This window comes from Paenibacillus sp. OK076 (genome assembly GCF_900110055.1).
Taxonomy (GTDB): domain Bacteria; phylum Bacillota; class Bacilli; order Paenibacillales; family Paenibacillaceae; genus Paenibacillus.
Window position 1 is genome coordinate 1 of sequence record NZ_FOCH01000004.1, and the last position, 57,671, is coordinate 57,671.

Genomic DNA, 57,671 nt, shown 5'->3' on the forward strand with positions numbered 1-57,671 from the left:
CGACGAGGTAGATAGGCTGGGGGTGGAAGTGCAGCAATGCATGGAGCTGACCAGTACTAATCGGTCGAGGGCTTATCCAAGATATGCAGGTTATAACTCGCAAATTTCGTTTCGGATCTAGTTTTCAGAGAACAAACTCTGAGATGTAAGCTAAGCTATGCGTTTGGTGGCGATGGCGGAGGGGTTCCACACGTACCCATCCCGAACACGACCGTTAAGCCCTCTAGCGCCGATGGTACTTGGACCGCAGGGTCCTGGGAGAGTAGGACGCCGCCAAGCGAAACCCCTTTGGGGTATTTTTTTTCGATTTTTCATACGGGCCCTTAGCTCAGTTGGTTAGAGCGCACCTCTGATAAGGGTGAGGCCGGTGGTTCGAGTCCACCAGGGCCCATAGTAATACCAGATAGACTAAAGTTAGACTAAAGTGTATGGGGCCATAGCTCAGCTGGGAGAGCGCCTGCCTTGCAAGCAGGAGGTCAGCGGTTCGATCCCGCTTGGCTCCACCATTCCCTGATAGCTCAGTTGGTAGAGCACTCGACTGTTAATCGAGTTGTCACAGGTTCGAGTCCTGTTCGGGGAGCCATTAAGGCCCGTTGGTCAAGGGGTTAAGACACCTCCCTTTCACGGAGGTAACAGGGGTTCGAATCCCCTACGGGTCATAGCTATATTTATTAGCTTAAAAAAGGGATGAGAATCCCAAAGGTTCGTCGGAGGATAAACTTCGTTAGCAATGGCTTCTCAGTCTCGAACGAAGTGAGAGTATCCCCTACGGGTCATATATATGGAGGCTTAGCTCAGCTGGGAGAGCATCTGCCTTACAAGCAGAGGGTCGGGGGTTCGATCCCCTCAGCCTCCACCATATAACTTTTATTAACGACGCGGGGTGGAGCAGCCCGGTAGCTCGTCGGGCTCATAACCCGAAGGCCGCAGGTTCAAATCCTGCCCCCGCAATTAACCTTTCTATCAAGAAAGTGATCTGGAACCGTGGTGTAGTTGGCCTAACATGCCTGCCTGTCACGCAGGAGATCGCGGGTTCGAATCCCGTCGGTTCCGCCATTTTTACTCAAGTAACATTTTACACCGTGCCGGTGTAGCTCAACTGGTAGAGCAACTGACTTGTAATCAGTAGGTTGGGGGTTCAAGTCCTCTCGCCGGCACCATTTATTGCATTTACCTCTGAATTTATAATAGAATGTATATTGTAGTTTCAGATGGGAATACTGAGATACTCTCAGCGAATGTAAGGGATAGCTTATGGCGATCGTGGCGAAGTGGTTAACGCACCGGTTTGTGGATCCGGCATTCGGGGGTTCAATTCCCCTCGATCGCCCCATGTTTTCTTAATGGGGATTAGCCAAGCGGTAAGGCAACGGACTTTGACTCCGTCATGCATAGGTTCAAATCCTATATCCCCAGCCATTTTAGTTTTTAGTTTGAGTCATTAGCTCAGTTGGTAGAGCACCTGACTTTTAATCAGGGTGTCGAAGGTTCGAGCCCTTCATGACTCACCATTATATTTTGCGGTCGTGGCGGAATTGGCAGACGCGCACGGTTCAGGTCCGTGTGGGCTAACCCCCGTGGAGGTTCGAGTCCTCTCGACCGCACCATATATTTTGCGGAAGTGGCTCAGCGGTAGAGCATCGCCTTGCCAAGGCGAGGGTCGCGGGTTCGATTCCCGTCTTCCGCTCCAATATTTGCGCCCTTAGCTCAGCTGGATAGAGCGTTTGACTACGAATCAAAAGGCCGGGAGTTCGAATCTCTCAGGGCGCGCCATTATTTTCATAAGTATCGGGATGTAGCTCAGCTTGGTAGAGCACCTGGTTTGGGACCAGGGGGTCGCATGTTCAAATCGTGTCATCCCGATTTTTATTTGCGGGTGTAGTTCAATGGTAGAACTTTAGCCTTCCAAGCTAATAGCGTGGGTTCGATTCCCATCACCCGCTTCATGGTAACAACAAAGAGAGCTCTTGCTTATTGCAAGGGCTCTTTTTGATATAGTAAGCTCATATCAGAAAATAGTGGGAGGACTTATGAAAAATAAAATAGAAGCGCCAAAGATTCCTCTGGAGCTTGAAGACTTATCTTTAGCTTTAGAAGCATGGGAGAGTAAAGAAGAAATCAAACATGGACGATTTACCAATATTTCTATTGAAAATCAGAGCGCCAGCAGGGTTTCATTCGATAAAATGGTCTTTGAGAACGTGATCTTTACCCAGTCCTCTCTCCCCGAAGTTGAGCTTACTGATGTGATTTTTGATAAATGTGATCTCTCCAATATGGACTTTAACGGTTCATTCCTCCACCGGACAGAATTTAGAAATTGTAAATTGCTTGGTACTAATTTCTCAAATAGCAGGCTCCAAAATGTAAGCTTTCAGGGCTGTGTAGCTGACCTTTCTTTATTTCGATTCTCCAAGTTTAAACAGGTGAAGTACACGGAATGTTCTCTGGTGAGTGGCGATTTCTTTCAAGCTACAGCTCAAAAACTGGAGTTTTCTGAATGCAATATAGATCAAGCTCTTTTGTCGGGTGTTAAGCTTAAAGGAATGGACCTCAGCGACTGTAGCTTTGAAAGGTTGCTCGTGGATATTGAGGATCTGGACGGATGCTCCATCTCAGATGCTCAGGCCGCCTCTTTTGTTGGATTATTAGGCTTAATTGTGAAGTAGGTTTGATTATGCGAGTGATCTTTGTTTAAATGGAGAGATCAACGAATGTACAATAGCATGCTTTCACTGATAAAAAGGAGGCGTATTATGAAAAGGGCTCTCGTTATTGGAGGAAATGGAACATTAGGCAAGGCTGTTGTAGCAAAGCTTCAGGAATATTCCGTTGAGGTCATTACAGCCGGCAGGCAATCCGGGGATTACCAGGTGGATATGACATCCACAGAGAGTATTACATCCCTCTTTGAAACGGTGACTAATATAGACTATGTGATTGTTGCAGCAGGTCAGACCCATTATGCGAAGCTGGAGGAATTGACCCCTGAGAACAATATGATTAGTGTGCAGGGGAAATTACTCGGTCAAGTAAACATCGTCTTGATTGGGCAGCACTACATCAACGATAAGGGAAGTTTTACGCTGGTCAGTGGCATTATACAGGACCATCCCATTCTGAAAGGCGCGTCCAGTGCTATGGTTAACGGTGCAATCGATTCGTTTGCCAAAGCAGCAGCGTATGAGTTACCGCGAGGTATACGTCTGAATTCGGTTAGTCCTAACCTGTTTGTTGAATCCGCAGAGAAATATAAGGGTGTGTTTATCGGATTTAATCCGGTGCCTGTGGAGCGTGTCGCCAATACGTTTATCCAGAGTGCCCTTGGGATCGAAACAGCCCAAACCTTTAAAATATACTAACTGTAAGGAATATTAAATAAAGGAGATCGACAGAAAGTTCCTGTTGATCTCCTTTTGTTTTGGATGAAATGGGATTTCAGCTTGAATGGCAGATAAATCAAACATATCATTGTATGTTTAATCGATACGGTAAGGGAAGGGGAAAGACCCTGATCCTTTTCGTTTCATAAGAACATAGACATGCCCATACTCCCACTGCCTTTAAACCGCTAGATACCATACTTAGACTCATACGATATAGACAACAACAACCAATTAGTATCTTTCCAAGATAAGCTGAGTTTTCAGGCCATCGGCAGGAATGAGCCAGTTTTTGTTTTCCAGCACTTGCATGAGTTGGGTACGCAGTCCCGAAACAGCTGTAGAATCTGCTGTTTTGAACGAAATCTCCACGATATTCTCTACACCTGTGCCGGCTGCGTTGCGAATAGGCCATACTTCAAGGGTAAGTTCTTGTCCATTCCATGTGCCTTCATAACGTTGGAACGTTACCGGGCCGTACGCACGGGAGGCCGTGAGTTGTTGTTTACCCCAGTTGGAGGAGGACCAATTTTTTAATTTGCCAGGCAGCTTGTCCAATAACATGCTCAAAGCTTCCTGCTGTGATGGAAGTTGTACGCCTGTAGCTTTGGTGTCCACCTTTTTCGTGTTGGAGAAGCTTAATGTTTGTTTGCCATATCCCCAGTCAATTTCAGCCTCGTAGTTATCATCTGACGCATCAAATCCCTCTTGGTTAGCCAGAGTCAACGCCGCATTAACATCACCATTGATGACAGGATAGCGCTTTTTATAAGTCAGTTCATAATTATTCTTGTCATCCTTCTTCCGAAAACGGACATCCCACCCTGCTTGATTCAGATTGAGCGCGTTGGTGTCGAAATACTCTGCACTAATGTTTCTTGTTGTGGAGCTCAACCCAAGCGTCTGAATGACTTCACTGCGTGGTGTCCCATCTGTGTTCAATACCAGCTCCGGCTTAGCCAGGAACTTCACTTCATAAGCAGGAACGGCATTGGCTGCTGCAGAAGCCTGTGGTGCTTCCAGAAACGTCAGTCCACTTCCCAATGTCACGATGCTGAGCATGAATGAGGCGGTTACCTTTTTCCATTTTTTCAAAACCAATCACTCCCTAGGCTGGATTAACGTACAGACCCACTTTATCGTCGAAGTATATGAAAGCGATTAAATGGAAGGGGGCGTTGCGTTAACCCTGCATAGATTTGATGAATGCCAAGCGATAGTTTATATGGGATAGCGGGATCATGAATGAAAAAGAGAGAGGCTGTGGCTCATGTCCCGCAGTACTTCCTTGAAGCGGTTGACCTGGACGGAAGGATGACGATCTTTGTTGTGGACGGTATAAATATGCCGCGGAGCCTGCTCCCCTGGAATGGGCAGGACCTTGATCAGTCCATGCTGCTCTTCCCACTGGACAGCCATTCGTGACATGAACGAGATATGACCACCGAGTAGAACCAACTGCTTGATCGCTTCCAGAGAGTCCATCTCAACGGTGCTTCGCAAACGAATATCATGTTGCTCCAGCCATTGGTTCGTTAAACGTCGAGTGCTGGATTCATCCCCATGCAGTGCAAAAGGAACCTGTGCCATATGCTCAGGTTTCAGCACATTCCTCTGAGCCAAGGCATGCTCTGGAGAGCAGATTAATACCAGATCGTCTTCACACAACGTCTCTGCTTGCAGCACCGGCCCTACAAACGGTTCGGAAGAGATTACACCCAGATCAATCTGGTGACGGATCAACATTTCGCGGATGACGGGTGAAGGTTTGACTGATAACATCATTCGAATACCGGGAAATTCCTGAGAAAATGTATTCAAAATAGGTGGCAGTAAATACGTTGCAGGTACATAGCTCGCTCCAATGTGCAGGGTGCCCCGATAGAGGCTGTCATATTCCTGTACTACCCGGCGCGCCTCCTGAGTGAGGGCATTGATTTTGACGGAATAGTGTAAAAGGGCTTGTCCAGCCTCGGTGAGAAATGTCTTTCCACTACGCGATTCGAATAATCGCACCCCCATCTCTTCCTCCAGAGACTTCATATGGAAGGTAACGGTAGGCTGCTTGATGCCGAGAAGCTCGGCCACGCTGGTCATATGATGATGCTTATCAATGAGTTCAACAATTTGCAGTTTAATCAGGTTCAACGAACTCAACACTCCTCTCACTTATACAGGGCCTCCATAATATAAGATGAATTAATGCTTTTTTTCATAAAGACGGAGAGTACAGGACCAATCTGAAGAAGCGGAGCTAAAAGCTTTCTGAAAGAAAGCTACTTCGGAAGCATATGCTTCGCCTTTATCCCCTGATTTCTCCCTTTGTAAAGGGGATCAAGGAAATCTGGGGATAACAGCGATCGGAAGATGGTGCTGTAATCGGAGTAGCAAAATGAAAAATTCATTTTAATCACCTTATATAGATTTAATCTATGAAGATCAACAGAATTCATCTAAAAAGTTAATTCCAATTTTACATTTCTAACATACAACTCGCGAAAGCGGACGTTAGACTGAGAACAGTACAAGAAGACAGGCAGGGATGCTTATGAAAATGGAAATTAGGGGAATTCAAAAATCATTCAATCGCACTCCCGCGCTGCTGCCCACGGATTTAACGCTTCAGCATGGACAGTTCACGACGCTGCTCGGCCCATCCGGCTGCGGCAAAACGACGTTGCTGCGCATGCTGGCGGGGCTGGAGCAACCGGATGCGGGAGAAATCGTCGCGGATGGCAAGAGTTTCTACTCGGCGACGAAGCGAATAGATGTACCGACCCATAAGCGTAATCTGGGCATGGTGTTTCAGGATTTTGCATTATGGCCGCATATGACAGTATACGAAAATGTGGCGTTCGGCTTGAAAGCCGGAAAGCAAAAATCGGATCTGCGCCAAAAGGTGACCGAAGCACTTGGCATGGTTCGCCTGCAAGGCATGGAGGATCGTTATCCTCATCAGCTGTCGGGAGGACAGCAGCAACGGGTTGCTTTTGCCAGAGCGGTAGCAGTAAGACCGGGGATTATTCTGTTCGATGAGCCGCTAAGTGCACTGGATGCCGTGCTGCGGGAAGAGATGCGAATTGAGATGATGTCATTGGTACGGGACATGGGACTGACAGCGCTGTACGTCACCCATGATCAGGTTGAGGCGATGTCGATGTCCGATGAGATTGTAGTGATGGAGAAGGGGCGCATATTGCAAAAAGGAACCCCGGAAACGATCTACGCATCGCCAAGCGATCCTTTTGTTGCTTCGTTTATCGGAAAGTCCAACTGGCTTACGCCTAATCAGTCCATGGTGAGACCGGAACATGTCTCCTGGAGCAAAACAGGTCATGACGATCTGTGTTATCAGGCGGTAGTGCTCAGCGTCAGTTATGTAGGAGAGCGTTATGAAATTCGGGTGCAGATGGAGGGACTGGGTGTATGGACAGCCTATCTGGATCGAAGAGTACGCGTAGGGGAGAAGGTTCAGCTCTATGTAGCCCCGGAGCGGATCTGCCGAATGAACGGACAAGACACTCCGATTGTGAAGTCGAGAGAGTTCATCGCAGCAGCCAACTGATCATGATGAGCATACAGCTTGAGTTTGCAGAAATGTGAGTACAAATATAATCAGAAACCAAGGGAGATGGAATGAAATGTTGGGTATGAAAACACGGAAAAGAAGCGCAATGCTGTTATTATCAGCGGTAATGAGTATCAGTTTGTTCGGATGCAGCACAGGTAATTCAACTACCGGGAATGCGGGTCAGGCTGCTGGGGAAGGCAGTACGGCTACTGCATCGGCGGAAACAACAAAACCAGCCGGTGGTAAGCTGGTATTGTACAGTGCAGGACCTCAGAAGCTGGCGGATAACATCATCAGCGGATTTACAGCCAAGACGGGCATTGAAGTGGAGATGTTCCAGGGCACGACAGGCAAAATTCTGGCTCGCATGGAAGCTGAAAAATCCAACCCGGTAGCGGACGTGGTTATTCTAGCCTCCCTGCCTTCGGCACAAGCACTGAAAGCAGATGGACTGACACTCCCATATCCTGATGCGGAGAATGCAGACAAGCTGAACAAGGACTGGTCGGATGCCGACGGCAACTATTTTAGCTCCAGTGCTTCCGCACTCGGAATTGTCTACAATACGAAGCTGGTGTCTACGCCACCAACCAGTTGGGCTGAGCTGGCAACACCTGCCTGGAAAGATGTTGTGAACATTCCTGATCCTACGCTGTCCGGTTCCGCGCTGGACTTCATTACGGGTTACCTGAGTGTAAATGGAGATAAAGGCTGGGACTTGCTGGACAGCTACAAAGCCAATGGTGTAGCGATGGCAGGAGCGAATCAGGAAGCACTTGACCCGGTCATTACCGGAGCGAAAAGCATCGTAGCAGCTGGTGTGGACTACATGGCGTATTCCTCCAAGGCCAAAGGTGAACCGCTGGACATCGTATATCCAGAGGAAGGAACTGTAATCAGTCCAAGACCGGCAGCGATTCTGAAATCGAGTCAGAATGTGGAGAATGCCAAGGCATTTATCGATTACCTGTTGTCTGATGAGGCACAAAAGCTTGTTGCAGATGCTTACCTGATTCCGGGTCGTGAAGACATCGAAGCGACTAACCGGGCGAATCTGAAAGATATCCCGCAGCTTAAAGTGGATTGGAACTGGATGAGTGAACACGGAGATGAGACAGCGGCACGGTTCTCCGAGACTTTTAAATAAGAATAGTGTTACGACCTAACGATTGAGTAACTAGAGCAACTAGAGTGAAGAGACGATTGTCTTGTGGAAGTCATGTGAGGTGAAATCGTAGTGAAACCTGTTGTAGTAGACAACAACCGCATTTTTCGGAGAGTGGGCGTGATTCTGGCCCTCTTTCTGCTAACGATAAGCATTGGTGTACCGCTCTTGCTGATTTTCTGGCAAAGTGTGTATCCGGATGGGCAATGGGATTGGATGGCTCCGATTCGAACCATTACCGGTCAGCATTTATCCGGGGTGCTGCTGAATTCCGTCTGGCTGGGGATCTGCGTGGTCGCTGTAACAACGCTGCTGGCATTGCCATTGGCGTGGATGATGGCCAAGACCCGCATGGGTCAGCATCGCTGGGTGGACGTGATCCTGATGATTCCGTTCATGACCCCGCCGTATATCGGCTCCATGGGATGGATTCTGTTTATGCAAAAAGGGGGATACCTGCAGCAATGGGTGCCCTCCGCTGCGAGCTGGAGTGAGTTGTTCTTCAGCTTCTGGGGCATGGTGCTCATTATGAGCCTGCATCTGTTCCCTTTCCTGTATCTGTTGCTTCGGGATGCAATCATTCGCATTGGAGGCAATCTGGAAGAAGCGGGGGCGGTGCACGGGGGACGTGCGGGATACCGATTCAGACGCATTATTTTGCCACTGCTGTTGTCTTCCTATGGCATGGGGATCATGCTCGTCTTTGTCAAAACGATTGCGGAATTCGGAACACCGGCCACCTTCGGGCGTCGTATCGGTTATTATGTCATGACCTCTGAGATCCACAAGTATATCTCCAGTTGGCCGATTGATTTTGGCAAGGCTACCTCGCTTGCATCGGTGCTGCTGTCGGTCTGTCTGGTGATGTGGTACATGCAGTCTGCCATGAGTCGAAAGTTCACGTACCGTCTGGTAGGGGGCAAGGGGCAGCGTTCCAAACGATACTCCCTACGTGGCGGAGCGGGTTGGTTGTGCGGGTTGTATCTCGCGTTGCTGCTGATTCTGTCGGTGGGCATTCCGTATTTCTCCATTATTGCTGCATCGACCATGAAGCTTCGCGGTGCGGGATTGTCCTTCGACAATCTGACGCTGGATCACTACCGGGAATTGCTGTCCTGGGGATCGGTCAGTATGAAAGCAATAGGGAACAGCCTGGGGCTGTCACTGGCAGCTTCGACGGTTGCGGTTATTATCGGTACAGGTTTGGCACTGGCCATTGGTAAATCGTCTTCCTTTATGCAGCGTGTCATTGACCTGTTCAGTCTGCTGCCGAATACGGTACCTGGCATTGTCATGGTGGTGGGTCTCATCCTGTTCTGGAATTCACCATGGATGCCGTTCACCCTGTACAACTCGTACGGAATGGTTGTTCTGACGTATGTGGTACTTTTCTTGCCGTACACGGTGCAGTATGTCAAATCAAGCTTCACCCAGATCGACGGAACGTTGTTCCAGGCGGGTCAGGTCTTTGGCGGAAGACCGTTATATATTCTGCGGCGCATTCTTCTGCCTCTGATTATCCCCGGTATGTTGGCCGGTTGGATGATGACATTCACCATTGCCACGCGGGAGCTGGTAGGTTCACTGTTGATTTTGCCTCCATCGATGCAGACATCGGCTACGTATATTTTTGCTCAATTTGAACAAGGTCAGGTGTCATTGGGAATGGCGATGGCCGTGGTTACTGTCGGTATGACAGTACTGATGCTGCTCGGCATCGAAGTTCTGAATTCGAAGAGAAAGTGGAATGCATCATGATCAAACTGAAGGTATGGGGCGGCGCCGGGGAACACGGGCGCTCTGCCTATCTCCTGAGAGGGAGCCGGGTTCAACTTTTGCTGGATTGTGGCGTGAAAAAAGAAGGAGCCGGCGAGTATCCGTTGATTGAACCGGAAATCGTTAAAGAGTTAGATGTGGTTTTGTTGTCTCACGCCCATGAGGATCATTCCGTCGCTATTCCATTGCTTTATAAGATGGGTTATCAGGGTGAAGTATGGACGACGCGTGAAACCAGAGAGCAATTGGACACCTACTTCAGAGCTTGGCGAAGAAATATGGAGAGGACAGGACACACCCTCCCATACGAAGAAGGCGATGAACAATTGATTCGCTACCGATTTTTGGAGGACGAAGCCGAGGGTGGAACCTGGTTTGAAATGGTTCCTGGCGTCTCGGTGGTGTGGGGGCGCAGTGGACACCTGGCAGGATCGGTATGGTTCGGGCTGGAAATGGAGGATAAGCGTATATTTTATTCCGGTGATTACACCTCCGAATCCATGCTTTTGCAGGAAGATTGTCCAGCGGACGTATTCTGGCAGGCAAGGGTACCACGTAACAAGCGGGGGCTTGATGCTCCAGTTAGTCAACATTGGAAATCGGATATACGAACCGTCGTGAATGGTGGGCATGCCTTGGCAGGAAAGCCATCCGCGTCGCAGACTCTCCCCTTTGCTGCATCCGAAGGGGTGTTACGATCCCACGTATCAGCAGGTAGACCTGTGGAGCAAGGGGATGCCTATGCCGTATCCAAGGGAGTAGAAGTGATCCATGCATCTTCATCCGGTCTTCTGGATTTGGCGATTATGGATGCTGCCTATGGAACAGATTGCGATACGCAGGCCAACAAGCTGGAACAGCTGGAGCAGGCCATTCATGAGACGATTGCCCGGGGTGGAAAGGTGCTATTGCCTATGCCCTCAGTAGGTCGTGGTCAGGAAATCATGCTGTGGGCACAGCGGCAGTTCCCGGACGTTCCAATTGTTGTGGAACAAGGGCTGGTGGACGGACTGAAGCAGCTTTTGCGTGCTCCATATTGGCTAAAGGAAGAGGAAGAACACATACCGGGTTCTGTGAAGGAAGCGATTGGGCGTTTTCTGAGGGGTTATGGTTGGGAGATGCCTGTGACAAAGGAAGAGCGAGAGCGGGTACTGCATCAACATGCTGCTTCTTTGTGGTTCATTCCGGACGGGATGATGCAGTCCTCTCTTGCCCGCTGGTACTATAGCCAGTTTGCGGACGATGAACATAATCTGGTACTGCTCACTGGGCATGTCTCTGCCGGCACCTATGCTTACAGGCTGTTGCAGAATCCTGCAAAACACGGAGCGTGCGAGGTACGGAAAATTCGTTATAAGGTGCATCAGGGTTGGAAGGATGTCGAGAGAATGCTGCATCAGGTTCCTGCGAGGCATACGGTGCTTGTGCATGCGAACCGGGCAGAGACGGATAAACTGAGAGAAGGCTTACTCAGCGAAAAATCGGTCTCGGGGAAAGGGATTTTGCATTCGCTATCTCCTGGAGATGAGCTGCATCTCTAATTTGAATTTCATAAAGATTGGATCTATGTAGGGCGTCCCTGGGGACGTCTTTTTGAATGTGGATTTTTATATAAAAAATGCATGATGAGAAGTTATGCTTCTCATCATGCATGAGAGATGATTCAAGGGGAGAATCATGAGGATATCATCCAATGGCTTTTGAAATTAGATTAAGGCTCCCGCTGAATAGGATGCTCCAGTTCTGAATGGCCCATCAAGCTATCGAGGGCTTCACCGTCCACCAGAATATCGATACTTTCTACTTCATCGTATTGAAACATCGTCTGGGTCAGCGCATCCAATGCAAGCAGCTCGCCACTGGTTCCCAATTTGGCTTCATCCGGAATATGAACATCCAAAGTAACTTTGCCCTCGCCGTACTGTAAGGAGAGCAATTCGACTTTTTCCCAGAGGGATACGAGCTCCGAATCGGTATTGTTTTGTAAAGCTTCAAATGTTTTTTTGTATTTCTCGGAATCGTCTTTGTATTCAATTTCCTGCTCTTTTTTCTCAAGTTCCAGTACCTGGGCGTCTGCGAAATACACATCAACCGCTTGTATGTTCATTGTGCCCAGATCCACCTTTGTTTCGGATGGGTTTGGTGACTGTCCCCCCTGAACAGCAGGTTCGGCCGATCCGGATTCACTGACTGGCTTCTGAGCACAACCAATGCCAACTATCATTAAGAAGGATAAGACGAGTGCACATCCCAATTTCGTTTTCAATGGATCACATCCTCCAGCATATTTACATCATTTTTTATCATTTAATTTATACCCAGATATTCCTTAATCCCATCTGCTATCGCTTGAGCGGCTTTCATCTGAACAACATCGGAAGACATCAGTTCTTCATCCATAACATTACTCAGGAATCCCACTTCCAAAAGTACTGCAGCCATGGTCGTATCTCTGATCACTTCCAAGTTGCCATTTTTCACACCACGGTCTTTGAGCCCCATGGCTTTAACCAAACGTTCGTGAATAATATTGGCTAATTCCTTGCTGCTGCTGCGTTGATAGTAGAACGTCTCCGTACCTGTTGCCTGGGGTGAGGACTCCACATTATTGCCATGGATAGATACAAATACATCCGCGTTTAATTGATTGGCGAGCCGAACACGCTCCGGGCGAGTGGGATAAGTATCACCGTCACGAGTCATCACCAATTCGATATCCGGTTCATTGAGAAGCAGTGCTTGTACTTTAAGAGCCAATGCCAGATTGTATTCCTTCTCGGGTTTGTTGGTGATGCTGGTCGAACCTGGATCCTTACCCCCATGGCCTGGGTCGATGACAACGACCTTGCGTCCCGAGTCGCCTACAGGATTTACAGGAACGGGTGTGACGTTATCTCCCGAAACATTCAGATCGATAATCAGTTTATCGGCGATGATGTTCTGGCTGTACTGTACATCCTTCACCTGATTCAATTCAACGACAATTCGAACTTGACCAGGGTCTTGTTTAAAAAGAGAATATCTAACTTCCGTTACATTGGGGTATGCGTCCACATCCAATTTGCCATTCATGTTTTGATTCAACGGTTGCGATAGATCACCAAACACTGCTCCGGGCAGATCCACGACCAGACGATCGGGATTCTTCAAAGTCGTCATCACGGGTTTGGATTCGCCATCCATAGACACGACGAGCTGATTGTTGGCAAATTGGATATCGGTAACATGTGTTATTGATGTTGGGCTGCCGTTTCCTGAACCGTTGCCGGGCTCAACAGTGGGCTCTTTACTGGTGTCGGTGTTGACTAAGTATACAATCTTCTCTTTGTTGTTCCATTTCACGTTGAGTCCCATTTGTTCACTGACAAATCGAATGGGTACCACCGTGGTGTTATTTAAAATGAGTGGGGCTGTGTTCAAGGTAACTTGCTTGTCAGCAACCATGGCTTGCTTTTGATCAACGGTTAAAGAAATCGTTTTGTCATTTTGCTGGATCTTTACATTACGTGTATTTTGATTCCAATCGACTTTGAATTTCAAATTTTCGGCAACAACACGAATTGGAATCATAACATTCTTATTCACGATGGTCACCTGAACGTCACTTGGTAGGATTAATTCCTCGCCGTCCAAGAAGATTTTCGACGTGCTTGCAGCCGCATTTCCCTGATGAGGGAGTACAACCAGCAAGAACAGACTTAAAAACAGGAGTAAAATCGTTTTCTTCATTATTTGCACCTCTACTATTTATCGTTACTGTGTGGGATACTTATCCAGCTTGAACCATTCTGCAAACTCATTACGGCTAATTTTCTTAACAGGCTTCACCTTGTTAGTCTCTATGCTATACCTATAAAGTATCATTTGATCAGATGGGTACTCACTGATGTAATCTAGTATTTTTCCGTTTTTTTGCCACAAAATCAGATTGGTACTAATATAATTGGTTGCTCTTGGCAGGAATACAAAGCCCTCTTTCTGAACATTGTAGATGGCTAATGAGCTCTTGGAGGGATCTCCGTAAGAGAAGGCTATCTGATCTTCGTTGGGTGCCCAGTTATAGGTGGCAATGGTTTCTATGTTTTTCTTACCTGCTTGTTTCAATCGTTCATTTAATTCCGTCTTGTCACCTGTTTGAAGGTTAAGAAGCATCAGCGTGTTTCCTGAGCTACGTTTTGCGTGTATAGCAAGCCATGTATTGGAGTTGGAGGCAACAACACTTGTGATATCGAGCCAATTGTCCTCCAGATTACTCGTTTCAATCGTATGTTTCTGGCTCCCCTTGGAGACGACAATGGATTGGATGACGTTTTGTTCAAAAGCAGGCTTACCTTCCAACTTCAATGTAGTAGCGGTTAGAGTAATATTTCCTCCTTTCCAGATAATTTTGTTGGTACTGTTGTTCCTTTTAAACGGTTTGATGCTTGAATAAATGGAAGGAGTTACAGAAGGCGCATTAACGGAACGTTGTGAAATTTGTTCTGGTGCAGCTGGTTTGGCACCCACAACGGATGACGATGTAGTCGTCAGTCCCCCTAGTAATAAAACAGTTGAAAACCAAATAGCAGCGTTGTTCATCTGGGTATCTCCTTCCGCTGGTGACAGTTTATAACCCTCAACATGTCGATTCCAAAATATACCTTCGTTATATAAACGGTAAAATTGTAAAAATGTTTCTTTTTTGATCGTTATTTATCTGTTTTGATTCATAGAAAACCTCTTGTGAGCATGCCAGTTCGGACAAAGAGTCGCTATGGTTGGAAGAGTGTAATTAAATTTCATAAAATATTTGACTTGTGAAATTTTATATCATATACTGGGTGAAATTATGGCAAGATGACGTGTTCATCGGGGCTGGCGGGAGGTTGTGAATGGATGGATACAGGCAGCTATCCGATGTGGGAGCAATATCGCTTGAAACGGGAGCATTACATCATTGGACTGATGTCAGGCACGTCCCTCGACGGGACGGATGCGGCATTGGTGCGTATTCTGACAGATGACAGCGGGGCATTGCAAAAGATCACTCTGGTTGACTTCGTCTGCGTACCGTACTCCAATGAATTGAGAGAAGTGCTGATTCGACTATGTTCACCGGAGACGGCACGTGTGGATGAGCTGACGGCTGCACATTTTGGCGTATCGGAGTGGTATGCTCACAGTGTCAGTGAGCTTATTCGATCCTCAGGAATCCGATCCGGGCAGGTGGATGCAATCAGCATGCACGGACAGACCGTATGGCACGCACCTGTAGCTTCGGCTTTTCCAGGGCCAGTAGGCGAGAGTCTTCCAGTGGTGTCCACGCTGCAGATTGGCGAATGCGCCGTTGTACGTGAACGAACGGGCCTGCCAGTGATCGGCAATTTGCGGGCACGGGATATGGCGGCTGGCGGAGAGGGCGCGCCACTTACCCCTTATGCCGATGCGTTGATGTTCCGCAGTCCGGAGGAAGGGCGACTGGTGCAAAATATCGGAGGTATTGGCAACGTTACGGTGCTGCCATCAGCGTCTTCTAATGAAGGTATCTCGGCTTTTGATACGGGACCTGGCAATATGGTGATGGACGCGATCGTACGCCAGGCGACGGGAGGGCGGCAGCACTATGATCCGAATGGAAGCATCGCCGCACAAGGAAAGTTCAATCAGGATCTGGTAGATCTGTGTTTGGACGATACCTATTTCAAAAGGCTGCCTCCCAAGAGCACCGGACGTGAAGTGTACGGTGCGGCATATGCAGCACGCTTGATGGAGATGGCCGCAGCGCGTTCCTTATCCCTTGAAGATACGCTGGCTACTGCCACCTGTCTGACCGCGGAGACGATCGTGCGAGCAGTGAAGGATTTTATCCTGCCCAAGGTGCACATCTCGGCCATGCTCGCCTGCGGTGGTGGCACTTCCAATGCCACGTTAATGGAGATGATCCGTCAGAGACTCCCGGAAGACATCCGTTTGGAGCGAACAGCGGACTATGGTATACCGGATGATGCCCGCGAAGCGATTGGATTTGCCCTCCTTGGCCATGAGGCACTCATGGGCAGAACCAATACACTCCCGGCAGTAACCGGCGCGAAACACGCCGTAATATCGGGCCACCTGACACTGTAGTGCAGCAAGGCTTTTGAATGAGTTGCATATGCAAGGGCGTGTAATCAATTAGACTCTATTGGAATTATAGGATAAAATGCTTGTACATGAAGGCAGTACGGAAAGGAGGAGCGGATGGAAGGCATGAAAGGTGGACTTGTACGTTTACGCGCATTAATGGATGACTTGACTCCGTCAGAACGGAAGATCGGAGCTTACATTCTCGATCATCCTCAAGAGACGGTTCAGTCCTCGGTGGCACAGCTGTCTGAACGGAGCGGTGGCAGCCCGGCTGCCATTATCCGTCTCTGCAAATCACTGGGTGTAACGGGTTTTCAGGAGCTGAAGCTGAAGATTGCCGGAGATTTGCAGACAGGTGAACAATACCAATATACGGAGATTCGTCCCCAGGACTCCATGGAGAGCATTATTCAGCATGTGTCCGCAAATAATATTCAATCGGTGAAGGATACCGTTCATATTTTGGACCCGCGTCTGGTGGAACAGGCAGTGGACGTGCTCCATCGGGCGAACCGGGTCTTTTTCTACGGGGTGGGGGCCTCCAACCTGATTGCGCTGGATGCACACTACAAGTTCATGCGAATCAATCGCACAAGCTTTTCGTTCGCCGATCCGCATATGCAGATTTCGTCCGCAACGACGCTTCGCGAAGATGATGCGGTGGTATGTATCTCATATTCAGGGGAGACTTCGAACGTGATTTCCTGCCTGAAGCATGCTCGTGAAGGCGGCGCTGCAACGATTAGCATTACCAAGTGGGGGAGCAATACGCTCAGCAGTCTAGCGGATGTGCCCCTGATGATTACTTCCACCGAAAGCGATATCCGAAGCGGAGCAACTTCATCACGAATTGCACAGCTGAACGTAATCGACATTTTGTATCTGGCGATTGCCAGCCGCGACTACAACCAGTCGGTGGAATATTTGGAGAAGAGCCGGCAGGCTATTCTGGAGCATAAATGAAGTAGAACCTATGAATCCCTTTCTGTTTATACAGGAGGGGATTTTTTTGGTTTTTTGACGGATTATATCCGCTTTTAGAATAAAAAAATTATAAAAAAAGCCCAGACTTATGTCGGGCTCCTCTCTTTCAACCTCTAGAAATACCCCTGTACGGCTCAGGAAGGCCCCACAATGGCGCTGCGGACAAATCCGTCAGCCAGATCCAGTCTTCGCTGAGCTTCCACCGCGTCCACGCCTGCCATCAGCATGACGATTGCCGTTTTTACATGACCGTCTGCACCGGCAAAAGCCTGTTCAATGTCCGCTTCATTCGCTCCGGTTGCCAGATGGATCATGCGTTTGGCCCGATGGACAAGCTTCTCGTTCGAAGGGTTCAGATCGACCATGAAATTACGGTAAACCTTGCCTAGACGAATCATGGCGGTAGTGGTGAGCATGTTCAGAATCATTTTCTGGGCGCTGCCGGCCTTCATGCGTGTTGATCCCATGACAACCTCCGGGCCAACAACAGCCTCGATGCTCACATCAGCCAGAAGGGTCATCGGTGTACCTGCGTTGTTACTCAGGCTGATCACCGTAGCTCCGATCTCCTTGGCGTGTCTCATCGCACCCAGCACATACGGCGTTCGCCCACTGGCTGCAATGCCAACCACGACATCGTTTTCGTCTAAGCCGTGTTCATCAAGGTCCGCAGCTCCCAATTCCTCACTATCTTCAGCACCTTCCACCGGGTCCTTCACTGCCCGGAATCCTCCTGCAATAATACCCTGCACCATGGAGGGCGGGGTTCCGTAGGTAGGCGGGCATTCCGAAGCGTCAAGTATTCCCAATCGTCCACTGGTACCTGCGCCTACATAGAACAGCCTGCCGCCAGACTGAAAGGCCTCCAAGATCAGGTCCGCCGCTTGGGCAATGACCGGAATCAAGGGCTGAATGAGCTCCGCAATCCGTTGATCCTCTTTATTAATTAGCTCCATAATTTCTGCCGAAGGTAGTTCATCTATATGATCTGTTAATGGATTGGGTTGTTCCGTTAGTAGTGAGTTTAGCATGTGATTCATCCGTATGGCCTCCTTCTCTCTTTTAAAATGATTCATTCAGGGAACAGCGTCTTCTTGCCAGTTGTGCTGCGCCAACCACTGGATCGGGGGCATCTTCACGATATACAAAATCCAACTTTCCATAATATCCCGATAACTTCTGGATAAATGTATTTCGGAAAAGTGCAGCATATCGAAACAATGATCCGGACAGGACAACCTGAGTAGATGCAAATTCGGGATGACGGGCAATCAGCGCCTTGGCGGTATCCGCCAGTTGTGAGGCTTCATCGATGATCAGTGCCCGGGCGGCCTTATCCCCGGATTCAGCTGCTTCTATAGCCAGACGGGCGATGGATGCGGTCTCGGTTTTGCCCCAATCCATCTGATACACCCGTGTCTTTAGCTCCGAGATATCCCGAAGTTTCAGTTTCTTTAGAAGAAGCGGGGTTAAACGGGTGGGAGGAAGAACACCGTCATAGCTCTGCATAACCACTTGAAGTGCACGCTGCCCAATACGATAGCCGCTCCCCTCATCTCCGAGCAGATGACCCCAGCCTCCTGCACGATATCGCTCGCCTTCCAGCGTAAATCCGTACACGATGGACCCTGTTCCAGAGATGCATAATACACCGTGAGTATGTCCGAGAGTGGCCATCAGAGCAATTTCTCCTTCGGATACAACCCAGACTGGACAGCCCTCTGATCCCCGTTGATTGCGGCTCTTCATATAATTATTTACTGTGTCGGCTATAAGTTGCCGTTCTTGAATCGTATCTACACCTGACATGCCGAGGCATATACCTTCACAATTTGTCGATAAATCACTTTTTAGATTAAATAGCTGTTCCAGCACTCGTTGCAGTTCGGAAAGGGCCTGTTCCAGTGGTACGCTGTGAGGATTCGTGGGACCGCCGCTGAGCCGGGCGACAATTTCGCCAGATTCAGAAATGATTGCTGCATCAGTATTGGTACCGCCTCCATCTACGCCTACATATACTCGCAAAGTGGCTCACCTCGATTGCTTGAGTTTTCTTTTTACATAGTATAGAGGCATAAAATGAAAAAGTAAAATTAAATTTTATAATAAAAAATAATGTTGAATTTTTATTTCATAGCTCATATAATGAACTCAATCTACAATTTTGGAAGGAATTAATACTGTTAATGTCAACTAAGTTGACGTTAATATTGCATTTAAGAGATTAATCCTGCGTACGTTCAGGTCTAATCCATAAGGGAGGTGCTTTTTCCTTACTGCCACGCTCAATAATCTGTTAAGTCGTTTAAGGATGGATGATTTCAAAAGGGGTAGCATGGTTAGGCAATGCAATTATCGGGAGACGACACGCGAAGGAGATGAAGGGATGAAAAAGAAGGGTCTGGTATGGGCAATGTTGTTGATGATGGTCTGGGTTACTGCCTGCGGGAATAGCGGGGGCGCTGCTTCAGATGATCCTAATGCGGAAGATACGGTGACCGTATGGACTTATCCAGTACATGGGACATATGAAGATGAACTGAAGGATCTGATTGTTGATTTCAATAAAGAACACCCGAATATTACCGTGAAGACGGAAATGCTCTCCTGGGCGGAAGGGCCCAAAAAATTCGATGTCGCTCTGAACGCGGGCAACCCGCCGGATCTTTACTTTCATAGTGTAGACGGGACATATGTGAATACGGGATTGGCACTTGAGCTGGACAGCTACCTGACACCTGAGATCAAGGATGACTATCTGCCAGGTACGCTTGAATTAGGTCAGATCCAAGGGAAACAGTACGGACTGCCGTTGTATCAATTCCAATGGGCATGGGGTGGCAACAAACGCATTCTCGAGGAAGCGGGCATGGACTGGAAATCCATTCAGCAAAATGGCTGGACCTGGTCCGAATTCAACGCTGCCGCAGCCAAGCTGACCAAAACGCTGGATGGTGGGGCTAAACAATATGCACTGGTTACCGACGGAACCTCGCTTGATTTCATTGAAATGCTGTCTCGAAACAACGGCATGATTGACGTTCTCGACAAAGCTGGCACGTTCCAATGGAATGATGGCCGCATTCTGGATACTCTCTCTTTTATCAAAAATCTGATGGATCAAGGTTATATGCCGAAGGAAACGGCGGCTCTTGCTCCAGCAAAACGGACGGATATGTTCTACGCGGGGGAAACGGCGATCATCTCCAAAGCGATTCCTTATTATGATGTGATGATTCAGAACCGCAACAAGGACATCGATGATGGCAAGGTACAAGGAGAGAAAATTGATTTTGTCCTGCTGCCTGTACCGCATAATGACGATCAACCTGCGGCAACAACGATGGGCGGCGAAGGGTATGTAGCCTTCAAACAGAAGAAGGACAAAGGCGAACAGCATGCCAAAAATACGTTCCTGGTCATGGAGGCACTCAGTGGTGCCAAAGCAGGGAACTCGGCCAATGAACTGGCGCTTCCATTTGTAAGACAGTCCCAGGTGGATCTGTTTAAAGGAAAAGAACTTGGTCAACCGGATAATCTGGCTGCTGCAAAAGTCATGGCAGTGAATATCGCGATGCCGGTTGTACTGGAACTGGATATCGACAAAGCATCACAGCAAAAACAATTCAAGGAACAAGTTGTGAAGCCTAACATTCAGGCGCTGTTCTCGGGTGAGAAGACACCGGAGCAGATCGCAGAAGACTTCAAGAACAAAGGCCAGCAGATGTTTGGACAATAACTCGGACCATAGAACATAACGCAAAACCACACTGATTAGGAGAGGAGGATTCGCCATGCAGACCGCCCTTGCGCCAAAACCGTCTGTGCCCCGGACTACCCGGGTTGCCCGGTTTTGGCGAGACTACGGGTGGGCGTATTTGTTTATTTTGGCGCCTGTCCTGCTGTTTCTCATTTTCACACTATATCCCGTTCTGACGGCTCTCGTGATGAGCTTCCAGAAATACAACATTATGAATTCGACGTGGGTTGGATTGGATAACTACGAGCGACTGGTGAAAGATGAGACGTTCTGGAAGTCGATTAAAAATACACTCATCTTTACTGTGGGTACGGTACCGGTCAATATTCTCATTACATTTGTACTGTCCTACTTCATCTTCCAGATGAAAAGCAAGTGGCAGACGTTCTTCAAAGCAACATTGTACCTGCCTGCGGTAGCATCCGGGGTAACCATCTCCATCGTATGGCTGGCGATCTTTGACCCGACGGATTCGGGACTGCTGAACCGCTTCCTCGGCCTGTTAGGCCTTGATCCGGTGATCTGGCTGGGCCAATCGGGAACGGCACTCTTTTCACTCATTCTGATGAACTGGCTCGGATCGCACGGCGCGGGCATTATTCTGTATCTGGCAGCCATGGGCGGTATTCCGAAATCGCTGTACGAAGCGGCAGATATTGATCATGCCAGCGGCTGGACCCAGTTCAGCAAGATTACATGGCCGCTGCTCAAACCAACGACGCTGTATCTGCTCGTGACAGGTGTGATCACGTCTTTCCAGGTGTTCATCTCGGTGTATCTAATGACACAGGGTGGACCGAACTTTGCGACAACAACGATCGCTTATCTGATCTACGAGACGGCATTCAAGTTCTATGAGTTCGGATTGGCTTCAGCACAGTCGTTCGTACTGGCGATTATCATCATTGTCATCTCCGTCATTCAGTTCAAATATTTCTCCAGCGATATTGAGTATTAGAGGTAGTTCAAAACACGTACGATTAGAGCACGTTGCATTAAGCATCCGGGGGTGAATGAAATCCATGAAATCAACACAGAAAAAGACACTGCTTGTCGTTGCATCCATTCTGCTGGTGGTCTGGGCACTGGTGACGGTCATTCCGATGTACTGGATGCTGGTCGGTTCGGTGCAGGATAGTGCGATGTCGGCTTCCTTCAAACCGCAGATGATCCCGGAGCAGCTGTCGTTATCACCATATGAGCGCTTTTTTGCCAAAACGGATGCCTGGCGCTGGCTGTACAACTCGCTGCTCATCTCGGTCATTCTGACCGTGACGAATGTGTTCTTCGCCTCCTTGGCGGGATATGCGTTCGCCAAACTGAAATTTCCGGGAAGTCAGGCGGTATTCTGGACCTTGCTGGGCACGATGATGATTCCAGCACAGGTGACGCTGATTCCCTTGTACATTCTGATGGTCAACGTGTTTGACCTGGGAGATACGTATACGGCCATTATTCTGCCTGCTGCGGTCAGTGTGGGCAACATTTTCTTGATGAAACAGTTCATGTCAACGCTGCCCACATCGCTGATTCATGCGGCACGTATTGATGCGTGCAGCGAGTTCGGCATCTTCTGGAAAGTGATTCTGCCGATGGCGAAGCCAGGGATCGCGGTGCTGGCGATTTTCACGTTTGTAGCTTCATGGAATGAATTTTTCTGGCCATTCCTGATCACTAATTCCAACGAGATGCGCACCGTTCAGGTGGGTCTGGCTTCGTTCGTATTTGCCGAATCAACGGACTTCGGCGCCATGATGGCAGGGGCAACGATCGGTGCACTGCCGATGATCATTCTGTTTTTCTCGCTGCAACGTTATTTCCTACAGGGCATTACGATCGGTGCGGTAAAAGGTTAATTCCTATATATGTTCAACTAAACATTTACACCATAACGGAGAGGACAGAAATAACCTGAAGAAGCGAAAGCGTTCGCCTAAAAGCTTTCTAAAAGAAAGCTACATCGGAAGCATACGCTATCACCGGATTTCCCCTTTTTATAAAGGAATCAAAGAAATCTGGGGATAACAGCGATCGGAAGGTTGTTCTGTCATCGGAGTGCCCGTGTAAATATTCGTTAGTGGAGCTTATATAGTTCAGGACAAGCGACAACGTAAAGGGGGATCTACCTATGGCACGCGTGGAGTTTCGCCAAGTGCGCAAAGAATTCAAAGACGATCATAAAGGAACGTTCACGGCTGTGGCCGGCTCGGACTTTGTTATAGAAGATAAGGAATTCGTGGTTTTTGTGGGTCCTTCGGGCTGTGGCAAGACAACGTCACTGCGGATGATTGCGGGTCTGGAAAAACAGACGAGTGGTGATATTGTCATCGGGGAACGGGTCGTGAATGATCTGCATCCGAAGGATCGCGATATCGCGATGGTATTTCAGGATTATGCGCTTTATCCGCATATGACGATACGTGAAAATCTGTCCTTTGGGCTGAAAAATCTCAAGAAGCCAAAATCATATATCGATGAACAGGTACAGAATGCGGCCTCCATTCTGGGGCTGGAGGCGATGCTGGAGCGCAAACCGCGCGAGCTGTCCGGTGGTCAGCGCCAGCGTGTGGCGGTAGGGCGTGCGATCGTCCGTGATCCGCAGGTGTTTCTGTTCGACGAGCCGCTCTCCAATCTGGATGCGAAGCTGCGGGTACAGATGCGAGTGGAATTGGGCGAGCTGCATAAGCGGCTCGGTGCCACAATTGTATACGTCACGCATGATCAGGTGGAGGCGATGACACTTGGGGAGCGCATCGTGGTCATGAATCATGGAGATATTCAGCAAGTGGCTTCGCCGAAAGAATTGTATGCGAGTCCCCGTAATATGTTTGTTGCCGGATTTATCGGTTCCCCGGCGATGAATTTCATTGATGCCCGGATTGAAGGCACACAGGTTGTCGTGGACGGTGCATCATTCACCTTGCCAGAAGATGTACTCGCTCGTCTTCAGAGCCATCAAGGCAAGCCGGTAATTATGGGGCTGCGTCCAGAGCATATTTTTGGTGACGATGTCGCTCCGAATATCCCGACAGATCATATGCTGCAGGCGCGGGTCCAGGTAGTAGAGCATCTGGGCTCCGAGAATCTGGTTTATTTCCATTCGGGTGCCCGTACCGTTACGGCCAAGGTTCACCCGGAAACACATGCTTATGTAGGCATGGACAAAAACTTTGTACTGGACCTGCGTAAGGCGCACTTTTTTGACCCGGAGACGGAGTTGGCGATTGGACGGGAGTAAGCGGCGCTGTCCTATAAGCAAAGAGCGTGAATTTTTAACGAACCTTACACACGTTATTCGCACCCATTTGCACCGGTTTGAAATGTAACGAATCACAGAGACGTTATATACTCGATGACGTTGTTTATTAGGCTCTGACGCCTTGTTTGTACTGAAATAACGGCACTGAAGTTCGTTAAAATTTGTATGCCTCGAAAATCCTTCGTTTAAGGTGCGGTAGATTCGTTAGCACATTGGAAGTTTGGGGCACATTGCAAGTTTGGTTGCAACATACTGACCAGCGGTGCGGCCAAGCCAATCGAAATGGGGAGACCTTTTGAGACAGTCCTTATGGGACAACACTTTCTTTTCCATTTTAGTTCTGTCTTCTCCGTTATCGTGTAAATGTGTGGGTCAACTTATATAGAGGGGAGAATGAAAATGCGTAAGCTGAGTGAAGTCTTGGTCAAGTCGGGGGCGGAAATCTATCGGGATATCATTCCGGTGGCCCTGTACAGTGTTGTCAGCTCCATCGTGCTGGTGCCCATTCTGATGTTTGCTCCGCTGCCAATCGCGGTGCTGCTTTTGGCCGTGATTTATATGCCAATCCTGTTCGGTGTCAGTTATGCCGTGCATCACAGGCTGGAACGCAAGGAACGCCGCAATGGGCTTAAGGATATCTGGAACGGAACGATGAAGGGATTCATCCCGGGAGGGGCAGTAGGTGTGCTTTTCGCCGTGCTTGGCTTCATTCTCTGGTCAACCTGGTGGTATTACGGCGGACAGGGCGGAATTACAGGTACAGCGGTGAGCATGTTCCAAACGTTCTTCGTCCTCATGGCGCTCATGTCGCAGTTCTATACCTGGCAGCTTGTTCTGCAAAAGAACATGGGCATCATTCAGGCGATGGGGGAAAGTGTGAAGCTATTCTTCCGTCATCCGGGGTACACGATGGGAGCCTGTTTTCAGGCGCTGTGTCTGACGGCTCTGCTAATGCTGACGGTTGTTGGCTTCGGAGCGCTGTTCGCGGGCATGTTTGCCATCTATCAGCATAAGGTGTCCCTTAATGTGCTGGAACCGGAAGAGGAACCTGTCACATCTGGCGGCAATGACCACCAGCATACGGGGTGGATCAGCCAAGGGAATGTGTGATGGGTGTAAAAACTGGAGTTGATCTTCTGTCGGGAGGATTCTCCCACCAATGGTTAACGGATGCGCGTATTGGATTGATGACAAACCCTACGGGTATTACGGCAAATTTTGTCTCTACGGTGGATGTTTGTGCCAGCTTGGCAGAGGCCAAGCTTACAGCGCTTTATGCGTGTGAGCACGGGCTGGAAGGTGAACTTCAAGCTGGTGTCCGATTCGGGAATACAGTGCATCCACGTCTGGGCATCCCTGTGCTCAGCCTTTATGGGGAACACAAGAAGCCTACCCCTGCGATGCTGGCTGAGGTGGATACGGTGCTGTTTGACATCCAGGATGTGGGTGTCCGTTATTACACGTATGCATCAACCTTGTTCCACATGATGGAGGCCTGTGCCGAAGCAGGCAAACGCCTGCTGGTGCTGGACCGTCCCAATCCGCTGGGCGGGGATACGGTAGAAGGCAGCCTACTAAGCGCGGGGTATGAATCACTCGTTGGCGCTTGGCGTGTTCCTGTCCGCACCGGACTGACGGTAGGTGAATTGGCCCTGTTGGTCAACAGTGAGATGGAGGTGCCCTGCGAACTGGATGTGATCGTAATGGAAGGATGGCGGCGCTCCATGGAGTTTACGGATTGTGAGCTTCCCTGGATGCTGCCCTCTCCCAATATGCCTACAATGGACAGTGTGCGGGTGTATGCGGGTACTTGCCTGTTCGAAGGCACCAATGTATCGGAAGGCAGGGGCACGACCCGCCCATTTGAGTGGATTGGAGCACCTTGGATTGAGGGTGAACGACTGGCGGAACGCTTTCGGGAACACAAACTGGAGGGTGTTCATGTGCATCCGGTGTACATGTCGCCAACCTTCTCCAAACATGCAGGTGAGCTGTGTGGAGGTGTGAGGATTTTCGTGACAGACAGCAGGGCATTCCGGGCGGTAGATACAGGTCTGGTGCTTTTACATGAACTGGCGTCGCTCTATCCGGAGCAATTTCGCTGGTTGGAGCCGCCACAGCCGGGCTCCCGTTATTTTATTGATCTGTTGACCGGAGGCAGGAAAGTCAGGGATGTCATTCATGACCGTGAAGAATTAGTACGCTTGATGGAAGATTGGAACGCAGAGGCAGAGGAATGGAAGGAACGGCGGAAGCCGTTTTTGCTATACCCATAAAGAGTGAAATTCATCAATAGAATGTCGCGTAATGTACGGATGATGTTTGTCCTGGGGAGGAGGCATGGAATGAGTGAGCCAAAAGAGATATACGCGTTGAAGCTGAAACAGATGACCTTGCGTGAGAAAATTGGACAAATGCTGCTTTGCGGCTTTCATGGCACCGAGGCTGCCGGGGAGGTGGACGCTTTTCTGCGAAAGTATCCCATTGGCGGCGTAATCTATTTTGCGCGCAACGTCGAGTCGCCGGAGCAGGTAGAGCGGTTATCGTCGGGGCTGCAACGGATTGCTGTCGATAGCGGTAATGTACCGCTTTGGATATCCATTGATCAGGAGGGCGGCATGGTGGCCCGGATTACCGAAGGGATCGCCCTGATGCCGGGACAAATGGCGATTGCGGCAGCAGGTTCCATCGAGGATGCATACCAGGCAGCCTATATCAGTGGGGTGGAGCTGAGATCCATGGGAATTAACATGAACTTTGCTCCGGTCCTGGATGTAAACAACAACGCTGCCAATCCGGTAATCGGTGTGCGTTCATTTGGGGAATCACCGCAGTCCGTGGCAGCGTATGGGGTCAGAAGCATTGCGGGAGTACAAGATGCTGGCATTTCTGCGACAGCCAAACATTTCCCAGGTCACGGGGATACGGATACCGATTCGCATCTGGATCTCCCGGTCATCACCCATGATCGGGAACGAGTAGAGCATGTCGAGCTGATTCCGTTCCGGGCTGCCATAGCGGCAGGTGTTGATGCGATGATGTCGGCACATATTTATTTTCCGGCTCTGGAACCGGAGCGTCTGCCTGTGACACTATCGCGAGCCGTGTTAAGTGGATTGCTTCGTCAGGAGCTGGGGTATGACGGCATGATAGTAACGGATTGTATGGAGATGGACGCGATTGCCGCCAACTATGGGACTGTAGATGCAGCTGTAATGGCGGTAGAGGCCGGTGCAGATCTGGTGTTGATCAGCCACACAGCTCATCTTCAGGCAGGGGCATTTGAAGCGCTGCTGGCAGCCGTGCAGAGTGGGCGAATCAGCGAGGCGCGCATTGATGAATCTGTAACTCGGTTGCTGAAATACAAGGCCAAACGGCTCGAGAATGGAGCGGGCACAGGTGATGATGGAGTGCACGGAGCGGTGTCGACTGCAATCTCCGCTGAGGCATCAATTCATCCAGCTTCATTCGAGCGCCAAGAGCGTAACCAACCGTCACATCAAGAGGTGGCTCGACGAATCAGTGAGAACAGCATCACGCTGGTGCGTGACCAACTGAACATGCTTCCTTTGAAGCCGGAACGTACACTGGTCATAACGGTTGCTACATCTGTCACAACGATTGCCGACGAACAGCTGACGCAGGCGGTTACCCTAGGCTCGGCTTTGTCGCATTGCGGTCTGGATGTGGTCGATGTAACAGTCTCGCCAGAGGAAGTTGCCATCCGTTCTGCTCGTCTGCTTCAAGCTGCGGAAGAGGATGACATTCGCCAGATTGTAGTGGGGACTTATAATGCAGGCAGTGCCGCCGGTGATCCGCAGTGCAGGTTGATCGGTTGGCTGCAGCAATTGGGCAAGCCGCTCGCTGTTGTGGCGCTCCGCAGTCCCTATGACCTGCTTGCGATCCCGGAGATAAAGGTCTATGTGACAGCGTACGAGAGCAGGCCGCTTGCCATGGATAGCGCTGCTCGGGCGCTGATGGGGCATATTCCTTTTGCTGGAAAGCTTCCTGTATCCATAAAGCAGACAGGCGTTAAATGACGAACGAAGCGAAATTATGATCCGGATTATGAAGACCAATATAGCAGAAGGGACGATCCTGTAATGGACCGTCCCTTCTGCTATATCTAATGAATAATTGCAAAATTATTGCAGATTCAGTGCCTTAGCTGTCTTAGCCTCGACTTCATCCATGAGCGAAGTCATATCCATACCCGCATGATTACCAAGCAGAATAATGGTAACATCGTCTGTTAAATTGCGTGAGAACGCTGTGGCAAAACCACCGCCGCTACCGTTATGGAAGACGGTACGATTCTGATCGTTTTCCTTGAGAATCCAGGCGTAGCCATAATTTTTATCCGAATATGGCTCATACATCTGTTCAATCGTATCCTGGCTCAGAATTTTGTCCGTGTACAGTGCCCGATCCCACTTCAGCAAATCGTCCACGGTGGAGTAGATCGTCCCTGAACCTGATTGTGAAACATAATAAGGGGCAGGTACCCACTGCTTATTCTCCGCAACAAATCCACTATTCGTATGGATCTTGCGGGAAGCTTCTCCGGAGTCCTTCATGCCGAGCGGCTTCAAAATGGTCTGTTGTACATAATCGGCATAACTCATGCCAGAAACCTGTTCAATAACATAGGCCAGCAGAACATAACCACTGTTACTGTATAAATAGGCACTACCTGGTTCGAATTTCAATGTTTTGTGCCGGATTTCCTCTACCGTTTCTTCCAATGAAGTGCCTTCACCCCGGCCAAAGGCGGACGGGAGACCTGAAGTCTGGGATAACAGCATATGGAGCGTGATCTGATCTCCCTTCGGTATACCGGAGATGTATTTGGATATTGGATCTTGCACATCGAGCTTTCCTTTTTCAACCAAGCTCAGAATAGAGGCTGCGGTGAAGGACTTGCTCAGAGAGGCGATTCTAGTCTTCTGATCCGGACGATTCAACGTTTGTTCATCCGCTAGTCCGTAGCCTTGGCGAAGCAGGACTTTTCCATTGCGGGCAATCAGAGCCATACCGGGAAAATCAATTTCGCGCAAATAGCTGTCTACACTGGCGACTTGACTATTTAATAGGCTTACTTTGTCCGTCTCGATATTAACACTCATCTGCCCTGAGGCTGTACGTTGTACTTTAATATCCGCTTTGAGTGCATTGGCAAGCGCGCGGACAGGTAACATCAGTGTGCCGTTAATGGTGCGGGACTGCACACCGGAGGACAGACGAATCTGATTAACCTGTATGAAATCACTGCCAGCCTGGTGAACCAGCTTGTCTCGACCAACGGTAATCGTAGCCGTTTTGGTACGAGCTTCCCACTTCAAGGTGCCATTTACAGAGGTAACAACATCTCGCAATGGAACATATGTTGTGCCTTTGTATACAAGGGGTGCATTTTTCCACGATTGCTCTTGACCATTCACTTCAATGTGAACTGTTTGCGTCTCTTGTGCCGCGGATGCCGTGAAACTGGCTTGTCCCATAATGGGGCCTGCACAAAGGATGAGGGCTAACAGAATACGTAACATAGATGAAAATAATCTGGTAACAGGTTGTTGCACATGCGACTTGCGTAAGATTCGAATCCTCTCCTTCCAGTCGTTTCATGGATAACCAGCTTATGAGATATTGTAAACGATCACGAAGAGGGGGTCAAAACGGGGAATGAGCATCATTTTCTATTATCCTAACAAAAATAATGTAATTTCGATTCATTTTAGTATCCATACATAATATTTTTACTACGTTTGTCCGATAAAAAAGGGTGAAGATGATGATGGGGGATATTTAAATGAAGAAAAGGATTCGCAATTGGTTTACATTAACGGTTAAGAAACGTCTGATCGCTTCGTTGCTCCTGTTCCTGATTGTACCGAGCATTAGTGTGGGATGGTTGTCTTATTTAAAAGCAGCAGATCAGGTCAACGTAGAAATTATTCATTCCGCTCAGGCCAAAACGGAAATGCTCAGTCTGCAGATTAGTCAGATGCTGGATATGGAGAAGGATAATGCAGCGCAATTCGCCGCCGGTATTACTTCAACAGATATTATCAATAAATCACCAGCCCTACAAAGACAAATGGACCGTATGTCCAAGGCTCATAAAGAACTGGGCGTATTAACTGCCGGCGCTGAAGATGGCAGCTGGATGAAATCCCCTGACCCCGGGCAGCAGATCTATGATCCACGGGAGCGCAGCTGGTACACGATGGCGATGTCATCAGATGAACCAATTATCTCAGATACGTTCCAGTCGGTAACCACGGGAGAATGGGTTGTCACCGCAGCTGCCAAGCTGGCCGATGGGAAAGGGGTATTTGGTGCCAATGTAAGTCTCAATCATTTGAAAGAATCTGTTGATAAGATACATATAGGTGAACAAGGAAAACTGTATATGCTGGATAACGGCGGGAAGTTTCTTTTCCACTACAAGATTGAATCCGGTGTGCAGTCCAATGAGAGCTACATTAATGAGATGTATAAAAAAAATCAAGGAACTGTAAAGTACACGTATGATGGACAAGAATTGGAGGCCGTATTCTATACGAATCCCGAAACAGGCTGGAAAATTGTCGGTGAGATGGTTCCTTCTGAAGCAGCAGATGCGGTAAGACCGATCTTGATCCGTGCCTACACTCTGGTAGGGGCTTCATTGATTATTGGTATTATTCTGCTCGTATTCATTATTCGCAGCATTCACCGTCCATTGTTGCAATTGACCCAGGCAGCATCCAAAGTAAGCGCGGGTGATCTGACGGTTCGAGTAGGCTTGCAGCGCCGTGACGAGTTCGGACAACTCGGGGAAAGCTTCGATACCATGACATCTTCGCTGCGTAACGTTCTTGGCGAAGTGCATGATACATCAAGCCAGCTAGCGGCATCCTCTGAGGAGCTGATGGCGAGTTCTGAACAGACATCCAGAGCAACGGAACAGGTTGCTGAATTGATGCAGGATGCAGCGTCAGGAACGAACAAACAAAACGCCAGTCTTGCTGCAACGGGTCAACTCGTCAGTGAAATGTCTATTGGGGTCAAAGGAATCTCATCGAGTGCTGAAGACACTGCTCGTATAGCTGTAGAAGCATCTTCCAAGTCCGAAGCGGGTATGGTTACGGTGGAAGATGCGGTTGCTCATATTCAGAAGGTGAATGATGAGAGTGAGACCATGGCTGTTGTCATACAGGATCTTCGTGCGAAAAATGAAGAGATTGTTGAGATTGTGGCCGAGATCACCAACATCGCCAAACAGACCAATATCCTGGCCTTGAATGCATCTATTGAAGCTTCAAGAGCAGGTGAACAGGGTCGAGGCTTTGCTGTCGTTGCCAACGAAGTGAAGTCTCTAGCTAACAATTCAGGCAGTGCTGCCGAACGTATTAATGAACTTATGCGTGAGATGCAAGAGAAAACGAATGCGGTACAGTCCACCTTTGCCCATACAGGAGAAGGTATGATTAAAAGTACGCAAATGATCACGGAGGCGGGAGAGGCCTTCAAAAATATCCGTAGTGCGGTGCAGTTGGTTGCTGCACAAGCTGGAGAAGTGTCGGCAGCTTCCCGTCAGATCGATGGAGGCATGAGTTATGTGTCCAAGGAAGTGAATGACACCATTGAATTATCCAATCAGATTGCCTCAGGAACCGAGGATGGTTCAGCTGCTGCGCAGGAGCAGCTCGCTACAATGGAAGAGGTTGCAGCTTCTTCTGCGGCATTGTCCCGTATGGCTGAAGATCTGCAAAGCCTGATTGAGAAATTCAAGTTATAGTTCAATATCCATTCTAAAAGAGACTGTGGGGTTGTAACCCTGCAGTCTTTTTCTTATTGATGTCCTTCGTTATTCAACGGTGTATGAAGGCGCGGAATGGATCTGTTCTGATCTGTTCTGATCTGTTCTGATCTGTTATGTTCTGTAAAAATGAATCTGTCTCTCCCTGAATGTCTCATCTTGTGGTATATTTCTAAATTAAAAGTAATCCGCAAGATGTGGATGAGATGGAGAGGGGATGAACCGGATTTGGATAAATCGATACCACTGACATCCGGGCCCGCAAATACCGAAGAGGTGCTGGATGATGCTACATTTATGCAAGGGGTTAAGGACTGTATCCCAACCCTGCTTGGATATTTAAGTATTGGTTTTGCAGCGGGTGTCATTGAAATGACGGCAGGCCTAAGTTTGGCGGAAACGGCACTGCTTAGTCTGATTGTATACGCTGGATCGGCCCAGTTTATTGCCGCGGGCATGCTTGCCTCGAGTGGTTCAGCGACTGCTATCATTTTCACCATATTTTTCGTGAATCTTCGCCATCTGCTGCTGAGTGCAGCCGTATCACCTTACTTTCGTCATCTGACGCCGCTTAAAAATATGTGGATCGGCTCGCTGCTTACCGACGAGTCCTTTGGCGTGGCGATGACGCGAGCGATTGGACGGAAAACGTTGAGTGAGCGCTGGATGCACGGTCTGAACATTACAGCATATCTGAATTGGTTTGTGGCGAATATGGCGGGGGCTTACTTTGGGCGCTGGATAACCAATCCCGAGCGGTTTGGACTTGATTTTGCCCTGCCTGCAATGTTTATTGGTCTGGTAGTGCTTCAACTGATGCAGCGCAAAAATAAAAAAAACCACATCAATGTGGCGATTATCGCTGTTGTCTGTGTAATCTTCGCCAGCATGGCTTCACTTGGCAGCATGAGTGTCATTGTGGCTGCGGTCATTGCGGCAACGATGGGAGTAGTGATGGAACGATGGAAGTAAGATGGGATGTATTCTGGATTATTATGGGTTCGGCTTTGTTAACGTTCATCCCGCGCGTATTGCCGCTCATGCTGTTCAGTAAAATACAGATTCCGATGTGGCTGTTACGCTGGCTTGAGTATGTACCCGTTGCGGTCATGGCGGCACTGATCGGTCAGGAACTGTTCATGGCGGATAACCAGTGGGTGCCGATTACACATAATCCAGCCCTGTGGGCAGCACTGCCTACGATTGCAGTAGCCATCTGGACACGAAGTCTGCTCGGAACCGTACTAGTCGGTATTGTTGCGATGATGATTTTGCGGTACTTGATGGGTTAATATATGGGGCCTTTATGGGATCAGGTAAATCCTTCGCTCTAACGGTTAATAATGTTCTATAAGATCGTAATAGAGCGAAGGGAGCTAAATCCATGAGCGACTCAAAGCACAGAATATTGATTACGGGAGCGGCGGGAGTCATTGGTCGCAGTCTGCTGGAGGGGCTGAGGGAAAAGGGCAAGTATGACATCGTAGCTGCCGATCTTCATGAAGATCCTCAAGCAGGCATTGTAACGATGGATGTGACCGACGAAGAACGATTGAAAGAGCTGATGCAGGGTGTTCACACGGTGCTGCATATTGCATGGGCCAAGGATGAAGAAGATTTTCTGGGCAAAGTCCTACCGATCAACGTAACAGGGGCCTACCATGTGTATGAAGCTGCTCGGTTGAATGGTGTACAGCGGGTTATTTTTGCGAGTTCAAATCATGCGACAGGGTTTTATCCAACAGGAGAGGATATCGAAGTGGATGATCCATATCGGCCAGACAGTTTCTACGGGCTCAGCAAATGTTATATCGAGCTGCTTGGGCGATATTACGTGGATAAATATGACCTGTCGTCATTCAATATTCGAATAGGCAACTTCTCGGGTGATGCACATCCACACTCTGAGCGTTCCGCACATATTTGGATCTCTCCCAGAGATATGGTACAGCTTGCCGAGTGCTGCATTGAGGCGGATTCAAGCATGAAATACGTTAATCTATATGGAACTTCAGCGAATACGGACAATTATTATGATATTGGATATCTGGAACAGAAGATTGGGTACCGCCCCAAGGACGACGCGGCAGTGTTGTGGGACGAAGCGAAACGCAAGGGAGCGCCGGATAAGCAGGATGAGACGGAATATCAGGGCGGAGGATATGTCGCGAAGGACCCGAAATCCTGAAATATTAAAGACCTGAAAACGCTATTTTCTATTGCGTCCGAAAGGGATAAAATGGAGACTGAAAGGTTGAGGTTTTCATTTTACATACAGGAAGGAACGGTTTTGATTATGAGTACACATTCATCCGTTATACTTTTTCAGGGAGACTCCATTACAGATGGGGGAAGATCGCGCAATGATGATCCGAATCATTTTCTCGGGCATGGCTATGCGTATCTGATCTCAAGCAAACTGGGTGTGGAACTGGCAGCCAAGCAGCCAACGTTCTACAACAGAGGAATTAGCGGGGACCGCGCTTCCGATCTGTATGCACGTTGGAACGAGGATACCTTTAGTTTGAAGCCGGATCTGATCAGTATTCTAATTGGTGTTAATGATGCATGGCGTACCATGAATGGCGAACCTAGTGGTGTGACGGATCGTCTTGGACGTGCATATCGTCATTTGCTGGAGGAGACACGCGAAGTGATGCCGAATACTGGGTTGGTTTTAATGGAGCCGTTCATTCTTAAAACCGGAGCTACAGTGGAGCTTTGGGACACATGGCAGGAGCGTATCGGGCAGTATCAAAATCTGGTCCGTGAACTCGCAAGTGAGTTCGGGGCCGTCTGGGTACCTTTGCAGCAAACGTTCAACGATGCTCTCGAACAAGCTGACGCTGCCTACTGGTTATGGGATGGTGTGCATCCAACTGCAGCGGGTCATGAGCTGATTGCACGTCAGTGGCTGTCTGTTGTACAGAATTCTCCACTTGCGATTGGTTAATAGACATTGGATATATCAAATCTGCGCTGCAAAGCTGAATGTAACGAGGAACCCGGGGGGTTCTTCGTTTTTTTATATTTGGGGCAGGGATTCTGTGGTTAATTTGGTTGAATATGATGGATAACTCTTCAAAAGTACGGCATTATCCGGTAAAATGAAATCGGTTACATATAATGAAGTCTTCGTATTCCATATAGATTAGGGTGAATTCAATGGAAAACACCAATCAAAGTAAAGCCAATTCCTTCACCATGCCGGATCCTGCAGTCATTCAACAGGCAGTACATCGGATGGTACAAGACAGAAAGAGGAGCCAGCAGGTTCTGCTTGCTTCAGCAGCACCCTCAATCTGCTCTATCGATGCCATTGGAAAGGCATTATTGCAACCAGAGCTAGCTTCTTTTTACACAGATCTGAGCAGCTATGGGGAACGTGCCCTGAACGAAAGCTTGCCTTCGCTGTCATTCGGTCTTTATCGGAAGTTTGGGGATATAGGGGAACGAAAGTTGTATGAGGATGCGTATTTTGAACGCAGGGGACGTCTTGCGGCAATAGCGCTGCTCGCTGTGGATTTGAATGCGCCGAGATGGATAGAGACATTGGAAAATATGTTGTGGGATGTATGTGGTGAGTATACATGGTGTTTGCCTGCACATTTGGGTTCGGGGGGAGTGGAACAGGTCAACGGTAATATCGATCTGTTTGCCGCGGAGACGGTACATATGCTGGCCGAAATCGTAACAATTCACGCGGATCGACTGGATCCACGTATCATCCAGCGGATTAGGTCTGAGGCCGAGCGGCGCATCTTCACACCGCTCTATCGGGAACAACGTACCTATCACTGGCAAGATGCAGAGCATAACTGGTCTGCTGTGTGCAGCGGATGCTGTGGCATGGCTGGATTATTACTGCTGGAGGAAGAAGCGATTCTGACGGAATCGGTTGGTCAGACGATTCGTTCCATGCAGGCATTTCTGAGTGGATATGGCATGGATGGCGGCTGTGCAGAAGGCATTGGTTACTGGGTGTATGGGTTCGGCTATTTCGTCTATTATGCCGACATGCTGCGTGAATACAGTGAAGGTAAGTTGGATCTGCTGAGTGGTTCGAAAATAGCGGCGATAGCAGCCTTTCCACTGCGGGTACATCTGTCAGGAGGAACCTTCGTGAATTATTCGGATAGTGCGGAGCAGCAAGAGATTCCTTCGGGCTTGCTCTCACTTCTGGCATCTCGTTTCGGTATACAGGTGGATCTTCCGTTTCATATCCCTTTGTTTATCAATGATCCCTGTCATCGTTGGGCTCACCTGCTGCGTAACGTGATGTGGAGCAGTCCGGCAATGTACCTTCAAGAAGTGGGGGCTGTTCCGGCGGAACGAGGGATCATTTTGGAAGATTTGGGCTGGATGATTGCGAAGGGAGCACTTGATTCTCCAAGCGCAGATCTTACCAGAGATGAACCTCTCGCTATTGCCTTTTCCATCAAGGCCGGGCATAACGAGGAACCCCATAACCATAATGATCTTGGGCAATTTATGATCCATTGTGGTGGCGAAAATATTCTTTGTGATCCGGGAGCAGGGCTGTATACACAAGCCTATTTTGCTCCGGGTAGAGAGCAGTTGTTCCACATTAGTTCGTCCGGGCATAGCGTGCCCCGGATTGAGGGGAAGGAGCAGAGCTCGGGGCGTGAGGCGCAAGCACAGATCCTTGAGGCGAAGGTTTCGGACGATGACCGTACACTGGAAGCCCGTTTGGAACTGACAGCAGCTTATCCTGAAGCAACTTTGCTCGCTTGTTATACACGCCAGCTGCATTGGAGCAGTTCTGCTAATGATGTCGGGAGCGTGGCAGAACTTCGTCTGAAGGATCGATTTCAATGGAAAAACAGAGCGGCGTCTTCATCAGGCACGTTACATTCGGTGGGAGAATTGCACCGGCCGAGTGTGACGGAGCGGTTTATGAGCAGAAAGGTACCTGAGAAGGTACATGAGGGGCAGATTCAATGGCATGGCGAGAGAGCAACGGTATGTATGACGTACGATGCAAATCAGTGGCAGGCGGATATAGAGGTCATTCATACGGTTGATCATGACAATGTGCCAGTTACATTCTATCGGACATCACTTGAATGGCGAGAGCAGTTGGATAACTCCTTTGCAGGAAGTGAGGAAATTGATCTATCGGAGACGGTGTGTGAGCTGAAGTTCACGATTGAACCAAAGTGAAAGATGGAGGTGAGCATACGTGAGTGAGTATAAAGCCGCATCAACTTATCCATGGAAAGATGTACTCGAGAATTACCGTAAACTGGCGGAAGAGGCGGGGCCTGCCTCGTCAGATGGTTGGAATCAGGCTCGCAAATTGGCCCTTGTGGAGAGTGTTGTTCGGGCTTATACACCATACCAGGACAGTAGTGGCGCCATTATTGATCCGTTCTCGGAGGCGGAGCGATATTATTCCACACCAGCTTATGCAATGGCTGCATCAGTTCTTGTTCAAGCGGGACATATGGATCTGCTTGCTTCGGCCGCCTCGGCCCTGTCACACAGCATCGATGTTGTTGTGGAGGGTTGTGCACCGGATCATCATCCGGACTTTTTTCCTGTGTTGATGATGAGAGCTTACATCCTGTTGAAGCCGCATTTGCCTGAGCAAGCAAAGGTCTGGGCAGAGGCCCTCAAGAAGATACAGCCTGAACAAGATTATGTTTTTACAATGAGCAAAATGAACAATTCCAATCGCATGATCAACTGGAACGCCATCATGATCTCCGGAGAATATCTGCGCTTGAGGGAGCAGCTTGCCAGTGAGGGTACGGATTGGATGGATCGGTATCTGAATCTGTATCATCTGCCACGATTTACGCCGCTTGGACTATATCAGGACGGGCCGCTGGACCGACCGAATTGTCCATTTTCCTATGATATTGCAACACGCTATCATCTGGATGTCATGATTGAAGCGGGATATGACGGGGCGTGTGCTGGTGAGTTGAAGGAACAATTACGTCATGGTGCATTCAGTACGCTGCTTACACTTTCACCGCTGGGGGAGATTCCGCCGCGGGGACGCAGCTCCCAACATCAATGGAATGAAGCGGCAGCAGCCTACGTATGTTCTGCCCATGCAGCACAGGCATTACAGGCTGGAGATCGGGTGATGGCTGGGGCGTTCGCTCGTGCGGCCAATTGGTGTTTCGAAGCGGTGGAGCGTTGGAAGATGGATGATGGGCGTCTGAAAATAGTTCGCAACGAGTATCCCCCTGAGGCGCGTCATGGCTACGAAATCTATACGAATCATACGGGTTATAATCTGTGGACGGCAGCAGCGCTGGCCCATGCCTGCCTTAGCGATCCTGGTGAAGATGTAACGGAAATATACCTTCCTTCTGAGATAGGCAACCGAGTGTTGCAGGCCGATGGATGGTTTGAAACGATTATCGCCTCTGTACCAGGTCAACAAATGATTCTGCATACGGCCATGAATGATCCATACACGGTTCCCGGTCTCGTGCGTATACAACAGGCGGGATTGCCGGGGCTGATCGGTCCATCGGCAGCTGGACATGTGCAATCCGGATTCACGGAGTTTGCGGAAGGGGAAGTTGGTCCGTTGAGCTATTGTCCTGTCTGGAAGACGGCAGATGGGAACTGGCACAGTCTTGCCGGGGGCATTCCGTCAGGTGCTGACTATGACAGGGATGCAGGGATTAATCCTGCCGACGGCGGAGGTTCGATTTTGCTTGAAACGCTAGATCAAGAGGTCGAAGATGTTTCTGCCTCTACAGGGGGAGATGACGGGAAGCATCTGGATCAGACCAATGCATTTACAGTGACATGGCTCGGCCCACTACCCGGGCTCAATTCACTGCGAACCCGTTATGTACAGCGGGCGGAGTTGCTTACTGTGACCTATGAATTCGACGGTGAGCTTGAGGCGGTGGGGGCACTCATTCCATTGATGTTCAATGATGGACGCGAGCAGGCTGACATCACTCATTCCAAGCAGGCTGTGCGCAGCGAGTACCGGGGAGCTTATGTGGAATCCACCGTGCTGGATGAAGGAGCCATCATTCATCTTAAGCAACAGCCGGTGGCATCCCGCAATGGGCTGCTGAAGGAAGCACGGATGGAAGTGAGCGGTGGACGAAGTATAACGTTTACGATCAGATTGGGTATCGTGCATTGATTAGAGGAGGGGTAAGTTAATGAATACATCAACATCTGTGAAATGGCTGGAGGAAGCATGGCGGCAAGGAGCAGCCAAAACGATTCGCAACGCGAAGCGCATCAAGGATACATTTCCGCACACCGCCCCGCAGGGCATATATGACCGGAATGATCCCGAATGGTGGACCGCCGGCTTCTGGCCGGGGCTGTTATGGCTTGTCTATGGCGAGTCACCGGAAAACCAAGCTGTCGCTCCGTTAACCCGCATTGCCGAAAGTTGTGAACGGCAATTGGAAGGTTGTCTGCGTGATCCCGAATCGGTGGATCACGATCTTGGGTTCATCTGGCTGCTTAGTGGCGTAGCCAACTACCGCCAGACCGGCAGCGCAGATGGTCGGCGGCGGGGCATGCTCGCCGCCAATCTGCTCGCTGCCCGCTTTAACGTGCGCGGTGAATTCATCCGCGCCTGGAACTTCAGCTCGTCAACCATGGATACGCGCGGCGTAGCCATCATTGACAGCATGATGAACCTGCCGCTGCTCTACTGGGCATCCGAGCAGAGCGGCGACCCGCGCTTCCGCTGCCTGGCGCAAGCGCATGCGGACACCGTGGCGCGCGAATTCGTCCGCGCTGACGGGTCCATCTGCCACGTGGTGGAGTTCGATCCACTCACGGGGCAGAAGCTGCAGGAGCATGGCGGGCAGGGCCATGCTCCAGGTTCCGCCTGGGCGCGGGGTACCGCCTGGGCGTTGCACGGGTTTGCGCTGTCTTTCCGGTATACGGGCGAAGCACGCTATCTGGAGACAGCGGAGCGGGCGGCCGATTTCTTCCTCGCCATGCTTGGCGAAGAGATCGTGCCGGTGTGGGATTTCCGCGCACCTGCCGAGCATCAGGTGGCGTGGGACTCGTCCGCTTCGGCAATTGCCGCAAGCGGACTGTTGGAGCTGGCGAAGCTGTCGCCGCGCGGCGAGCAATATGCGGCCGCGGCAGAGCGAATCCTTCGCGGGCTGCATGAGAACTACAGCTCCGGTGAGACGGCAGCGGAAGAAGGTCTAATCATGCAGGGCACGGTGCATTATCCAGAGGGTCGTGGCTTGAATGTGCCGATTATATACGGCGATTATTTCTATATGGAGGCGCTGGCGAAGCTGCGTGGACGTCCAGGTTTATTTTAGAGAAACGAGTATCAGGAACATCACACGTCGAGCGGCGAGTATGAGTGAGGAGGTGCATGAGTATGCGTCCTACTCATACAGCCGTGCGAGTGTGCCTGCCTCCTAGCGGGACAGGGTATTCCTGTCTAGGAGGCGGAGCACACCCTTGGTCTCAGACCGATTTATTTTCGATGTTGGGTGTGCGTCTTAAAATGACAAAATCGGCCGAGGACTGATCGGGATATCGCTGAGGAATAATTTCATGTACCTTGAATTCGGGATAGTCAAACAGATAGTCAAAAATATTCCGGTCCTGAATGGTGCTAACCCCTGGATTACCGTTTTCTTTCAAACGAGTGTACAACACAACCCACTCTGACGTAGAGTGCAGAATGTCGTAGAGTGTATTGCGAAAATCCGTTTCATCCGTAATATGATAGAGTACATCCAGACAGACGGTGAGATCAGCTTGCAGGAAACCACGGTTAATCCATAGACCGGGTGTATATAACATGAAACTTTTGGACGTATCGTTAGCAAATTTGGAGGCGCATAGACGCACCGACGAGGCAGCTACATCGACACCTAGATACGTATTATAGTTCATATATTGCAGTTGATTGCCATCACCGCATCCAAATTCAATGACGCTGGAAATACCCACACGCTGAATCAGTCCATTTACTACCTCTGCCTTGAATTCAGCCAAAGCCCCGTAAGATCCTCTTCCGGATGTCCTGCCATTGCTATAGGTCTGTTCCCAATATCCTTTGTAATCAAAAGGCTGATTCATGTGTCTCCCCCGATCATATAAATGAATTCAAAATAGTGACTATACATAGGTTATGCGTAATATTTGCAGGTATGAACCATTTGGAAATCGATAGATCGTATGAATGAATTTCCACGAAATCCCCTGAAAATTCCCTGAAAGTCTAAACATCTGGAAAGAACTTGCCGACATTAAACTAAGGAACAAAATGAAAAGAATCGGGGGGAAATGATGTTAAAGCCAAGATTGACCAAGTACATGGTGATGATGCTGGTATTGGTGCTGAGTATTTCCAACGTAGGCTTGGCCGCTGCGGCAGATAAAGAACTGTCCAAAATTGTAGTTTCCAAAAATGAGCTGTCGCTCGAAGTGGGTGATTCCAGTTCGGTTACGGTGACAGGAGTATATACCGATAATACATCGGCTAACGTAACCATCAGTTCTTCCTGGAGCAGCAGTGATACTTCGATAGCGACTGTATATAATGGTGCCATTACTGCCAAAAAGGAAGGTACGGCAACCATTACAACGTCGTATCTGACTCAGAGTCAGACGGTTCAGGTGAATGTAACCAAAAAAGTCAAAGCCCTTTCCAAGAATGTGCAGTCGCTGGACTTGCGCACAGGAGATAGCAAAGACATTATTTTGACGGCAACTTACAGTGATAATACGACGAATGCAGATGCATCCAAAGTTGCCGAGTGGTCCTCTGATGACGAGAAAGTCGCAACGGTTGTGAATGGTAAAGTTACTGGGCAAAGCGCCGGAACAGCTGTCATCACAGGTAAAGTGGGCAGCCAAAGTGTGACTGTCGATGTTAACGTTGAGGTTGTTAAACGTGTGGATGTGGACAAGAAGCAGGTCAATCTGCTCTTGAACAAAAGCGAAACTGTAAAATTGACAGCCACCTATCCAGATGGCACAACCAAAGATGTAACGGATCTGGCAGAGTGGACGTCAAGTAATGAAAAAGTAGCAGATGTATTAAAAGGTGAAATCACAGGATACTCGGCAGGTTCTACTAAGATCACAGCCAAATACGGAACGAAATCCGTATCGGTAGATGTAGATGTGGATCTGACAAGCAAACTGAGTGTGGAGAAACAGAGCATTTTCTTCCGTCTGAGCGAGTCCAATAAAACGGCAAATGTAGTATTGACTGCCTCTTATCCAAATAGCGCTGATGTGAATGTAACGGATCAAGCGACATGGACATCCAGCAACGAGCAGGTAGCGACGGTATTCAAGGGACAAGTTACAGCGATTGGTGCGGGTTCTACGACAATCAAAGCAACGTATAGCGGCAAAACTGTAGAAATCACGGTTGACGTTGATACGGCAAGATATCTGGATATTGCAGGTGTCGAAGATAAACTGGCTATGAGCGTTACAGGTGATAACAAAACCAAGAAACTGGTAGCCAATGCAGAATATATTGATGCAAGTACAGAAAACGTAACTTCCAAAGCAACTTGGACATCCAGCAATGCGGATGTTGTATATGTATCTGGCGGCGAGCTGATCGCTTATAAATCGGGTACAGCAACCATCACTGCGGCATACGGCGGCAAAACCGTTAAATTCACAGTGAATGTAGATGTTCCGGACAAGTATGAAATGGACAAGAAAAAAGGTTCTGTAGCCGTTGGTGGTACATTGTCTGTGAAAGTATTGGCCGTATATGGTGATACATCCAAAGACGTGTCCGAAGATGCGAATTGGAGCAGCAGCAGTGAGAAACTCGCTGAAGTGGACAGCAAAGGTGTCGTGACAGGTATTGCAACAGGTAAAGTAACCATCACAGCCAAAATTGAAGGTAAAACGTTAACTCTGCCTGTTGAAGTAGGCATGGCTAGTGGGCTGGAGGCAGATGTGAACTTTGTGGTGTTGTCCTCCAAGGAAACACAACAAATCGTACTCACAGCTACGGATGAAGATGGCTTGACCAAGGATGTTTCATCCGATGCAACATGGAAATCAAGCAACTCCCGGGTGGCTGATGTGAAGAAAGGGGTTATCACTGCCAACAGCAGCGGTAAAACCAATATCACGGCTGAATATGGCTCCCAAAAAGTGACGATTGCGGTTGAAGTGGACGTTATTTCACGCATTGAAGCATCCGAACCGGCTCTTTCCCTGAAAACCGGTGATTCCGCTGATCTTACAGTTACTGCTTATCTGAGCGATGGCAGTGAGCGTGATGTCACGGACAAAGCGGAATGGAAAACCAACAGCTACAAAGTAGCTCAGGTAACTAAAGGTAAAGTAAAAGCGACAGGTTCAGGTAAAGCAAAAATTACAGCGAAGTACGGCAGCAAAACGGTAACCATTGCAGTCGATGTAGATACACTGAAATATTTGCAAACCGATAAAGTAACCCTGACCATGAAGCCTGGTGACAAGGCAACCCTGGTTGCTACAGCAACGTATCTCGATGGCAGCGAAGCGAACGTATCCAAGCCGGCACTTTGGAAATCTTCCCGTATTGCGACAGCATCGGTGAAAGATGGCATCATTCAGGCCAATGGTAAGGGTAAAGCAACCATTACCGTGACTTATGCAGGTGTGAAAACCAAAGTAACTGTAGTCGTTGAAGCGAAATAATATTTTCAAGTACGAAGATAAAACAAGCAATTCTATGTACGGTGATGACAGCTTAAATGCTGGCGTCACCGTTTTTTTATAGTGGAGATTGGAAATAAAAAACTAACAATACAAAAAAAGAAACGCCCTGAAACATGTGCATATATCCACTTTGGATATAAAAACACATTGTTCCAAGACGTTCCCCGAATCTAAATAATCAATGAATTACATCGTATGAGACAGAACCAACGCTCCGTATGCAAAAGCAATGACGATGAGTATGGCTGGATGCAGCTTGGTCTTGGTCATGACCCAGAGCGAGATCCCTGCAATGATCAATGTCTGCCAAATGCCGATGGAATTGGTGGATACCTGACCGAATTCCCATGTAAGTAAGATCATAAGTACAGCAATAACCGGTTGTACGAGCAGCGTCATCCCTTTCACCTTTGGTGAAGTACGATGCTTGTTCAGTAAACGAAGCAGCAGAATTAACGCGACAGCCGAAGGTACAACGGTGGCAAAACTGGCGATGAATGCGCCAAACCAGCCAGCTACCTGATAACCGACAAATGCGGCAATTTTGGTCGCGATTGGACCGGGAAGTGCATTACCGATGGCGAGTACATCACCGAATTGCTCGGTGGTCATCCACTTGTAGTGGTTGACCACTTCTTCCTGCATTAACGGAATGGAGGCGGGGCCGCCCCCGTATCCCAAGATATTGGCTACAAAAAATCCCCAAAACAATTCCCACCATGTCTGAAGCATCGCTTAGGACACCCCCTTGTCGGAATTGCCTTTGGATTTGAAACGCTGGACCACATCCAGATGGAAGACGCCATATCCGAGGAAGACGGCAATCACAATACCGGGGTGAATATCTAGCAGCTGCAGCAGCACAAATGCAAGGACACCGAACAGGGCGGCAAAGGTTGTACCGAGTCCCTTCCATGCTTTCTTGGCGAATTCGTATGCCATCATGCCGAGCATGACAAAAATAACCGGGCGAACAGCGGCCACCATGCCTGCTACGATTTTCGATTCGCGGAGCGCGTACATGGAGCCAAGCAGCGCAATGATGGCGATGCTCGTCGGCAAAATGTGGGCCAAAACGGACACAATAGCGCCCAGCACGCCTTTGGTTTTATACCCCAGATACGCAGCCATCTTGGTGGCAATAGGACCAGGCAGGGCGTTGGCAATGGCCAAAATCTCGCCAAACTCATCATCGCTGACCCACTTATAGCGGGTAACGGCTTCATAACGGATAAGCGGAATAACCGAAGGTCCGCCGCCATATCCCAAAATTCCGGTTCGTACCATCCCAATGACGAGACCGTTGTAATCTTTCCAACTCATGCTGATATCCTCCTAGAGTCTCATGCCCATTCGGCTTTTATATCGTTTTAACAACAGCTGTGACTCTACCTTGACGATGCCGGGCATCTTGTAGAGCTTCTCCAGCAGGAACTGCTCCATCTCTTCCATATCTGCAAAAATACCATGCATGTGCAGGGTACTCGGGCCTGTCATATGATAGAGGCTGGTTACTGCGGGTTCTTCGTCCAGTTTCGCGGCCACTTCATCCAGAAATAGCGGTTCTACATCGACATTGAAAAAGGCAGAGACCTGGAGTCCAACTTTGCCCGGATTGAGAACCACAGTGAAGCGTTCAATGATTCCCTTTTCGGATAAGGCATTAATGCGAGCCTGAACGGCCACACGGGACAAACCGATCTGTGCACCCAGATCGGTGTAAGATATCCGGCTATTTTGGTGAAGGGCGGCAATGATTTTACGATCGATTGTATCCAGATTGTGCATTTGCGGAATTTCTCCCCCTTTGGAGGAGCGTTTCTCTGACATGATTGACCATCCTTTTTTTTAACTATATAGAATAAAAAATTATGATAGGATCTACGTACAATTTGTATGCAGCATTCATATTTTAATGACGAATCGTAATTGGAGTCAATATATTTATTGTAAATGTTGAATTTATCCGATTCAGAGCTTTCATTTTGTCATTTTTACCAATCAGAGATGATGAATGGGAGCAGAGCAGGAGGCAAGTATGAATCGAAAAAGAGACTGTTCACGGAGCACATCCGTAAAACAGTCTTCTATATAAAGTACAGGTTGAATCGACTTAATGAACAGTTTTGGGTAGACAAAGGGTAACGACCGTTCCTTCGCCAGGCTCCGAACATACTACGAGTGTACCTCCGGCTCCACGGGCTCGCTCCTCCATGCTAAATAGACCAACACCGTTACCAGCCGTCGTACTGTTGAACCCGGCCCCTTGGTCCACAATCTTCACAACGGTTGCCTCTTCCGAATCTTCCACCGTCACATGTACTTCTGACACATCGGCGTACTTGGCCACATTGGTTAACGCCTCCTGGATAATGCGGTACATGGCGATCTCCCGGTTCATCTCCAGTCGTTTTCGCAGATTACATTCCAGCTCCACTTCAATCCCGTAGTGCCGGGTATAGTTCTCGATATACGTGCGAATGGCCGGAACGACACCAAGGTCATCCAGTACGGAGGGTCTCAGCTCCCATGCCATGCCGCGTACATCCTCCATAATGCCCGTAACTTGTTTTCGCAGTGCTTCCACACCAGATTGAGGTTGGTCCGCCAGCAGACGATCCATCTGAATGACGAGGGAGAAGAGACTCTGTCCAATGCCGTCATGCAGCTCGCGTGAGATGCGACGCCGTTCCTCTTCCTGAATGTTCATGACCTGGGTCATCATCGTCTGTAACTCGGCTTCGACCTGCTTCAGCTTGGTTACCTCACTACGAACGGCCAAATACTGATAGGGCTCACCATCGTTATCGAGAAAAGGCACAATCGTTGTATTCACCCAATAATGACTGCCATCTCTCGCACGGTTACGGATCTCTCCGTTCCACACTCGTCCGGAAGAGATGGTTTCCCACAGGTTCTTCATAAAGTTCTTGCCGTGATAACCCGAATTAATGATTCGATGATCCTGACCGATCAATTCTTCCCGATTATATTGTGAAATTTCGCAAAACTTATCGTTTACATACTGGATCTTTCCTTTGCGGTCCGTGAGGGCTACAATGGACGACTCATCCAGGGCAAACTTCAGATCACTGAGCTGGTGCAGGGAACCTTTCAGTCTACTGCGGAATTCAGTATCTGTAATGTGACTGTCGATTTCCTCTAATAACTGCCGTACAGGTTGATCGGCAAATCCGCTAAGTCTGTTTTTGCGTGCGCTACTCAAAGTTAAGCAACCCCTTTTTCATCGCAAACTTTACCAGTTCCGGTCTGGTTCGAAGGCCAAGCTTCTCCATCAAATTGCTTTTGTGGGATTCGACCGTTTTGACACTGATCACCAGATGTTCGGCGATCTCCTTGTTGGCGTAACCCTTGGCAATCCAGGACAATATCTCTTTCTCCCGCTCGGATAACGTGTCATATGGTCCGGCGTTCTCCTGTTTCGCTTTGTCCAGGTATTCACTCATCAGCCGCTTGGTCGCACTTGGGTACAGATAGGCGCTACCCTCTGCTACGGAACGAATAGCGGCAAGCAATTCTTCATGTGGCGCGCTCTTGAGAATATATCCGGATGCTCCAGCGTGGATGGCGCGGAACAGATATTCTTCATCGTCATGCATGGTCAGGATCAATATGGAGACATCCGGCATCAATTTCTTCAATTCAGCGGTAGCGGTCAGACCGTCTTTGCCTGGCGGCATGCTGAAATCCATTAAAACCACATCCGGCTTCAGTTCCTGTGCCTTGGCAATAGCTTCATCCCCATCGGCCGCGTCTCCAACAATATGTATATCATTTTTTCCGTCAAGCAGGGCAATCAGCCCGGAGCGTACAACTACATGATCGTCGACAACCAATAATTGAATCACATCATTTTCCTCCTGTCCGGTTCCACAGTTCTTTCTTTATCATACCAAAAAAGAAAGCCATTCAGAGGTTAATCTCTGAATGGCTTCGATTTTCTGTTAGTGCGTGTTACTCCCATAAGGAAATAACAAGACTTCTTAGCATACTCCAGACAGATGTCTTTATCCGTACACTTGTGGCTGCAGCTGTATAGCAACCTGTTCGGTCTGACGGACCATCTCCGGTGAGAACGTGCAGGGTAACCTGCTGCCAAGGAGCAGCACGGCGCCAGGAACACTTCCTTGCTGGAACACAGGCACGGCTATGGCACATACCAACCGCTCCGCAAGCATTAACGGGCAACGGCCGGGTGTATGCTCCCCGGTGGATTGTGCATCAGATAGAGCGGTGCGTCCAGTCCGAAGCGCTGTGCCAACCAGATCTTGTCCAGGGCGCATCTCCATGCGCTTCACTCGCTCGTTGCTGGCGCCGGATGTATACTTCCAGCGCAGCATCGTCCCGGACAGACAGGCCAGTCCGCAAAAATCGCTGGAGGTATTCATGCGCAGGCCGTCGATCATCTCCTGAATGCCAGATGGCAGTTCATCATGCATGAGAGGACACTTCCTTTTTTGGAATCATACCGTACGTTACGGTGTAATCAATATCGTTAACCTGTGGTCAGGGAAATCTTAAAATAAGGGTATTTCGCTGCTGTTTCTATTGTAGCCCCTTTCTTCTGGATTGTAATTCAGGGAAAACCCCTATTTCCGTTCTGCAATTTGCTGATCCTGTGTATGGACAGGCAATTAGGCCAGGAACGGCAAGGCTTTTATCGATTACGGAGTCGTAAAGGGTCCTCATAAGTGTGATTTATCTCACAGCAAATTCAGGGAGTTTCCCCGCGAGGTTCAGGTAATCCCCCGATAACCCCCACGCTATATTCGCGGTATGATGGATACATAAGGAAACACCGAGGGGGACGATGGTAATGGGTACGGTATTTACAGAAAGAACAACCCAGGCGACACAACAAGAACAGACGGAGGCGAGCAAGATGACACGGGAGACAGGTGGAATCCTTTCGTTCGTGACAGCTGAACAATGGGGCTTGATCGAAGCGAAGATGCAGCCGAAACGGGTAAAGTCGGGGTACAGTCTCTTTCTGGAAGGCGATGAAGCCGGATACCTGTACTACATTCGCTCGGGAAGAGTGAAGCTGACCAAGTCGACTGAGGATGGGAAAGAAATCATTTTATCGATTCAGCAAACCGGCGATCTGATTGGAGAGTTTGGCGGTATAGGCGGATTGACTCACAGCTACAGTGCAGAGATGGCAGGCAAAGGGGAGCTGGGGATTATCTCGCTCAGCGACTTGGAAAGTGTGCTCAGCAAACATGGTGATCTTGCCTTGAAATTCCTGCAATGGATGGCGCTCGCCCAGCGTATCACCCAGTCGCGTTTCCGTGATCTCTTGCTCTATGGCAAGGCAGGTGCGCTCGCATCGACGCTGATTCGTGCCAGCAACTCGTATGGCAGAATTACGCCGGATGGCATCGTGCTCGACATGAAGCTGAATCATACCGAGTTGTCGGAAATGATTGGTGCCACGCGGGAGAGTGTAACGCGTATGTTGGGAGCCTGGAAAGAACAGGGGACGCTGGACACCGTGGATGGAAAGCTGATGATTCGTGACCTGGCAGCCTTGCGCTGCATGTGCGGATGTCCTACATTTCCAAGCTGTCCGGTAGAGCTGTGTCGATTGTAATGAAAGCAAGTTGAATAGGGTTGTACCTTCGATGGCGATTGGGGTCGTTACGGAGAAATCAAAAAAAGCTGATGTCCGATGTACTCGGGGTCAGCTTTTTGGCGTAGTTATATGTTTTTTTGTTGTAGGCACGATTAGCGTCCAACGTTTGCACCTATATACTCCTTAGCAAGAATCGAATATAGACATGAATCATGATATTCCCCTTTGTAAAACCAATGCTCTCGCATCAGACCTTCACGCTGCATACCAATCTTCTGCATAACGTTCTCTGAAGCCTTGTTGTTCGGGCGGCATTTCGCATATATCCGGTGTACGCCAAGTGTATTGAAGCCAAAGCCAAGCATGGCTCGGGCTGCTTCGGCAGCATACCCTTTTCCCTGATAAAGGGGATTGAGCACATAACCGATCTCAGCGTTCGTCTTTTCGATGTGAAGGCCAACACCGCCGATCAAGATGCCCTCCTTTTTCAAGCATATCGCCAGTTCGAAGCCCTCTCGTGGTTGTGTTTGCTGTAAATTCATTACAAATTCCACATAAGCCCGCGTATCTTCCTCCGTATTCGGTCCCCATGCCGTGTGCTGAGTAACTTCTGTCATGGATGTGTAGCTATGTATACTTTCCCAGTCTGTCTCCAGAATATCCCGGATGATGAGTCGTTCGGTTTCCAATTGCATCGCTATTCCCTCCTATATAAAACAAAAATAGCCCAATAACCGATTCGTGTAAAGAATGGGTTACGAGCTATGTAAGTATAAGGCATGCTATTGTGGTTGTTTACATTCAACTGCGGGATAAGTATAAGCCAGCTTGCGGATAATTTCCTTTTGCCATCTCGTATCACCCAGGTTGGTTGCCAGGTTCAGAAGATCCAAATAATCGTCAAGCTGCAGATCAGCCTTTTGCAGAGTTGTATTCATTCGATGTTCGTTCCCCTTTATCTATAAAATCGTTAAGTCATGTAAAGTAGACAGAAGACTTGAGACAAGCTCAAGAATGATAATCATTATCACAGCTATATGTTTATTATGCAATGAACGATGGCAAAATGCAATGCCAAGGCTCGAATAAACTTAACTTTTTTTCGTAAATAGGCTCGTCCACAGCAGATAGGGAATGTACACACCCAGATATGCAGACGGATAAAGGAACCATCCATTCAACAGGAAATGGTGAATTTCGGTGGTGAACGTCGTCATATGGGCATTCGTAGCGTACACATCGCCTGCAATGACCGTCGCCGCACTATAGAAGCAGAGCAGGGCAAGGACATGGAAAACACGGGTCACCATCCGGGAGCGAAGTGCAACAAAAACCATAATCAGTGGAACAATCAGCAGGAGCAGAAGAAATAGAAACTTCATCGTACAGGTCTCCTTTGGGATACTTTTGTTAACCAGTATGGGCAATTGGTGTAACTTCCAAAAGTTTTTGCAAACATTTTACAAAAAGAAAGAGGAATTCAGCATATGAACGATTAAATTAAAGGTGGATAACCCATTATCAGGTAATTATGAGGAGGAGAAGGCAAGTATGAAGAAAGCGATATGGCAGCATTGGACCGGAGCATTCCTGGTCTTCATCATGATGGCAACGGCGTTGCTGGGGCCGGGTTCTTTAAGTCCGGTACAAGCTGCAGCGCCCCTTACGGTATCTCAGGCCATCGCAGCCCAGAGTGGTGGAGGCACGGCAACGGTAGAAGGATATATTGTTGGACATGCCACGGGTTCGCTTACAGCCAAATTTACATCTCCTTATGCCAATGATTTCAACTTCCTGATTGCCGATTCAGCGACAGAGAAGACCAATGCGAAACTGCTGGATGTGCAGATTCCAGCGTCGTACCGCTCGCAATATGGACTGGCTACCAACCCGAATCTTGTAGGGCAGAAGGTTATCGTAACCGGAACGCTAGGTGCATACAACAGTTATGCCGGAGTGAAGAATCCTACCTCCATCGCACTCTCCTCTGGAACAACCAATCCTGATCCTGATCCAGGCACAACGCTGCCGGATGGTACTGGAAAAAAAGTATTGTTCGACAACTCGCATGCTCAGACAGCCGGGGCTGCGGACTGGGTTATTGATGGGGCATTTTCAGACTTTGCGAATGGTTTGCGAAACGCAGGCTTTACCGTGGATCAGCTGAATCGCAGCATCCCGTATACCTTCGGTGAGCAAGCCATCACCTTTAATAAATTGAAAGACTATGATGTCTTCGTTATCGGCGAAGCGAACGTGCCTTTCAAAGCGACAGAGCAGGCTGCGCTGCTGCAATATGTACAGAATGGTGGCAGTGTCTTCTTCATTGCCGACCACTATAACGCAGACCGGAACAAAAACCGCTGGGATTCCTCTGAAGTATTCAACGGCTATCGCCGGGGTGCATTCTTGAATCCAGCCAAAGGCATGTCGTCAGCAGAAGCTGAATCTCCAGCGATGCAAGGCGTGACCAGTTCCGACTGGTTGGCATCCAACTTCGGTATTCGTTTCCGCTACAACGCACTGGGTGATGTTAATGCAACAGATATTGTCGCACCTTCGCAGTCGTTCGGCATTACAACCGGTGTGAGCGCAGTAGCCATGCATGCAGGTTCCACACTTGCCATTATTGATCCGAACAAAGCCAAAGGTCTGGTGTATGTTCCGAGCGGTGTATCTAAATGGGGCAACGCGGTAGATCAGGGCGTATACAATGGCGGCGGACGGGCTGAAGGAGCCTACGCTGCGATTGCCAAGGTCGGTGCAGGTAAAGCAGCATTTATCGGTGACTCCTCACCTGTGGAGGATGCCACTCCAAAATATCTACGTGAAGAAACAGGCGCTGCCAAAACAACGTATGATGGCTTCAAGGAAGTAAACGACGGTGTATTCCTTGTGAATACCGTGAAATGGCTTGCAGTGAAAGAAAGCTATACCAGTCTGTCTCAGGTGTCTGGATTGACATTGGATACGCCGACAAGTCTGCTTGCGATTGAAGCTCCGGCTTCATCGACTGAGCCGCAAACCGAGCCATGGGCAGTACCGGCTGCAGGCTACAAATGGTATGATCCTACAACGTTTAAAGCTGGTTCGTACGGCAAAGCGCAGTAAGACAAGCAGGAAGGTAGCTATACGGAGAATCGGCCTGTCCGCAGCGATTGCGGACAGGCTTTATTTTGCATAAATGCCTGGTGTAGAGGGAAACGTATGGGTAATTATGAATGTGAGCGAGATGCCAAAGGTGAGGGGGAGGACCATGATGAATCGGCAAGCAGACTGTGACAGCTCGACCATGAGACAGAAACTCAAAGCAGACCTTCATCGTGTGGCAGAACGAATGAACCAGACGTTATCCACCTTTGATCATGACAGTGTGTGTCTGCTGGGCCAATTTGCGGAGATTCGGGCTGAGATCAAGCATATTGAGGTGCTGGCCTCTTCCTTTTATCTGGATTGTTATCTGTCTCCCTTCACGGAGAAATTTGCAGAATTGACTGCCAGTGTACAGCATTTGTCGGATCGCCGATATGGTGCTCTCATTGTAATTGAACGGGAAGTGCCGCTTGAACCGATTATCCACTCAGGGGTTGCAGTCGATGCGAGAGTCACTCATGCATTGCTGGAATCGCTGTTTATACCGGGTGCACCTCTGCATGATGGGGCTGTACTGATCCGAGGCAATCAGATTGTATCTGCGGGTAATGTCCTGCCTCTATCACAGGCCATTACGCGTGAACGGAAGATTGGCACACGGCATAGGGCTGCTCTCGGATTGAGTGAACTGACGGATGCGGTTGTGCTTGTTGTCTCGGAGGAGACTGGTCAAGCTTCATTCGCCGTGGGTGGGGATCTGCATCCCATCAACGTGGTTGAAGCCTTGCCATGATCACGATCACTCGTCGCTAAAATTTTCCATGCTGGAATAACGAACCTTTTTCCCTGTGAAGAGAGAAAGGTCTTTTTGTTACATCGTAATGTGATTTTGCACATACTAGATCATCATGGGTACAATAGAGGGTGGAAGACGAAATGGATGAAGGCGATTGGATCGCAAAAATGGTTGGAGGAGACGGTTACACATGAGCTGGTTTGAAGCAATGGAACATCACGATTATGAGGAACTGGTACTGTGCCAGGATAGAGCCTCTGGTTTAAAAGCAATTATTGCTATTCACGATACAACACTCGGTCCTGCGCTGGGAGGCACACGGATGTGGACTTATGCTTCTGAGGAAGCGGCCATTGAAGATGCCTTGCGCCTTGCGCGGGGAATGACATATAAACATGCGGTATCCGGACTGAATCTGGGCGGAGGCAAAGCCGTAATTATCGGAGATCCGCGCCGTGACAAAAATGAAGCGATGTTCCGGGCCTTTGGCCGATACATTCAGGGACTGAACGGACGGTATGTCACCGCAGAGGATGTGGGAACCACAGAAGAAGATATGAATCTGATCTATCAGGAGACCGACTATGTTACAGGCATATCCCCAAGCTATGGCTCCTCCGGTAACCCCTCCCCGGCAACAGCCTGGGGTGTATATCGGGGTATGAAGGCTGCGGCGAAGCAAGCATTCGGCACGGATCTGCTGGAAGGCAAAACCGTGGCTGTACAGGGCGTGGGCAACGTGGCGATGCGTCTGTGCAAATATTTGTATGAAGAAGGTGCGCATCTAATCGTTACCGATATCCATAAGGATTCCGTGAAGCAGGCTGTGGATCAATTCGGTGCTAAGGCGGTAGACCCTGCCGACATCACTGGAGTGGATTGTGATATTTATGCTCCATGTGCACTGGGCGGTACCATTAACGACGATACGTTGAAACAGCTCAAAGCCAGGGTGGTGGCAGGCTGTGCCAACAACCAGCTGCTGGAGCCGCGTCATGGTGACAAGCTGCATGAAATGGGAATTGTATACGCCCCAGACTACGTGATCAATGCAGGTGGCGTAATTAATATTGCGGATGAGCTGAACGGTTATAACGCCGATCGTGCGTGGAGCAAGGTTGGAGAGATCTACAATACTCTGGAGAAAATCTTCGACACGTCGCGCACCGAAGGCATCGCAACGTATATTGCTGCGGATCGTTTGGCTGAACGCCGGATTGAACTGATGAAGAATACACGCAGCACATTCCTGCAAAATGGTCATCACGCGCTGAGTTCCCGCAGACTGCGCGGGTAAATTTAAGGATTGCATTGAAATGGATAAGAGTGTAGTGTGTCATGAAACCTCAGTCTGAGAGCTGAAGAGTGGGTCGAGTTCGCGGCGCAAAACTCGCCAGAACGCGTGTTTTCTCCACGTGCCCTTTTTCAGACGCTATCCTGAGTCGTATCTTTCGTTTCGCTTACGACGGAGTATGGCCGGAGCGCTAACGAATCTGAGACGTGTTATTCAGGGGTTTGAAGCGTCTACAGAAGGATAAGGAACCTGAGACACGTTATATCAAAATTTGAGGCCGTTTTTAGCGTCTTTTTAGCGAGATTTTAAGCAATAACGCGTCTGGTGTTCCTTACGATTGAAAAAGAGGGCTTGAGAGCCAAATAAGACATTCTAGGTTCCTTGGAAAAGAGCAGGCGAAGCCTTTCTGAGCCTCCTGCTCGAATGCTCCGAGAAAAGTACAGGTAAAATAAAAATACAAATAAAGGCGGGTGTCCGTGTGGATGCCCGCCTTCTTTATCAATTGTTTTACTTCAAGGCGTTCATGATGTGGCTTTGAACCCCACGATCAATCAACAGGCCGATATGGGTCACCCCGAAAATGCGAATATTGTTCGCCCCGTTCAGTGGGGATAACGTATTGTTTACAATTAAGTCCGACGTACTGTAGATGGAAGTATATGCAATGCCGGTTGGTGCCGATCGGGCTACAAGCCGGTTGGGAGAGCCGAGTGTAATAACCTTGCCTATATTTTTGCCACCACCGAGGTTGTTGATATAATACAGGGTGTTGGCCCCGCCCATGCTATGGGCAATAATATCGACCTTGCTGGCGCCGGTCTTACGCAGGACATCATCAATATAGGAGGATAACTGGCGTGAATTGGTGATATTGTTTCCTGACTTGTCCAGGAAATCGATGGCGTACAGGTCACTTCGGGAATAGCCTTCGTTTATTAGTGCTCTTTCGATGCTGGCAAAGTTAAATCCCGCGCCTCCAATACCGTGTACAAGTACAATGGGATTGCGCCCATTGGCAGCCGCTGCTTGCTCCGCACCGGCAGGGATGGACAGCAAAGATAACGAACTAAGGAAGAACAGACAGGTTAAGACGCAACGTAGAACAATAGATTTACTCATTATTAATACCCTCCTTTGGAATGTATATCCATATTTTCTCTCTTAATCTATCATTATTTGTAATTAAAAGGAATAGTGTGGTAGTAATAAAATTTAAAATAAATTTTGAGGGGAATAAATACATGCTGGTTTTGGCTGGGATGGTCGCTGTAATTACGGGAATGATTTCGCTGATCCATATTCTATTTGGATTGAAGGATTTAGGGGAAGGCATGAGACTGTTGGTCAACATGTCAGAGTTTTTTTTTTTCTATCCTTGCTGTTCATCTTAGTGAAAAGTGGGAAAAAGCTTTTATAGCTAATAACGTACATAAAAATATTACCATTTCATTAATTGGATTATTAAACCATAAGTGGTAAGGTGAATGTATGGAATTTTGATTTAATTAAAAGGAGGAGTATGATGCGTAGATTTTCATGGTTAGCAGGTGCGATGGTACTCTCATTCATATTGATTACAGGCTGTAGTAATTCTACTGTGGATGAAGGGACGACTGAACCGGGCGTGACTATACCATCCGGGCAGGAAGATTCATCCGGCAATGGAGGAGGAAGCACGAGTGAGGGAACAAAGGAGGTCCCACCTGCTTCGGAGAGTGATGAGAAAGCAATGCTTACAACCGCTGATCTATACAAAAAGGCTGAATTCACAGTGGACAAATATGATGAAGAGCACACAATGAATCGAGAGGCATTGGAGGCCAAAGGAGAGATTCTGAAGCCGTTCCTGACTTCAAGATATTATGTTGCAAAGATGGCTGATCGTAATATTGCACTGCCGCTTCAGGTTGCGAACAAGGAGAGCGTTACGCTGCACCCGGAAGATATGAGTTTCAGTGTGAAGGAAAATAGAGGAGACTCGCTCCTGATCACTTACACGTTAAACTTGATTCTCACCGATAAGAACGGCCAGGAATCTCGAAACATTCCACTCGAAGGAGACATTACGTTCCTCCAGGAGAATAATCAGTGGCTCATACAGGATGATACTTACAATATTAAGGAGCTTCAGAATCTGGTGTATAAGTAAGTACGAGAATAAGGATGCGGGGGAAGAAACTTGCTAACGAAACGTAGACGCGAGTTATTGCTTCACTCTGTATGTATTTCCGTAGGTTTCTACTGGAATAACGTCGTTGTGGATCATTAGCCTGTGCATTCCCGGGTAATCCTACCTAATAATGTGCAAACATTAAGTTAGCGCCGTAACATTCTGAGAGCTGATGCATTACTATACCAGAAGAGAGATGCGAAAGATCGCATCTCTCTTTTTATGTTCCCCGCCCAGATAAGCATTGAGCAGATATGGGGAAAATCGAAATGATATTTCAAAAGGTAATACACTTCTGATTCAGCAGCTTCACAAATCGATCCAGCGCGCTGCTGACGTATCGATCTTCGCCACGGACAAAGGTCGTTGTGGTATGTGTGAATCGTTCAGCCAGATCGTATACCGAGAACTCATCCGGTTTCTTGTGAATTACGCTGCAAGGCATAATGGTAAAAGCAATTCCTGACTCCACACAGCTAAGCAGGTTATCCATCGTGCTGACTTCAATCATATTGCGAGCAGACAAACCTTCTTCCTGCAAATATTCCTCCGTAATTTCACGGTAAGGGCAGCCTTTTGGGAAAACGACCCACGAAACCTGACACAGGCTTTCGGGGGGGACGTCCATCCGTTTCGAGATGATATGCACCGTGTCCTGCATTTCATATTCCACCTTCAGACCCTCTTTTACACACGCACCACTAATAAAGGCGCCATCGATCTCATATTCCTGTATTTTCTTGCGCAGCACTTTGGGTGAAGTGGCATTCACAAGTGAGATGGAGACCTCGGGATAGGTCACTTGGTATTCATTGAGAATTTCCATAAATCGGCTGGATGCAGCCGTCTCCACAATCCCGATTTTTAACGTGCCTGAAGGTTCACCGGGATCAGTCATGTCCTGCTCCAGATCGTTTAACAGGTCACGGATGCGTGTTGCATACTGGACAAACTGCTCTCCTTTGGAAGTCAGCACTACCCCTTTGGGGAAACGGTTGAACAACTGCACCTGATATTCCTGCTCCAGTTTTTTGATGCGTGTGGTGACGTTGGATTGTGCGTAATTCAATTCTTTGGCGGCCTGTGAGATTTTGCCGGACCGTGCCACCGCGAGAATAATATCGATATCCGAGAGTTCCATAGCTCTGGCCTCCTGCTTACTTTTAACCATATATAAGTTCCACTATATTTACACGGGCACTCCGATGACAGACAACCTTCCGATCGCTGTTATCT

At 48.8% G+C, this 57,671-nt stretch carries 49 protein-coding genes, 16 tRNA genes and 2 rRNA genes; 47 read left to right on the plus strand and 20 right to left on the minus strand.

Annotated elements, in window-relative coordinates; all coding sequences use genetic code 11:
* The 20 genes from BMY78_RS24730 to BMY78_RS24825 form a co-directional block, all read left to right on the plus strand.
* A 23S ribosomal RNA gene (locus BMY78_RS24730) occupies window positions 1-80 on the plus strand; the annotation flags it as partial.
* A gap of 82 nt (window positions 81-162) precedes the next feature.
* A 5S ribosomal RNA gene (gene rrf / locus BMY78_RS24735) occupies window positions 163-279 on the plus strand.
* A 38-nt stretch (window positions 280-317) separates the two neighbouring features.
* A tRNA-Ile gene (locus BMY78_RS24740) sits at window positions 318-391 on the plus strand.
* Window positions 392-430: 39 nt separating this feature from the next.
* Window positions 431-506 (plus strand) — tRNA-Ala (locus tag BMY78_RS24745).
* 1 nt (window position 507) lies between these two features.
* Window positions 508-583: transfer RNA gene (locus BMY78_RS24750), tRNA-Asn, on the plus strand.
* 4 nt (window positions 584-587) lie between these two features.
* Window positions 588-659 (plus strand) — tRNA-Glu (locus BMY78_RS24755).
* A gap of 124 nt (window positions 660-783) precedes the next feature.
* Window positions 784-859 (plus strand) — tRNA-Val (locus tag BMY78_RS24760).
* Between the two features lie 18 nt (window positions 860-877).
* Window positions 878-951: transfer RNA gene (locus BMY78_RS24765), tRNA-Met, on the plus strand.
* A 27-nt stretch (window positions 952-978) separates the two neighbouring features.
* Window positions 979-1,056, plus strand: a tRNA-Asp gene (locus BMY78_RS24770).
* 28 nt (window positions 1,057-1,084) lie between these two features.
* Window positions 1,085-1,160: transfer RNA gene (locus BMY78_RS24775), tRNA-Thr, on the plus strand.
* A 97-nt stretch (window positions 1,161-1,257) separates the two neighbouring features.
* A tRNA-His gene (locus BMY78_RS24780) sits at window positions 1,258-1,333 on the plus strand.
* Between the two features lie 11 nt (window positions 1,334-1,344).
* Window positions 1,345-1,419 (plus strand) — tRNA-Gln (locus BMY78_RS24785).
* A gap of 16 nt (window positions 1,420-1,435) precedes the next feature.
* Window positions 1,436-1,511 (plus strand) — tRNA-Lys (locus BMY78_RS24790).
* Between the two features lie 9 nt (window positions 1,512-1,520).
* Window positions 1,521-1,607 (plus strand) — tRNA-Leu (locus BMY78_RS24795).
* Between the two features lie 8 nt (window positions 1,608-1,615).
* Window positions 1,616-1,690, plus strand: a tRNA-Gly gene (locus tag BMY78_RS24800).
* A gap of 6 nt (window positions 1,691-1,696) precedes the next feature.
* Window positions 1,697-1,773, plus strand: a tRNA-Arg gene (locus tag BMY78_RS24805).
* 16 nt (window positions 1,774-1,789) lie between these two features.
* Window positions 1,790-1,863, plus strand: a tRNA-Pro gene (locus tag BMY78_RS24810).
* Window positions 1,864-1,872: 9 nt separating this feature from the next.
* Window positions 1,873-1,943 (plus strand) — tRNA-Gly (locus BMY78_RS24815).
* 87 nt (window positions 1,944-2,030) lie between these two features.
* Window positions 2,031-2,669, plus strand: coding sequence for a pentapeptide repeat-containing protein (locus BMY78_RS24820; protein WP_090904031.1), 639 nt, complete (start codon window positions 2,031-2,033; stop codon window positions 2,667-2,669).
* Between the two features lie 87 nt (window positions 2,670-2,756).
* Window positions 2,757-3,362 carry a short chain dehydrogenase gene (locus BMY78_RS24825; protein ID WP_053780037.1) on the plus strand — a complete coding sequence of 202 codons (606 nt, stop codon included), beginning with the start codon at window positions 2,757-2,759 and terminating at the stop codon, window positions 3,360-3,362.
* Window positions 3,363-3,617: 255 nt separating this feature from the next.
* Here BMY78_RS24825 and BMY78_RS24830 read toward each other — a convergent pair whose 3' ends face one another.
* On the minus strand, window positions 3,618-4,478 hold the full coding sequence (locus tag BMY78_RS24830; RefSeq protein WP_090904032.1) for a CYTH domain-containing protein: 861 nt from the start codon (window positions 4,476-4,478) through the stop codon (window positions 3,618-3,620).
* 144 nt (window positions 4,479-4,622) lie between these two features.
* Window positions 4,623-5,531: a LysR family transcriptional regulator gene (locus BMY78_RS24835; RefSeq protein ID WP_090904033.1), complete on the minus strand. Its 909-nt coding sequence runs from the start codon at window positions 5,529-5,531 to the stop codon at window positions 4,623-4,625.
* Between the two features lie 400 nt (window positions 5,532-5,931).
* On the opposite strand from BMY78_RS24835, the gene BMY78_RS24840 reads away from it, so the two are divergent.
* From BMY78_RS24840 to BMY78_RS33100, 4 genes are all read left to right on the plus strand, one after another.
* A complete protein-coding gene (locus BMY78_RS24840) occupies window positions 5,932-6,948 on the plus strand; it encodes an ABC transporter ATP-binding protein (RefSeq protein ID WP_090904340.1) in 1,017 nt (338 codons plus the stop codon).
* A gap of 76 nt (window positions 6,949-7,024) precedes the next feature.
* Entirely contained in the window at window positions 7,025-8,101 is a 1,077-nt protein-coding gene (locus BMY78_RS24845; protein ID WP_090904034.1) for an ABC transporter substrate-binding protein, read from the plus strand.
* 90 nt (window positions 8,102-8,191) lie between these two features.
* Window positions 8,192-9,877 (plus strand): ABC transporter permease, encoded by a 1,686-nt coding sequence (locus BMY78_RS24850; protein ID WP_090904035.1) that lies wholly within the window; start codon window positions 8,192-8,194, stop codon window positions 9,875-9,877.
* Entirely contained in the window at window positions 9,874-11,436 is a 1,563-nt protein-coding gene (locus BMY78_RS33100) for an MBL fold metallo-hydrolase (RefSeq protein WP_256222395.1), read from the plus strand. Before BMY78_RS24850 ends, BMY78_RS33100 begins: the two co-directional genes overlap by 4 nt.
* A gap of 170 nt (window positions 11,437-11,606) precedes the next feature.
* On the opposite strand, the gene BMY78_RS24860 is transcribed toward BMY78_RS33100, so the two are convergent.
* From BMY78_RS24860 to BMY78_RS24870, 3 genes are read right to left on the minus strand one after another with little or no spacing between them, the layout of a single operon-like run.
* Window positions 11,607-12,161 carry a GerMN domain-containing protein gene (locus BMY78_RS24860; protein ID WP_090904036.1) on the minus strand — a complete coding sequence of 185 codons (555 nt, stop codon included), beginning with the start codon at window positions 12,159-12,161 and terminating at the stop codon, window positions 11,607-11,609.
* A 41-nt stretch (window positions 12,162-12,202) separates the two neighbouring features.
* Window positions 12,203-13,624 (minus strand): N-acetylmuramoyl-L-alanine amidase family protein, encoded by a 1,422-nt coding sequence (locus BMY78_RS24865; protein ID WP_090904037.1) that lies wholly within the window; start codon window positions 13,622-13,624, stop codon window positions 12,203-12,205.
* A gap of 24 nt (window positions 13,625-13,648) precedes the next feature.
* Entirely contained in the window at window positions 13,649-14,473 is an 825-nt protein-coding gene (locus BMY78_RS24870) for a hypothetical protein (RefSeq protein WP_090904038.1), read from the minus strand.
* Between the two features lie 297 nt (window positions 14,474-14,770).
* On the opposite strand from BMY78_RS24870, the gene BMY78_RS24875 reads away from it, so the two are divergent.
* Both BMY78_RS24875 and BMY78_RS24880 read left to right on the plus strand, forming a co-directional pair.
* Window positions 14,771-16,000 carry an anhydro-N-acetylmuramic acid kinase gene (locus BMY78_RS24875; protein WP_090904039.1) on the plus strand — a complete coding sequence of 410 codons (1,230 nt, stop codon included), beginning with the start codon at window positions 14,771-14,773 and terminating at the stop codon, window positions 15,998-16,000.
* 123 nt (window positions 16,001-16,123) lie between these two features.
* Window positions 16,124-16,963 (plus strand): MurR/RpiR family transcriptional regulator, encoded by an 840-nt coding sequence (locus BMY78_RS24880; RefSeq protein ID WP_090904342.1) that lies wholly within the window; start codon window positions 16,124-16,126, stop codon window positions 16,961-16,963.
* A 155-nt stretch (window positions 16,964-17,118) separates the two neighbouring features.
* Here the strand turns inward: BMY78_RS24880 and murQ are convergent, their stop codons facing one another.
* On the minus strand, window positions 17,119-18,024 hold the full coding sequence (murQ, locus tag BMY78_RS24885; RefSeq protein ID WP_090904040.1) for an N-acetylmuramic acid 6-phosphate etherase: 906 nt from the start codon (window positions 18,022-18,024) through the stop codon (window positions 17,119-17,121).
* A gap of 22 nt (window positions 18,025-18,046) precedes the next feature.
* A complete protein-coding gene (locus BMY78_RS24890; RefSeq protein ID WP_090904041.1) occupies window positions 18,047-19,009 on the minus strand; it encodes an N-acetylglucosamine kinase in 963 nt (320 codons plus the stop codon).
* Window positions 19,010-19,370: 361 nt separating this feature from the next.
* Between BMY78_RS24890 and BMY78_RS24895 the strand changes: the two genes are divergently transcribed.
* The 7 genes from BMY78_RS24895 (at window position 19,371) to nagZ (ending at window position 28,043) form a co-directional block, all read left to right on the plus strand.
* Window positions 19,371-20,723 carry an ABC transporter substrate-binding protein gene (locus BMY78_RS24895; protein WP_090904042.1) on the plus strand — a complete coding sequence of 451 codons (1,353 nt, stop codon included), beginning with the start codon at window positions 19,371-19,373 and terminating at the stop codon, window positions 20,721-20,723.
* Window positions 20,724-20,778: 55 nt separating this feature from the next.
* The gene (locus tag BMY78_RS24900) at window positions 20,779-21,702 is read left to right on the plus strand and encodes a carbohydrate ABC transporter permease (protein ID WP_090904043.1); all 924 of its coding nucleotides are present in this window, start codon (window positions 20,779-20,781) and stop codon (window positions 21,700-21,702) included.
* A 64-nt stretch (window positions 21,703-21,766) separates the two neighbouring features.
* Window positions 21,767-22,600, plus strand: coding sequence for a carbohydrate ABC transporter permease (locus BMY78_RS24905; RefSeq protein ID WP_062322342.1), 834 nt, complete (start codon window positions 21,767-21,769; stop codon window positions 22,598-22,600).
* Between the two features lie 272 nt (window positions 22,601-22,872).
* A complete protein-coding gene (locus tag BMY78_RS24910) occupies window positions 22,873-23,982 on the plus strand; it encodes an ABC transporter ATP-binding protein (protein ID WP_090904044.1) in 1,110 nt (369 codons plus the stop codon).
* Window positions 23,983-24,402: 420 nt separating this feature from the next.
* Entirely contained in the window at window positions 24,403-25,113 is a 711-nt protein-coding gene (locus BMY78_RS24915; protein ID WP_090904045.1) for a hypothetical protein, read from the plus strand.
* A complete protein-coding gene (locus BMY78_RS24920; RefSeq protein ID WP_090904046.1) occupies window positions 25,113-26,279 on the plus strand; it encodes an exo-beta-N-acetylmuramidase NamZ family protein in 1,167 nt (388 codons plus the stop codon). Before BMY78_RS24915 ends, BMY78_RS24920 begins: the two co-directional genes overlap by 1 nt.
* Window positions 26,280-26,348: 69 nt before the next feature.
* Window positions 26,349-28,043: a beta-N-acetylhexosaminidase gene (gene nagZ, locus BMY78_RS24925; RefSeq protein WP_090904047.1), complete on the plus strand. Its 1,695-nt coding sequence runs from the start codon at window positions 26,349-26,351 to the stop codon at window positions 28,041-28,043.
* 105 nt (window positions 28,044-28,148) lie between these two features.
* Here nagZ and BMY78_RS24930 read toward each other — a convergent pair whose 3' ends face one another.
* Window positions 28,149-29,504, minus strand: a complete 1,356-nt coding sequence (locus BMY78_RS24930) for a serine hydrolase domain-containing protein (protein ID WP_177185867.1) — start codon at window positions 29,502-29,504, stop codon at window positions 28,149-28,151.
* Between the two features lie 308 nt (window positions 29,505-29,812).
* Between BMY78_RS24930 and BMY78_RS24935 the strand changes: the two genes are divergently transcribed.
* The 8 genes from BMY78_RS24935 (at window position 29,813) to BMY78_RS24970 (ending at window position 40,110) form a co-directional block, all read left to right on the plus strand.
* Window positions 29,813-31,786, plus strand: a complete 1,974-nt coding sequence (locus tag BMY78_RS24935; protein WP_090904049.1) for a methyl-accepting chemotaxis protein — start codon at window positions 29,813-29,815, stop codon at window positions 31,784-31,786.
* 318 nt (window positions 31,787-32,104) lie between these two features.
* On the plus strand, window positions 32,105-32,779 hold the full coding sequence (locus BMY78_RS24940) for an AzlC family ABC transporter permease (RefSeq protein WP_090904343.1): 675 nt from the start codon (window positions 32,105-32,107) through the stop codon (window positions 32,777-32,779).
* Window positions 32,770-33,099 (plus strand): AzlD domain-containing protein, encoded by a 330-nt coding sequence (locus tag BMY78_RS24945; protein ID WP_090904050.1) that lies wholly within the window; start codon window positions 32,770-32,772, stop codon window positions 33,097-33,099. The genes BMY78_RS24940 and BMY78_RS24945 overlap by 10 nt, the downstream gene beginning before the upstream one ends.
* Before the next feature lie 92 nt (window positions 33,100-33,191).
* Complete coding sequence (locus BMY78_RS24950) at window positions 33,192-33,995, plus strand: NAD-dependent epimerase/dehydratase family protein (RefSeq protein WP_090904051.1); 804 nt, start codon at window positions 33,192-33,194, stop codon at window positions 33,993-33,995.
* A gap of 108 nt (window positions 33,996-34,103) precedes the next feature.
* Complete coding sequence (locus tag BMY78_RS24955) at window positions 34,104-34,760, plus strand: SGNH/GDSL hydrolase family protein (protein ID WP_090904344.1); 657 nt, start codon at window positions 34,104-34,106, stop codon at window positions 34,758-34,760.
* A 212-nt stretch (window positions 34,761-34,972) separates the two neighbouring features.
* On the plus strand, window positions 34,973-36,991 hold the full coding sequence (locus tag BMY78_RS24960; protein ID WP_090904052.1) for a heparinase II/III domain-containing protein: 2,019 nt from the start codon (window positions 34,973-34,975) through the stop codon (window positions 36,989-36,991).
* Between the two features lie 19 nt (window positions 36,992-37,010).
* On the plus strand, window positions 37,011-38,954 hold the full coding sequence (locus BMY78_RS24965; RefSeq protein WP_090904053.1) for a glycosyl hydrolase: 1,944 nt from the start codon (window positions 37,011-37,013) through the stop codon (window positions 38,952-38,954).
* A gap of 19 nt (window positions 38,955-38,973) precedes the next feature.
* The gene (locus BMY78_RS24970; RefSeq protein ID WP_090904054.1) at window positions 38,974-40,110 is read left to right on the plus strand and encodes a glycoside hydrolase family 88 protein; all 1,137 of its coding nucleotides are present in this window, start codon (window positions 38,974-38,976) and stop codon (window positions 40,108-40,110) included.
* Between the two features lie 151 nt (window positions 40,111-40,261).
* On the opposite strand, the gene BMY78_RS24975 is transcribed toward BMY78_RS24970, so the two are convergent.
* Entirely contained in the window at window positions 40,262-40,882 is a 621-nt protein-coding gene (locus tag BMY78_RS24975) for a class I SAM-dependent methyltransferase (RefSeq protein WP_090904055.1), read from the minus strand.
* Between the two features lie 207 nt (window positions 40,883-41,089).
* Here BMY78_RS24975 and BMY78_RS24980 point away from each other — a divergent pair, with 207 nt between their 5' ends.
* On the plus strand, window positions 41,090-43,465 hold the full coding sequence (locus BMY78_RS24980; RefSeq protein ID WP_256222396.1) for an Ig-like domain-containing protein: 2,376 nt from the start codon (window positions 41,090-41,092) through the stop codon (window positions 43,463-43,465).
* 207 nt (window positions 43,466-43,672) lie between these two features.
* Here the strand turns inward: BMY78_RS24980 and BMY78_RS24985 are convergent, their stop codons facing one another.
* The 6 genes from BMY78_RS24985 to BMY78_RS25010 form a co-directional block, all read right to left on the minus strand.
* Window positions 43,673-44,218 carry a chromate efflux transporter ChrA gene (locus BMY78_RS24985; protein ID WP_053780063.1) on the minus strand — a complete coding sequence of 182 codons (546 nt, stop codon included), beginning with the start codon at window positions 44,216-44,218 and terminating at the stop codon, window positions 43,673-43,675.
* A gap of 3 nt (window positions 44,219-44,221) precedes the next feature.
* Window positions 44,222-44,809 (minus strand): chromate efflux transporter ChrB, encoded by a 588-nt coding sequence (locus BMY78_RS24990; RefSeq protein ID WP_090904057.1) that lies wholly within the window; start codon window positions 44,807-44,809, stop codon window positions 44,222-44,224.
* Window positions 44,810-44,821: 12 nt separating this feature from the next.
* Complete coding sequence (locus BMY78_RS24995) at window positions 44,822-45,316, minus strand: chromate efflux transcriptional regulator ChrS (protein ID WP_090904058.1); 495 nt, start codon at window positions 45,314-45,316, stop codon at window positions 44,822-44,824.
* A 283-nt stretch (window positions 45,317-45,599) separates the two neighbouring features.
* A complete protein-coding gene (locus BMY78_RS25000) occupies window positions 45,600-46,712 on the minus strand; it encodes a PAS domain-containing sensor histidine kinase (RefSeq protein ID WP_090904059.1) in 1,113 nt (370 codons plus the stop codon).
* The gene (locus BMY78_RS25005; RefSeq protein WP_053780067.1) at window positions 46,705-47,355 is read right to left on the minus strand and encodes a response regulator; all 651 of its coding nucleotides are present in this window, start codon (window positions 47,353-47,355) and stop codon (window positions 46,705-46,707) included. The genes BMY78_RS25000 and BMY78_RS25005 overlap by 8 nt, the downstream gene beginning before the upstream one ends.
* A 159-nt stretch (window positions 47,356-47,514) precedes the next feature.
* Window positions 47,515-47,946 (minus strand): GAF domain-containing protein, encoded by a 432-nt coding sequence (locus BMY78_RS25010; RefSeq protein WP_090904060.1) that lies wholly within the window; start codon window positions 47,944-47,946, stop codon window positions 47,515-47,517.
* A gap of 377 nt (window positions 47,947-48,323) precedes the next feature.
* Between BMY78_RS25010 and BMY78_RS25015 the strand changes: the two genes are divergently transcribed.
* On the plus strand, window positions 48,324-49,100 hold the full coding sequence (locus BMY78_RS25015; RefSeq protein ID WP_256222398.1) for a Crp/Fnr family transcriptional regulator: 777 nt from the start codon (window positions 48,324-48,326) through the stop codon (window positions 49,098-49,100).
* Between the two features lie 134 nt (window positions 49,101-49,234).
* Here BMY78_RS25015 and BMY78_RS25020 read toward each other — a convergent pair whose 3' ends face one another.
* The 3 genes from BMY78_RS25020 to BMY78_RS25025 all read right to left on the minus strand — a co-directional run bounded on the left by BMY78_RS25020 (window position 49,235) and on the right by BMY78_RS25025 (window position 50,464).
* The gene (locus tag BMY78_RS25020) at window positions 49,235-49,777 is read right to left on the minus strand and encodes a GNAT family N-acetyltransferase (protein WP_090904061.1); all 543 of its coding nucleotides are present in this window, start codon (window positions 49,775-49,777) and stop codon (window positions 49,235-49,237) included.
* An 87-nt stretch (window positions 49,778-49,864) separates the two neighbouring features.
* Window positions 49,865-50,020, minus strand: coding sequence for a hypothetical protein (locus BMY78_RS32975; RefSeq protein WP_177185868.1), 156 nt, complete (start codon window positions 50,018-50,020; stop codon window positions 49,865-49,867).
* A 153-nt stretch (window positions 50,021-50,173) separates the two neighbouring features.
* The gene (locus BMY78_RS25025) at window positions 50,174-50,464 is read right to left on the minus strand and encodes a hypothetical protein (protein WP_090904062.1); all 291 of its coding nucleotides are present in this window, start codon (window positions 50,462-50,464) and stop codon (window positions 50,174-50,176) included.
* A 220-nt stretch (window positions 50,465-50,684) separates the two neighbouring features.
* On the opposite strand from BMY78_RS25025, the gene BMY78_RS25030 reads away from it, so the two are divergent.
* From BMY78_RS25030 to BMY78_RS25040, 3 genes are all read left to right on the plus strand, one after another.
* Entirely contained in the window at window positions 50,685-52,193 is a 1,509-nt protein-coding gene (locus tag BMY78_RS25030; protein ID WP_256222438.1) for a DUF6359 domain-containing protein, read from the plus strand.
* 145 nt (window positions 52,194-52,338) lie between these two features.
* Complete coding sequence (cdaS, locus tag BMY78_RS25035; RefSeq protein ID WP_090904064.1) at window positions 52,339-52,968, plus strand: sporulation-specific diadenylate cyclase CdaS; 630 nt, start codon at window positions 52,339-52,341, stop codon at window positions 52,966-52,968.
* Between the two features lie 193 nt (window positions 52,969-53,161).
* Complete coding sequence (locus BMY78_RS25040; RefSeq protein WP_090904065.1) at window positions 53,162-54,268, plus strand: Leu/Phe/Val dehydrogenase; 1,107 nt, start codon at window positions 53,162-53,164, stop codon at window positions 54,266-54,268.
* 504 nt (window positions 54,269-54,772) lie between these two features.
* Here the strand turns inward: BMY78_RS25040 and BMY78_RS25045 are convergent.
* Window positions 54,773-55,384 carry an esterase/lipase family protein gene (locus BMY78_RS25045; protein WP_090904066.1) on the minus strand — a complete coding sequence of 204 codons (612 nt, stop codon included), beginning with the start codon at window positions 55,382-55,384 and terminating at the stop codon, window positions 54,773-54,775.
* Window positions 55,385-55,784: 400 nt separating this feature from the next.
* On the opposite strand from BMY78_RS25045, the gene BMY78_RS25050 reads away from it, so the two are divergent.
* Window positions 55,785-56,414, plus strand: a complete 630-nt coding sequence (locus tag BMY78_RS25050; RefSeq protein WP_143067082.1) for a hypothetical protein — start codon at window positions 55,785-55,787, stop codon at window positions 56,412-56,414.
* A gap of 298 nt (window positions 56,415-56,712) precedes the next feature.
* On the opposite strand, the gene BMY78_RS25055 is transcribed toward BMY78_RS25050, so the two are convergent.
* Window positions 56,713-57,576 (minus strand): LysR family transcriptional regulator, encoded by an 864-nt coding sequence (locus BMY78_RS25055; protein ID WP_064642768.1) that lies wholly within the window; start codon window positions 57,574-57,576, stop codon window positions 56,713-56,715.
* Window positions 57,577-57,671: the final 95 nt, after the last annotated feature.

Coding starts and splice junctions, on each gene's coding strand:
- BMY78_RS24880 (WP_090904342.1), top strand. CDS start 16,124: ATGAAAGGTGGACTTGTACGTTTACGCGCATTAATGGATGACTTGACT.
- BMY78_RS24920 (WP_090904046.1), top strand. CDS start 25,113: ATGGGTGTAAAAACTGGAGTTGATCTTCTGTCGGGAGGATTCTCCCAC.
- BMY78_RS25055 (WP_064642768.1), bottom strand. CDS start 57,576: ATGGAACTCTCGGATATCGATATTATTCTCGCGGTGGCACGGTCCGGC.
- BMY78_RS25025 (WP_090904062.1), bottom strand. CDS start 50,464: ATGAAGTTTCTATTTCTTCTGCTCCTGCTGATTGTTCCACTGATTATG.
- BMY78_RS24985 (WP_053780063.1), bottom strand. CDS start 44,218: ATGCTTCAGACATGGTGGGAATTGTTTTGGGGATTTTTTGTAGCCAAT.
- BMY78_RS24845 (WP_090904034.1), top strand. CDS start 7,025: ATGTTGGGTATGAAAACACGGAAAAGAAGCGCAATGCTGTTATTATCA.
- BMY78_RS24820 (WP_090904031.1), top strand. CDS start 2,031: ATGAAAAATAAAATAGAAGCGCCAAAGATTCCTCTGGAGCTTGAAGAC.
- cdaS (WP_090904064.1), top strand. CDS start 52,339: ATGATGAATCGGCAAGCAGACTGTGACAGCTCGACCATGAGACAGAAA.
- BMY78_RS24870 (WP_090904038.1), bottom strand. CDS start 14,473: ATGAACAACGCTGCTATTTGGTTTTCAACTGTTTTATTACTAGGGGGA.
- BMY78_RS24980 (WP_256222396.1), top strand. CDS start 41,090: ATGATGTTAAAGCCAAGATTGACCAAGTACATGGTGATGATGCTGGTA.
- BMY78_RS24945 (WP_090904050.1), top strand. CDS start 32,770: ATGGAAGTAAGATGGGATGTATTCTGGATTATTATGGGTTCGGCTTTG.
- BMY78_RS32975 (WP_177185868.1), bottom strand. CDS start 50,020: ATGAATACAACTCTGCAAAAGGCTGATCTGCAGCTTGACGATTATTTG.
- BMY78_RS24840 (WP_090904340.1), top strand. CDS start 5,932: ATGAAAATGGAAATTAGGGGAATTCAAAAATCATTCAATCGCACTCCC.
- BMY78_RS24930 (WP_177185867.1), bottom strand. CDS start 29,504: ATGGGACAAGCCAGTTTCACGGCATCCGCGGCACAAGAGACGCAAACA.
- BMY78_RS24950 (WP_090904051.1), top strand. CDS start 33,192: ATGAGCGACTCAAAGCACAGAATATTGATTACGGGAGCGGCGGGAGTC.
- BMY78_RS24955 (WP_090904344.1), top strand. CDS start 34,104: ATGAGTACACATTCATCCGTTATACTTTTTCAGGGAGACTCCATTACA.
- BMY78_RS25020 (WP_090904061.1), bottom strand. CDS start 49,777: ATGCAATTGGAAACCGAACGACTCATCATCCGGGATATTCTGGAGACA.
- BMY78_RS24825 (WP_053780037.1), top strand. CDS start 2,757: ATGAAAAGGGCTCTCGTTATTGGAGGAAATGGAACATTAGGCAAGGCT.
- BMY78_RS33100 (WP_256222395.1), top strand. CDS start 9,874: ATGATCAAACTGAAGGTATGGGGCGGCGCCGGGGAACACGGGCGCTCT.
- BMY78_RS24865 (WP_090904037.1), bottom strand. CDS start 13,624: ATGAAGAAAACGATTTTACTCCTGTTTTTAAGTCTGTTCTTGCTGGTT.
- BMY78_RS24960 (WP_090904052.1), top strand. CDS start 34,973: ATGGAAAACACCAATCAAAGTAAAGCCAATTCCTTCACCATGCCGGAT.
- BMY78_RS25015 (WP_256222398.1), top strand. CDS start 48,324: ATGGGTACGGTATTTACAGAAAGAACAACCCAGGCGACACAACAAGAA.
- BMY78_RS24940 (WP_090904343.1), top strand. CDS start 32,105: ATGCAAGGGGTTAAGGACTGTATCCCAACCCTGCTTGGATATTTAAGT.
- BMY78_RS24910 (WP_090904044.1), top strand. CDS start 22,873: ATGGCACGCGTGGAGTTTCGCCAAGTGCGCAAAGAATTCAAAGACGAT.
- murQ (WP_090904040.1), bottom strand. CDS start 18,024: ATGAATCACATGCTAAACTCACTACTAACGGAACAACCCAATCCATTA.
- BMY78_RS24915 (WP_090904045.1), top strand. CDS start 24,403: ATGCGTAAGCTGAGTGAAGTCTTGGTCAAGTCGGGGGCGGAAATCTAT.
- BMY78_RS24970 (WP_090904054.1), top strand. CDS start 38,974: ATGAATACATCAACATCTGTGAAATGGCTGGAGGAAGCATGGCGGCAA.
- nagZ (WP_090904047.1), top strand. CDS start 26,349: ATGAGTGAGCCAAAAGAGATATACGCGTTGAAGCTGAAACAGATGACC.
- BMY78_RS24895 (WP_090904042.1), top strand. CDS start 19,371: ATGAAAAAGAAGGGTCTGGTATGGGCAATGTTGTTGATGATGGTCTGG.
- BMY78_RS24875 (WP_090904039.1), top strand. CDS start 14,771: ATGGATACAGGCAGCTATCCGATGTGGGAGCAATATCGCTTGAAACGG.
- BMY78_RS25030 (WP_256222438.1), top strand. CDS start 50,685: ATGATGGCAACGGCGTTGCTGGGGCCGGGTTCTTTAAGTCCGGTACAA.
- BMY78_RS24900 (WP_090904043.1), top strand. CDS start 20,779: ATGCAGACCGCCCTTGCGCCAAAACCGTCTGTGCCCCGGACTACCCGG.
- BMY78_RS25050 (WP_143067082.1), top strand. CDS start 55,785: ATGATGCGTAGATTTTCATGGTTAGCAGGTGCGATGGTACTCTCATTC.
- BMY78_RS24975 (WP_090904055.1), bottom strand. CDS start 40,882: ATGAATCAGCCTTTTGATTACAAAGGATATTGGGAACAGACCTATAGC.
- BMY78_RS24995 (WP_090904058.1), bottom strand. CDS start 45,316: ATGTCAGAGAAACGCTCCTCCAAAGGGGGAGAAATTCCGCAAATGCAC.
- BMY78_RS24935 (WP_090904049.1), top strand. CDS start 29,813: ATGAAGAAAAGGATTCGCAATTGGTTTACATTAACGGTTAAGAAACGT.
- BMY78_RS25045 (WP_090904066.1), bottom strand. CDS start 55,384: ATGAGTAAATCTATTGTTCTACGTTGCGTCTTAACCTGTCTGTTCTTC.
- BMY78_RS25040 (WP_090904065.1), top strand. CDS start 53,162: ATGAGCTGGTTTGAAGCAATGGAACATCACGATTATGAGGAACTGGTA.
- BMY78_RS25010 (WP_090904060.1), bottom strand. CDS start 47,946: ATGCATGATGAACTGCCATCTGGCATTCAGGAGATGATCGACGGCCTG.
- BMY78_RS24990 (WP_090904057.1), bottom strand. CDS start 44,809: ATGAGTTGGAAAGATTACAACGGTCTCGTCATTGGGATGGTACGAACC.
- BMY78_RS24905 (WP_062322342.1), top strand. CDS start 21,767: ATGAAATCAACACAGAAAAAGACACTGCTTGTCGTTGCATCCATTCTG.